Annotated in this window: 52 protein-coding genes and 1 pseudogene (1 of these 53 running past the window's edge); 29 read left to right on the top strand and 24 right to left on the bottom strand. The window is 71.1% G+C overall.

Going from position 1 to position 55,619, the window contains the following annotated elements; genetic code table 11:
- Positions 1-102: 102 nt before the first annotated feature.
- Positions 103-2,709, bottom strand: coding sequence for a discoidin domain-containing protein (locus ACZ4UB_RS31450; protein WP_468075404.1), 2,607 nt, complete (start codon positions 2,707-2,709; stop codon positions 103-105).
- Between the two features lie 369 nt (positions 2,710-3,078).
- Here ACZ4UB_RS31450 and ACZ4UB_RS31455 point away from each other — a divergent pair, with 369 nt between their 5' ends.
- Positions 3,079-3,387: a hypothetical protein gene (locus tag ACZ4UB_RS31455; RefSeq protein ID WP_468075406.1), complete on the top strand. Its 309-nt coding sequence runs from the start codon at positions 3,079-3,081 to the stop codon at positions 3,385-3,387.
- A 17-nt stretch (positions 3,388-3,404) separates the two neighbouring features.
- Here the strand turns inward: ACZ4UB_RS31455 and ACZ4UB_RS31460 are convergent, their stop codons facing one another.
- Positions 3,405-4,046 carry a TetR/AcrR family transcriptional regulator gene (locus ACZ4UB_RS31460; RefSeq protein ID WP_468075408.1) on the bottom strand — a complete coding sequence of 214 codons (642 nt, stop codon included), beginning with the start codon at positions 4,044-4,046 and terminating at the stop codon, positions 3,405-3,407.
- Between the two features lie 95 nt (positions 4,047-4,141).
- Between ACZ4UB_RS31460 and ACZ4UB_RS31465 the strand changes: the two genes are divergently transcribed.
- Positions 4,142-5,878 carry an amidase gene (locus ACZ4UB_RS31465; protein WP_468075410.1) on the top strand — a complete coding sequence of 579 codons (1,737 nt, stop codon included), beginning with the start codon at positions 4,142-4,144 and terminating at the stop codon, positions 5,876-5,878.
- 87 nt (positions 5,879-5,965) lie between these two features.
- On the opposite strand, the gene ACZ4UB_RS31470 is transcribed toward ACZ4UB_RS31465, so the two are convergent.
- Complete coding sequence (locus ACZ4UB_RS31470) at positions 5,966-6,673, bottom strand: substrate-binding domain-containing protein (RefSeq protein ID WP_468075412.1); 708 nt, start codon at positions 6,671-6,673, stop codon at positions 5,966-5,968.
- A 75-nt stretch (positions 6,674-6,748) separates the two neighbouring features.
- Between ACZ4UB_RS31470 and ACZ4UB_RS31475 the strand changes: the two genes are divergently transcribed.
- The 7 genes from ACZ4UB_RS31475 (at position 6,749) to ACZ4UB_RS31505 (ending at position 13,830) form a co-directional block, all read left to right on the top strand.
- Entirely contained in the window at positions 6,749-7,516 is a 768-nt protein-coding gene (locus ACZ4UB_RS31475; RefSeq protein ID WP_468075414.1) for an IclR family transcriptional regulator, read from the top strand.
- A 104-nt stretch (positions 7,517-7,620) separates the two neighbouring features.
- Positions 7,621-8,832 (top strand): 4-hydroxybenzoate 3-monooxygenase, encoded by a 1,212-nt coding sequence (locus ACZ4UB_RS31480; protein ID WP_468075416.1) that lies wholly within the window; start codon positions 7,621-7,623, stop codon positions 8,830-8,832.
- A 26-nt stretch (positions 8,833-8,858) separates the two neighbouring features.
- On the top strand, positions 8,859-9,884 hold the full coding sequence (locus tag ACZ4UB_RS31485) for an amidohydrolase family protein (RefSeq protein ID WP_468075418.1): 1,026 nt from the start codon (positions 8,859-8,861) through the stop codon (positions 9,882-9,884).
- 24 nt (positions 9,885-9,908) lie between these two features.
- A complete protein-coding gene (gene ligK, locus ACZ4UB_RS31490) occupies positions 9,909-10,598 on the top strand; it encodes a 4-carboxy-4-hydroxy-2-oxoadipate aldolase/oxaloacetate decarboxylase (protein ID WP_468075420.1) in 690 nt (229 codons plus the stop codon).
- Positions 10,598-11,518: an amidohydrolase family protein gene (locus tag ACZ4UB_RS31495; protein WP_468075422.1), complete on the top strand. Its 921-nt coding sequence runs from the start codon at positions 10,598-10,600 to the stop codon at positions 11,516-11,518. The genes ligK and ACZ4UB_RS31495 overlap by 1 nt, the downstream gene beginning before the upstream one ends.
- 25 nt (positions 11,519-11,543) lie before the next feature.
- Positions 11,544-12,854 (top strand): protocatechuate 4,5-dioxygenase subunit alpha, encoded by a 1,311-nt coding sequence (gene ligA / locus ACZ4UB_RS31500; protein ID WP_468075424.1) that lies wholly within the window; start codon positions 11,544-11,546, stop codon positions 12,852-12,854.
- Between the two features lies 1 nt (position 12,855).
- Complete coding sequence (locus ACZ4UB_RS31505) at positions 12,856-13,830, top strand: Gfo/Idh/MocA family oxidoreductase (RefSeq protein ID WP_468075426.1); 975 nt, start codon at positions 12,856-12,858, stop codon at positions 13,828-13,830.
- 68 nt (positions 13,831-13,898) lie between these two features.
- Here ACZ4UB_RS31505 and ACZ4UB_RS31510 read toward each other — a convergent pair whose 3' ends face one another.
- The 5 genes from ACZ4UB_RS31510 to ACZ4UB_RS31530 all read right to left on the bottom strand — a co-directional run bounded on the left by ACZ4UB_RS31510 (position 13,899) and on the right by ACZ4UB_RS31530 (position 19,300).
- Positions 13,899-15,293 (bottom strand): NAD(P)/FAD-dependent oxidoreductase, encoded by a 1,395-nt coding sequence (locus tag ACZ4UB_RS31510; protein WP_468075428.1) that lies wholly within the window; start codon positions 15,291-15,293, stop codon positions 13,899-13,901.
- An 87-nt stretch (positions 15,294-15,380) separates the two neighbouring features.
- Entirely contained in the window at positions 15,381-15,842 is a 462-nt protein-coding gene (locus ACZ4UB_RS31515; protein WP_468075430.1) for a MaoC family dehydratase, read from the bottom strand.
- A 68-nt stretch (positions 15,843-15,910) separates the two neighbouring features.
- Complete coding sequence (locus ACZ4UB_RS31520; RefSeq protein WP_468075432.1) at positions 15,911-17,482, bottom strand: acyl-CoA synthetase; 1,572 nt, start codon at positions 17,480-17,482, stop codon at positions 15,911-15,913.
- A gap of 11 nt (positions 17,483-17,493) precedes the next feature.
- Complete coding sequence (locus tag ACZ4UB_RS31525) at positions 17,494-18,387, bottom strand: amidohydrolase family protein (protein WP_468075434.1); 894 nt, start codon at positions 18,385-18,387, stop codon at positions 17,494-17,496.
- Between the two features lies 1 nt (position 18,388).
- Positions 18,389-19,300: an SDR family oxidoreductase gene (locus ACZ4UB_RS31530; protein WP_468075436.1), complete on the bottom strand. Its 912-nt coding sequence runs from the start codon at positions 19,298-19,300 to the stop codon at positions 18,389-18,391.
- A 193-nt stretch (positions 19,301-19,493) separates the two neighbouring features.
- Between ACZ4UB_RS31530 and ACZ4UB_RS31535 the strand changes: the two genes are divergently transcribed.
- The gene (locus ACZ4UB_RS31535) at positions 19,494-19,913 is read left to right on the top strand and encodes a MarR family winged helix-turn-helix transcriptional regulator (protein WP_468075438.1); all 420 of its coding nucleotides are present in this window, start codon (positions 19,494-19,496) and stop codon (positions 19,911-19,913) included.
- A gap of 52 nt (positions 19,914-19,965) precedes the next feature.
- Here ACZ4UB_RS31535 and ACZ4UB_RS31540 read toward each other — a convergent pair whose 3' ends face one another.
- On the bottom strand, positions 19,966-20,676 hold the full coding sequence (locus ACZ4UB_RS31540) for a TetR/AcrR family transcriptional regulator (protein ID WP_468075440.1): 711 nt from the start codon (positions 20,674-20,676) through the stop codon (positions 19,966-19,968).
- Between the two features lie 95 nt (positions 20,677-20,771).
- Between ACZ4UB_RS31540 and ACZ4UB_RS31545 the strand changes: the two genes are divergently transcribed.
- On the top strand, positions 20,772-22,406 hold the full coding sequence (locus ACZ4UB_RS31545) for an amidohydrolase (protein ID WP_354380927.1): 1,635 nt from the start codon (positions 20,772-20,774) through the stop codon (positions 22,404-22,406).
- On the opposite strand, the gene ACZ4UB_RS31550 is transcribed toward ACZ4UB_RS31545, so the two are convergent.
- Positions 22,373-23,464 (bottom strand): LacI family DNA-binding transcriptional regulator, encoded by a 1,092-nt coding sequence (locus ACZ4UB_RS31550; RefSeq protein ID WP_468075443.1) that lies wholly within the window; start codon positions 23,462-23,464, stop codon positions 22,373-22,375. The two genes, ACZ4UB_RS31545 and ACZ4UB_RS31550, sit on opposite strands and share 34 nt — an antisense overlap.
- A gap of 131 nt (positions 23,465-23,595) precedes the next feature.
- On the opposite strand from ACZ4UB_RS31550, the gene ACZ4UB_RS31555 reads away from it, so the two are divergent.
- The 7 genes from ACZ4UB_RS31555 (at position 23,596) to ACZ4UB_RS31585 (ending at position 31,253) form a co-directional block, all read left to right on the top strand.
- Positions 23,596-25,230, top strand: a complete 1,635-nt coding sequence (locus ACZ4UB_RS31555) for an ABC transporter substrate-binding protein (protein WP_468075445.1) — start codon at positions 23,596-23,598, stop codon at positions 25,228-25,230.
- A complete protein-coding gene (locus ACZ4UB_RS31560; protein ID WP_468075447.1) occupies positions 25,227-26,180 on the top strand; it encodes an ABC transporter permease in 954 nt (317 codons plus the stop codon). The genes ACZ4UB_RS31555 and ACZ4UB_RS31560 overlap by 4 nt, the downstream gene beginning before the upstream one ends.
- Complete coding sequence (locus ACZ4UB_RS31565; protein WP_468075448.1) at positions 26,177-27,055, top strand: ABC transporter permease; 879 nt, start codon at positions 26,177-26,179, stop codon at positions 27,053-27,055. Before ACZ4UB_RS31560 ends, ACZ4UB_RS31565 begins: the two co-directional genes overlap by 4 nt.
- A 5-nt stretch (positions 27,056-27,060) precedes the next feature.
- Positions 27,061-28,080, top strand: a complete 1,020-nt coding sequence (locus tag ACZ4UB_RS31570) for an ABC transporter ATP-binding protein (protein WP_468075450.1) — start codon at positions 27,061-27,063, stop codon at positions 28,078-28,080.
- Entirely contained in the window at positions 28,077-28,889 is an 813-nt protein-coding gene (locus ACZ4UB_RS31575) for an ABC transporter ATP-binding protein (protein WP_468075452.1), read from the top strand. The genes ACZ4UB_RS31570 and ACZ4UB_RS31575 overlap by 4 nt, the downstream gene beginning before the upstream one ends.
- Positions 28,890-29,161: 272 nt before the next feature.
- On the top strand, positions 29,162-30,205 hold the full coding sequence (locus ACZ4UB_RS31580; RefSeq protein ID WP_468075454.1) for a hypothetical protein: 1,044 nt from the start codon (positions 29,162-29,164) through the stop codon (positions 30,203-30,205).
- Between the two features lie 40 nt (positions 30,206-30,245).
- Positions 30,246-31,253 carry a TauD/TfdA family dioxygenase gene (locus ACZ4UB_RS31585; protein ID WP_468075456.1) on the top strand — a complete coding sequence of 336 codons (1,008 nt, stop codon included), beginning with the start codon at positions 30,246-30,248 and terminating at the stop codon, positions 31,251-31,253.
- Between the two features lie 107 nt (positions 31,254-31,360).
- On the opposite strand, the gene ACZ4UB_RS31590 is transcribed toward ACZ4UB_RS31585, so the two are convergent.
- From ACZ4UB_RS31590 to ACZ4UB_RS31620, 7 genes are all read right to left on the bottom strand, one after another.
- Entirely contained in the window at positions 31,361-32,311 is a 951-nt protein-coding gene (locus ACZ4UB_RS31590; protein ID WP_468075458.1) for an NAD-dependent epimerase/dehydratase family protein, read from the bottom strand.
- Positions 32,308-33,453, bottom strand: a complete 1,146-nt coding sequence (locus ACZ4UB_RS31595; protein ID WP_468075460.1) for a glycosyltransferase family 4 protein — start codon at positions 33,451-33,453, stop codon at positions 32,308-32,310. Before ACZ4UB_RS31595 ends, ACZ4UB_RS31590 begins: the two co-directional genes overlap by 4 nt.
- A gap of 100 nt (positions 33,454-33,553) precedes the next feature.
- Positions 33,554-34,741 carry a cytochrome P450 gene (locus ACZ4UB_RS31600; protein ID WP_468075462.1) on the bottom strand — a complete coding sequence of 396 codons (1,188 nt, stop codon included), beginning with the start codon at positions 34,739-34,741 and terminating at the stop codon, positions 33,554-33,556.
- Between the two features lie 33 nt (positions 34,742-34,774).
- Positions 34,775-35,512 (bottom strand): class I SAM-dependent DNA methyltransferase, encoded by a 738-nt coding sequence (locus tag ACZ4UB_RS31605; protein WP_468075464.1) that lies wholly within the window; start codon positions 35,510-35,512, stop codon positions 34,775-34,777.
- A 7-nt stretch (positions 35,513-35,519) separates the two neighbouring features.
- The gene (locus ACZ4UB_RS31610; protein ID WP_468075466.1) at positions 35,520-36,635 is read right to left on the bottom strand and encodes a YcaO-like family protein; all 1,116 of its coding nucleotides are present in this window, start codon (positions 36,633-36,635) and stop codon (positions 35,520-35,522) included.
- 2 nt (positions 36,636-36,637) lie between these two features.
- Positions 36,638-37,576, bottom strand: coding sequence for an aKG-HExxH-type peptide beta-hydroxylase (locus tag ACZ4UB_RS31615; RefSeq protein ID WP_468075468.1), 939 nt, complete (start codon positions 37,574-37,576; stop codon positions 36,638-36,640).
- Between the two features lie 81 nt (positions 37,577-37,657).
- Positions 37,658-37,852, bottom strand: coding sequence for a hypothetical protein (locus ACZ4UB_RS31620; RefSeq protein ID WP_468075470.1), 195 nt, complete (start codon positions 37,850-37,852; stop codon positions 37,658-37,660).
- 332 nt (positions 37,853-38,184) lie between these two features.
- Between ACZ4UB_RS31620 and ACZ4UB_RS31625 the strand changes: the two genes are divergently transcribed.
- The gene (locus tag ACZ4UB_RS31625; protein ID WP_468075472.1) at positions 38,185-38,427 is read left to right on the top strand and encodes a ferredoxin; all 243 of its coding nucleotides are present in this window, start codon (positions 38,185-38,187) and stop codon (positions 38,425-38,427) included.
- Positions 38,428-38,564: 137 nt separating this feature from the next.
- Positions 38,565-39,314, top strand: a complete 750-nt coding sequence (locus tag ACZ4UB_RS31630; RefSeq protein ID WP_468075474.1) for a sulfotransferase domain-containing protein — start codon at positions 38,565-38,567, stop codon at positions 39,312-39,314.
- A 33-nt stretch (positions 39,315-39,347) separates the two neighbouring features.
- On the opposite strand, the gene ACZ4UB_RS31635 is transcribed toward ACZ4UB_RS31630, so the two are convergent.
- The 4 genes from ACZ4UB_RS31635 to ACZ4UB_RS31650 all read right to left on the bottom strand — a co-directional run bounded on the left by ACZ4UB_RS31635 (position 39,348) and on the right by ACZ4UB_RS31650 (position 42,360).
- Positions 39,348-40,703, bottom strand: coding sequence for an MFS transporter (locus tag ACZ4UB_RS31635; RefSeq protein WP_468075476.1), 1,356 nt, complete (start codon positions 40,701-40,703; stop codon positions 39,348-39,350).
- Positions 40,704-40,817: 114 nt separating this feature from the next.
- Positions 40,818-41,231 (bottom strand): hypothetical protein, encoded by a 414-nt coding sequence (locus ACZ4UB_RS31640; protein WP_468075478.1) that lies wholly within the window; start codon positions 41,229-41,231, stop codon positions 40,818-40,820.
- 360 nt (positions 41,232-41,591) lie between these two features.
- Entirely contained in the window at positions 41,592-42,062 is a 471-nt protein-coding gene (locus ACZ4UB_RS31645) for a pyridoxamine 5'-phosphate oxidase family protein (RefSeq protein WP_468075480.1), read from the bottom strand.
- A 58-nt stretch (positions 42,063-42,120) separates the two neighbouring features.
- Entirely contained in the window at positions 42,121-42,360 is a 240-nt protein-coding gene (locus tag ACZ4UB_RS31650) for an SHOCT domain-containing protein (RefSeq protein ID WP_468075482.1), read from the bottom strand.
- A gap of 164 nt (positions 42,361-42,524) precedes the next feature.
- Between ACZ4UB_RS31650 and ACZ4UB_RS31655 the strand changes: the two genes are divergently transcribed.
- The 7 genes and pseudogenes from ACZ4UB_RS31655 to ACZ4UB_RS31685 all read left to right on the top strand — a co-directional run bounded on the left by ACZ4UB_RS31655 (position 42,525) and on the right by ACZ4UB_RS31685 (position 50,490).
- Entirely contained in the window at positions 42,525-42,971 is a 447-nt protein-coding gene (locus tag ACZ4UB_RS31655) for a Crp/Fnr family transcriptional regulator (RefSeq protein WP_468075484.1), read from the top strand.
- A 26-nt stretch (positions 42,972-42,997) separates the two neighbouring features.
- A pseudogene (locus ACZ4UB_RS31660) lies at positions 42,998-43,186 on the top strand (CBS domain-containing protein); the annotation flags it as partial.
- A gap of 120 nt (positions 43,187-43,306) precedes the next feature.
- Complete coding sequence (locus ACZ4UB_RS31665; RefSeq protein WP_468075486.1) at positions 43,307-45,064, top strand: DUF4158 domain-containing protein; 1,758 nt, start codon at positions 43,307-43,309, stop codon at positions 45,062-45,064.
- 56 nt (positions 45,065-45,120) lie between these two features.
- Positions 45,121-46,395: a tyrosine-type recombinase/integrase gene (locus ACZ4UB_RS31670; protein WP_468075488.1), complete on the top strand. Its 1,275-nt coding sequence runs from the start codon at positions 45,121-45,123 to the stop codon at positions 46,393-46,395.
- Positions 46,392-48,695, top strand: coding sequence for a tyrosine-type recombinase/integrase (locus tag ACZ4UB_RS31675; RefSeq protein ID WP_468075490.1), 2,304 nt, complete (start codon positions 46,392-46,394; stop codon positions 48,693-48,695). The genes ACZ4UB_RS31670 and ACZ4UB_RS31675 overlap by 4 nt, the downstream gene beginning before the upstream one ends.
- 137 nt (positions 48,696-48,832) lie before the next feature.
- Positions 48,833-49,384 carry a hypothetical protein gene (locus ACZ4UB_RS31680; protein WP_468075492.1) on the top strand — a complete coding sequence of 184 codons (552 nt, stop codon included), beginning with the start codon at positions 48,833-48,835 and terminating at the stop codon, positions 49,382-49,384.
- 374 nt (positions 49,385-49,758) lie between these two features.
- Positions 49,759-50,490 carry a DUF4839 domain-containing protein gene (locus tag ACZ4UB_RS31685; protein WP_468075494.1) on the top strand — a complete coding sequence of 244 codons (732 nt, stop codon included), beginning with the start codon at positions 49,759-49,761 and terminating at the stop codon, positions 50,488-50,490.
- A gap of 59 nt (positions 50,491-50,549) precedes the next feature.
- Here the strand turns inward: ACZ4UB_RS31685 and ACZ4UB_RS31690 are convergent, their stop codons facing one another.
- Positions 50,550-52,949: a tyrosine-type recombinase/integrase gene (locus ACZ4UB_RS31690; protein ID WP_468075496.1), complete on the bottom strand. Its 2,400-nt coding sequence runs from the start codon at positions 52,947-52,949 to the stop codon at positions 50,550-50,552.
- Complete coding sequence (locus ACZ4UB_RS31695) at positions 52,946-54,199, bottom strand: tyrosine-type recombinase/integrase (protein ID WP_468075498.1); 1,254 nt, start codon at positions 54,197-54,199, stop codon at positions 52,946-52,948. The genes ACZ4UB_RS31690 and ACZ4UB_RS31695 overlap by 4 nt, the downstream gene beginning before the upstream one ends.
- Before the next feature lie 199 nt (positions 54,200-54,398).
- Between ACZ4UB_RS31695 and ACZ4UB_RS31700 the strand changes: the two genes are divergently transcribed.
- Positions 54,399-54,620, top strand: a complete 222-nt coding sequence (locus ACZ4UB_RS31700) for a hypothetical protein (RefSeq protein ID WP_468075500.1) — start codon at positions 54,399-54,401, stop codon at positions 54,618-54,620.
- Between the two features lie 142 nt (positions 54,621-54,762).
- On the opposite strand, the gene ACZ4UB_RS31705 is transcribed toward ACZ4UB_RS31700, so the two are convergent.
- Positions 54,763-55,386 carry a DUF6000 family protein gene (locus ACZ4UB_RS31705; RefSeq protein WP_468075502.1) on the bottom strand — a complete coding sequence of 208 codons (624 nt, stop codon included), beginning with the start codon at positions 55,384-55,386 and terminating at the stop codon, positions 54,763-54,765.
- Between the two features lie 99 nt (positions 55,387-55,485).
- On the opposite strand from ACZ4UB_RS31705, the gene ACZ4UB_RS31710 reads away from it, so the two are divergent.
- Positions 55,486-55,619, top strand: partial view of a hypothetical protein gene (locus tag ACZ4UB_RS31710; RefSeq protein WP_468075504.1) — the 5' portion only. It continues 82 nt past the right edge of the window; the window shows 134 of its 216 coding nt (coding positions 1-134); the start codon lies at positions 55,486-55,488; its stop codon lies beyond the right edge, outside the window.

Here is a 55,619-nt window from a genome sequence, read left to right on the forward strand (position 1 = left end):
CCCCCCCCCCCCCCCCCCCCCCCCCCCCCCCCCCCCCCCCCCCCCCCCCCCCCCCCCCCCCCCCCCCCCCCCCCCCCCCCCCCCCCCCCCGCGCCCGTACCGTCAGGTGACGGTGATGAACCGGGCGGTGCTCGGCACCCCCTGGGAGTCCAGGGCGAAGAGCATGTAGGTGCCGGGCAGGACCACGCCCTTGTCCGCCGGGACGGAGACCGCGTACGTGCCGGTGGCCGCGGCCGTGGACACCAGCGGGACCCGTCGCTGGTCGTTGTCCGTGGAGTGGGTCGCGGCCGCGGCCCGCATCAGGACGAAGGAGGCCACCGGCCCCTCGGCCGTGACGGTGAGCTGCGCGCCGGCGACGGCCCGGGGCGGTACGCCGCCGGTGATGACGGGACGCGCCTTGGCCGAGCCGTCGGCGTTCAGCAGGTACGGCGGGGTGAACACGGCCCCGTCGGCGTGGTTGGTGGCGCAGTCGCCGCACAGGCCGCCGCCGCCGGAGAAGATCCGTCCGTCGGGCAGGAGGTTCGCCACGCTGTGGTAGTTGCGCGGGATGGCCATGGTGGCGAGCTGGGTGAAGCTCCCGGTCGCCGGGTCCCACAGCTCGGGGGTCAGCACGGACGTGGCGTCGCTGAACGGCACCGGGTACGCCTGTCCGCCGAAGACGGCGACCTTGCCGTCGGGCAGGACGACGCTGTTGCCGAAGGCGCGGGCGTGACCCATGTCTCCCGTGCGCGCGGCCCGGACCTGGTTGCCGTCGATGCCGACGGTGTACGCGCGCCGGGTGGCGGGCGTCTTCTCGTACGCGGGCGAGCCGCCCAGGGTGAGCAGCTTGCCGATGTCGTACGCGACGGCGTTGCCGGTCATGGCGTCCTGACTGTCGGCCCGGGTGCCGGCGGCGGTGATGCTCCCGCTGCCACCGGTCGTGATCCAGTTCATCTGCTTGCTCGGTCCCAGCTGGAGCACCTTGCCGTCGGAGGTGGCGTGCAGCCACATGTGGTTGTCCGCGCGGTAGGCGCCGGCCGGATCGGCCGTCATCGCCGGGGCGGCGGGGACGCCGGGCAGCCTGCGCCAGGTGCGGGTGTCCGGGGACCAGACCTCGCCGGCCTTGTCACCCGCGACTCCGCTCCAGGATCCGCCGAGGACGAAGGCCTCGCCGGTGGAGAGCAGGGTCATGGCCTGGTAGCCGCGGGCGATGTTCATGCTGGCGGTCGCGGACCAGGCATCGGTGGCCGGGTCGTAGATGCTCGCCTTCTCCGCGTTGCTGCCGCCGGTGACCAGGACCCGGCCGTCGGCCAGCATCACGATGCCCGGGCAGAACATGTCGTGGCCGGTGTTGTCGATGCGGCGCTGGGTGACCTTGCCCGTCTTCAGGTCCAGGATCGCGGTCTGCGTGTAGCCGTTGCTGCCGCCGAACCGGTCGACCGCGTACGCCGACCAGGCCAGGAGCTTGTCACCGGGCAGGACGGCGGTGGCCACCGGCACCAGGGGGAAGCCGGTGATCCGGCCCCAGGAGCCGTGCGCGGCCGGGTTGGCCGGGCCGCTCAGGCGTATCTCCGCGGCGGAGGTCCAGGGGCCGCGGTTGCCGGCCTCGCTGGTCACGCGCAGGCGTATGTAGCGGGCGTTCTCGGTGCGGGTGAAGGTGGCGGTCTTGACGGTGTCGTCGTCGCGCCAGGTGCCCGCGGCGACCGGCGCGCCGAAGGTGGTGCCGTCGGTGCTGGTGCTGATGGTGTACGCGCCCGCGCGCCCGTTGGGGCCGTCGTTGCGGGGTTGGTAGACCAGGGCGGAGACGGCCATCGTGCGGTGCGTGTCGATGGTGATGGTGTGCGGCAGCGGGGTCGGGGTCCCGGAGTACTTGCTGTGCCAGATGGTGGCGGCGTCACCGTCGAGGACGCCTGCCGCCCGGCCGTTCGCCGCGCTGGTCTCCTCGTCGCTCGCCGTGGCCGTCCATCCGGTCCGGGGCAGGTCGACGGTGGCGGCCGGGGTTCCGGGGTCGCCCAGCAGGTTGAGTTCCGCGGCGGAGCTCCACGGGCCGCGGTTGCCGGCCTCGGTGGTGGCGGTGAGCCGGACGAACCGGGCGCCCTGCGGGGCGAAGCCGAGGGTCTTGGCGCTCGCGTCGTCCGCGAGGGTGCCGGTGGCGACCGGGGCGCCCCAGTTCTGGCCGTCCGCGCTCACGCTGATGCTGTACTCGCCGACGCGCCCGTTGGGTCCGTCGGTGCGGGGCTGGTAGAGGAGCGCCGAGACCACCGCCGTGCGGTGCATGTCGAGGGTGATGGTGTGCGGCAGCGGGGTCGGGGTCCCGGACCACTTGCTGTGCCAGATGGTGGCCGTGTTCCCGTCCAGGACGCCTGCCGCTCGACCGTTCTCCGCGCTGGTCTCCTCGTCGCTCGCCGTGGCCGTCCATCCGGTCCGGTCGAGGAGCGGAGCCGTGGGTTCCATCGCGTTCGCCGGGGCCACGCCGTGGTGCGGCGACTGTTTCGCCGTCTGCTGGTCGAAGGGCACGGGCGCCGGCCGCGACGCCGGGTCCCGGCCGGCGCGCCCGGTGCTCGCCACACCGAGCAGGGGGGTGATGCCGACGAGCAGCGAGCCGAGGGCGAAGGCGATGAGCAGGTGGGAGCGGCGCAGAGCTCGCGAAAGGGTCAGGGTGCGGATGCGGGTGCGGGTGCGGGTGCCGTTACGGGTGCGGGCGCTGGTGCCGGTGCGTCTGGGATGCAATCGGACCTCCTGGGCGAAAAGTGAACCGCTGCGAGCCACTAGAAGATAGGTCAGCGCACTCCAACTCGCCGCCCTAAAACGAGAGTTGATGCGAACTGACGCCGCCACAGGCGGAGCCGTCCGCTCCACCGGACCCGACGGCGTCACGACGCACCACCTTCGAGTGGTGTCGCCCACACCCGCCATGCACAGCTTCCAAGGCGCAACCGGCATAAGGGACTTCGATCCGCAGGACGAAGCGACCCCCTACCTTGAAGCCTCAAGGAGAGCCACTTCCAGGCGAGTTGTCGCCTCCGAAACCCAGGGGGCAGTGTCGTAGGCAGGTGGCACCATCTGGGCCGGTGGTCCCATCAGCTACAGGGGGTAGGCATGGAGAGCACGACTGCGTACGCATGGCCTCGCGGGGCGGAGGCGGCGGACAGCGCGGCGCTGGAGCGCTGGCTGGCCGACCACGGCTGGGAGGTCGACCCGATGGTGTTCATGGCCGGCGGCCTGGGCCCGGCGGTCCAGGTCCGGCCGGTGGGGTCCGGCTCCGACGGCGAGCCGGGACTGCTCATCCTGCCGGGCGAGACGGTGGAATTCGCCGGGACCAGGATGCGGATCGCCCACCACGCCTCATCCGATACCCGGCCCCGCTCCCGAGCGGCGGCCGGGGCAGCCGCCGGAGCCTGCGCCTGAGAATCCCGCGTACGTCGTCACGCCCGCCCGGTCGGGCGCAGTTCCCGTTCGAGGGCGGACAGGGCGAAGGCGTGCGCGGAGGTGTGCTGCCAGCGGGACCGCCCGAACATCACGTCTTCGGAGAGGCCGCTCAGCATGGCCACGGCCCGGATGGTGAACTCGGGAAGGTCCACTTCGGCGAAGTGCCCCAGGTCCCGGCCCTCGCGGAGGATGGCCTCCAGCCGCTCGTCCCAGCCGTCCAGCAGTGCGGTGAGGGTGCGCCGGCCCGCCTCGTCGTGGCGCTGGGCCAGCACCTGCGTCCACAGCGCGTAGCGTTCGTCGCCCTGGTGGCGGGGCAGGTAGGAGCGGACGAAGAGGTCCAGCTTCTCGGCGGGGGACGCGGCCTGCTCGGTGGCCCGCTCGAAGCGGGCCCAGAGGTCGGCCTGGCTCCAGGCGAGGACTTCGAGCAGCAGCCGGTCCTTCTTGCCGAAGTGATAGAGGATGTGCCCGGTGCTCATGCCGGCCCGCGCGGCGATGTCCGACATCCTCAGGCCCGCGGTGCCCTTCTCCGCGATGACGCTGATGGCGGCCCGCATCGCCCGCCCCCGCGCCTCGTCCCCGCTGGGCTGACGCTTCCTGTCCACCGCGGGGCGGGCCGGCCAGGCCCCTGACGTCGACATGAGCACACCTCGGTTCCATGGGTTTAGATTCTTAGTCTAGATTATTGCTCTAGACTGAAAATCTAGTCAGTTCCGCCATTCCAGGAGACAGCCGTATGACGCGCGGATTCGATGTTGTGGAGACCTGTATCGCCGACCTGCGCGCGGCGCTGGAGAAGGGCGAGACCACCGCGGTCGGCCTGCTCGACGCCTACCTCGCGCGGATCGACGCGTACGACCGGCCCGGTACGGCCACGGCCCTCAACGCCATGGTCGTGATGAACCCGGACGCCCGCGCCGAAGCGGCGGCCTCCGACGCCCGCCGCGCACGCGGCGAGACCCTCGGCCCGCTGGACGGCATCCCGTACACCGCGAAGGACAGCTACCTCGCGAAGGGCCTGACGGCCGCGTCCGGCTCCCCCGCCTTCGAGCACCTCGTCGCTCAGCGCGACGCCTTCGCCATCGAGCGGCTGCGCGCCGGCGGCGCCGTCCTCATCGGCCTGACCAACATGCCGCCGATGGCCAACGGCGGCATGCAGCGCGGCGTGTACGGCCGCGCGGAGAGCCCGTACAGCGCCGAGTGGCTCACCAGCGCCTACGGATCCGGGTCCTCCAACGGCTCCGGCACCGCGACGGCGGCGTCGTTCGGCGCCTTCGGCCTCGGCGAGGAGACCTGGTCCTCGGGCCGCGCCCCCGCCTCGAACAACGCGCTGTGCGCCTACACCCCGAGCCGCGGCGTGATCTCGACCCGCGGCAACTGGCCGCTCGTACCGACCATGGACGTGGTCGTCCCGCACACCCGCACCATGGCCGACCTGCTCGAACTGCTCGACGTCATCGTCGCCGACGACCCGAACCCGCGCGGGGACCTGTGGCGCGCCCAGCCGTGGGTGGACCTGCCCGCACCGTCACAGGTGCGCCCCGCCTCCTACCCGGCCCTCGCGCCCGCCGACGCCGGGACCGCGTCCGACGCACTGGCCGGCAGGCGCGTCGGCGTGCCCCGCATGTACATCAACGCCGACCCCGAGGCCGGAACGCACCCGGACGGCGGCATCGGCGGCCAGACCGGGCAGCGCATCGACACCCGCCCCTCGGTCATCGCCCTGTGGGAAGCCGCCCGCCGCGACCTGGAGGCCGCCGGCGCCGAGGTCGTCGAGGTCGACTTCCCCGTCGTGTCGAACTACGAGGCCGACCGCCCCGGCGCGCCCTCCCTGTTCACCCGCGGACTGGTCGGCCGCGACTACCTCACCTTCGAGATCGAGGACCTGTCCGCCTGGGCCTGGGACGACTTCCTGCGCGCCAACGGCGACCCGGCGCTCTCCACCCTGGCCGAGGTCGACGGCGCCCGCATCTGGCCCAAGCGGGAGGGCGAACTCCCCGACCGCTACGACGGCTTCGACGACACCGTCGGCGACTACCCGCGCTTCGTGCGCGAGCGGCCGTACGCCTCCCTCACCGACATGCCGCTCCTCGAACAGGGGCTGCGCGGGCTGGAGGAGACGCGCCGGGTCGACCTGGAGCTGTGGATGGACGGCCTGGGCCTGGACGCGGTGGTCTTCCCCGCCGTCGCGGACGTGGGCCCCGCGGACATGGACGTCGACACGGCGTCCGCCGACCTCGGCTGGCGCAACGGCGTCTGGGTCGCGAACGGCAACCTGGTCCCCCGCCACCTCGGCATCCCGACCGTGACCGTGCCCATGGGCACCATGACGGACACCGGCATGCCCGTCGGCCTGACCTTCGCCGGCCGCGCCTACGACGACAACGCCCTGCTGACCCTCGCCGCCGCCTTCGAAAGGACCGGCACCCGGCGCACGCCCCCGCCGCGCACCCCCCGCCTGCCGCGGGAGTGACCCGACCGGCCGAAGCCGCTGTGAGGTCCGGGCCGTAGCCCTCGTGGGCACGCGGGGGCTCCGGTGCCCGCCCCGGCTTGCCGTACGTCAGGCGCCGTCGCCGTCCCCCGAAGCCCGCATGCCCCGGGCCCGGGCGATCTCCGCCCCCGTGCCGGAGCCGAAGAAGTCGAGGGCCCGCAGAGCGAGGCCGGGCCGGGCGGCCGAGGCCAGTACGCCCGCGCTGAACGTCGAGGTGATGGCGGTGTCCCCCGGCAGCGGCCCGGCGATGGTGACGCCCGGCAGGTCCATCAGCTCGCTGTGCTGCTGAAACGCCAAGTCGGCCTGGCCGCAGGACAGCAGGCTGCCGACCGGCACGCCCGGCGGCGCCTGGACCAGCCGGCCGGCGAGCGCGTCGGCGAGACCCAGCCGGCCGATCAGATCGAGCAGGGCCGTCCCGCTCGGACCGGTGGAGTAGGCGACCTTCTCCGCGGACCGCAGAGCGGCGCGCAGATCGGATTCCGATTCGAGCACCGGAACCGGTGATCCCGCCGGCACGGCGGCCACGACCTGGGAGATCCACAGCGGCCGCGCCGTGCCGGCCAGGAGGTGACCCTCCTCCTCCAGCGCGGTCAAGGCTCCGTCGGCGAGCACGAGCAGATCCGCCTCGGCGCCCTCGCGCACCCGCCGTGCGATGTCGACCCCGCCGGCGGCCTCGAAACGCACGGCAAGCCCGTGCACGAGCCGGATCCGCTCGGACAACTCGGCCAGCAGCAGCCGTGTCGCCATCGAAGACAGCCCGGAGATCACTGTGTTCACGTCGCCTCCTCGGTGTCCGGCAGATCGTACGGCGCTCGTCGGGGCCGCTCCACGCGGGTCTGCGAAACTGACCGGGTGAGCGCAACCCGGAGCACGGCGGCTGGAAAGGTCCTCGACGTCCTCGCGGCCTTCGACCGCGAGCACACCTCGCAGACACTGTCGGAGATCGCCCAGCGCACCGGGCTGGCCCTGAGCACGACGCACCGCGTGGTCGCCGAGCTGGCGGCGTGGGGAGCGTTGGAGCGCGGGGAGGACGGGTCGTGGCACGTCGGGCTGCGGCTCTGGGAGATCGCCTCGGGATGTCCGCGCACCCAGATCCTGCGCGATGTGGCGCTGCCCTTCATGCAGGACCTCTACGAGGCGACCCACGAGAACGTCCAACTCGCGGTGCGCGAGGGCACGGAGCTGGTGTTCGTCGAGCGGATCGCCGGGCACCGGTCGGTGGAGCTGATGACGATGGTGGGAGCCCGTTTCCCGATCGGCTCCACCGGGATGGGGCGGGTGCTGCTCGCCCACGCGCCGCCGGACCTCCAGGAGGAGGTCCTCGGATCGCCGCTGCGGGCCTGGACCCCGCACACCGTCACCGACCCGAAGACGCTGCGCACGCAGCTGGACCGGATCCGTCGCGAACAGGTCTTCGTCAGCGACCGGCAGCTCTCGGAGAGCACCGTCGCGGTGTCCGCGCCCGTGCGGATCGGCCGGAACGGGCCGGTCAGCGCCGCTCTGGGGATCGTGATCACGGCGCGTGGGGCGAGCCGCGCGCGCGGACTGCGCGAGCCACTGCTGAGGGCCGCGTACGGGATCTCCGACGAGCTCGGCCGGCGCACCCGCCCCACCCCCTGAGATCCGAGCGGGCTTCCGCCTGACGGAAACGCCGGAGACCGGCCCGGGCCCTGGGTGTCAACGTTCGACGTGTTCGGAACGTTCACCGTTGCTCAGGAGATGTCATGGCCGACGCCGTCGTCGACACCGTTGCCTCGGTTCCCGTCGCGGTCATCGGCGCCGGTCCTGCCGGCCTGATGCTCGCCCACCGGCTGGGGCGGGCCGGAGTCGACACGATCGTGGTCGACACCCGCACCCGGCGCGAGATCGAGACGACGCAGCGGGCCGGCATCCTGGAGGCCGACGCGGCCCGGGACCTGGTCGAGACCGGCGTCAGCGACCGCGTCCTGCGCGACGGCCACGAACACGAAGGCACCGAGCTGCGGTTCGGCGGCCGGGCGCACAGGATCCACTTCAAGTCGCTGGTCGGCGAGTCGGTGTGGCTCTACCCGCAGACCGACGTGTTCATCGACCTGGCCGACGCGCGGGACCGCGACGGCGGCACGGTCCACTTCGGGGTCGCGGACACCGAGGTCCTCGACGTCACCACCAGCGCTCCGCGGGTCCGGTACACCGCGGCCGACGGAACCCGGCACGAGGTCCGCGCACGGTACGTGGTCGGCGCGGACGGGTCCCGCAGCATGTGCCGGGGCCTGGTCCCCGAGGACCGGCGGGTGCGGTACGGCAAGGAGTACCCCTTCGCCTGGTTCGGCATCATGGCCGAGGCACCGCCGAGCGCGCCCGAGCTGGTCTACGCCCATTCCGCGCACGGGTTCGCGCTGATCAGCCAGCGGACCGAGACCGTACAGCGGATGTACTTCCAGTGCTCCCCCGACGAGCCCACGGGCGCCTGGCCGGACGACCGCGTCTGGGAGACGCTCCAGGCCCGGGTGGCCGGCGAGGACGGCTTCCGACTCCAGGAGGGCCCGATCCTGGACAAGACGGTGCTGCGCTTCCGGTCGTTCGTGCAGGAGCCGATGCGCTGGGGCTCGATGGTGCTCGCCGGGGACGCCGCGCACACCGTGCCGCCGACCGGCGCCCGCGGACTCAATCTCGCCCTGCACGACGTGAAGGTCCTGGCCGAGGTCCTCCTGCGGGCACTCGCCGGCGCGGGCGAGGCCGCGTTGGAGGACTACCAGCCGCGCGCGCTGCAACGGATCTGGCGGGCGCAGAACTTCTCCCACTGGATGACCCAACTGCTGCACACCCCGCCCGGCGCCAGCCCGTTCGACCTGCGGCGCCAACTCGGTGAGCTGGAGGGCGTGGTGGGCACGCGCTCCGGCCGCACCTATCTCGCCGAGCAGTACACGGGCTGGCCCGTCCGCTCCCGGGGCTGACCCCGACGACCCCAAGGAGACAACCCATGATCATCGACTGTCACGGTCACTTCACCACGGCGCCGCCGCAGTTGGCCCGCTGGCGTGACCGGCAGGTCGCGGCGGTCGGCTCCCCCGCGGACGCGCCCGATCCCGACGACCTCGCCATCACCGACGACGACCTCCGCGAGGCCGTCGAGGGCAACCAGGTGCGCCTCATGGACGAGCGGGGCAGCGACCTGACGATCTTCTCCCCGCGGGCCAGCTTCATGGCCCACCACATCGGCGACTTCCGGGTCTCCGCGACGTGGGCGCGGATCTGCAACGATCTGGTCCATCGCGTCAGCGGGCTCTATCCCGACCGCTTCGCGATGGGCGCCATGCTGCCGCAGTCGCCGGGCGTCGACCCGGCCACCTGCCTGCCCGAACTGCGCCGCGCGGTCGAGGAACTCGGCGCGGTGACGGTCAACCTCAATCCCGATCCGTCGGGCGGCGGGTGGACCGCGCCACCGCTGACGGACCGGAGCTGGTACCCGCTCTACGAGGCGATGGTCGAGTACGACGTCCCCGCGATGATCCACGTCAGCACCTCCTGCAACCCGGCCTTCCACACGACGGGCGCCCACTACCTGAACGCGGACACCACGGCGTTCATGCAGCTGGTCCAGGGCGATCTGTTCGCCGACTTCCCCTCGCTGCGGTTCGTGATCCCGCACGGCGGCGGCGCGGTGCCCTACCACTGGGGTCGCTTCCGCGGTCTGGCGATGGCGCTGGGCCGACCGGACCCCGAGACGCTGCTGGACAACGTCTTCTTCGACACCTGCGTGTACCACCAGCCCGGCATCGACCTGCTCACGCGGGTGGTGCCCAGCCGGTCCGTGCTGTTCGCCAGCGAGATGATCGGCGCCGTCCGCGACATCGACCCGCACACCGGACACCACTTCGACGACACGAAGCGCTACGTGGACGCCACCGCGAACCTCACCCACGAGGAACGGGACGCCGTCTACTGCGGCAACGCCCTGCGCGTCTACCCCCGACTCGCCGCCCGGCTCTCCGCCGCCGGCCACTGACCACCTGCCCCAGGAGAGGGACACATGGAACACACCCGGCTCGGTGTCGTCCACACCGCGATCACCCGCGCCGACCCGAAGGACGTGGCCGCGCTGTCGGCGTTCGGCGTCGCGACCGTCCACGAGGCGATGGGTCGGGTGGGCCTGATGCGCCCGTACCTGCGTCCCGCCTACACCCGGGCCCGGATGTGCGGGCCGGCGGTGACCGTGCTGCTGCAACCCGGCGACAACTGGATGCTCCACGTCGCCGCGGAGCAGATCCAGGACGGCGACGTGGTGGTCGCGGCCTGCACGACGGAGAGCGAGGACGGGTTCTTCGGCGAACTGCTCGCCACCTCGTTCCGCGCCCGTGGCGGCCGGGGCCTGGTCATCGACGCGGGCGTGCGCGACGTGGCCGAGCTGGAGGAGATGGACTTCCCGGTCTTCGCCCGGGCGGTCAACGCCAAGGGCACCGTCAAGGCCACCCTCGGTTCGGTCAACGTGCCGGTGGTCTGCGCCAACGCCCTGGTCAGGCCGGGCGATGTCGTCGTGGCGGACCGCGACGGCGTCGTGGTGGTGCCGCGCGAGCGGGCCGCCGAGGTCGCCGGGGCGGCCGCCCGGCGCGAGGCCGGCGAGGAGAGCAAGCGGGTGCGGTTCCGCGCGGGCGAACTCGGCCTGGACCTGTACGCCATGCGCGGCCCGCTGGCCGAGCTCGGCCTGCGCTACGAGGACTGATGATGACGAGCTTCGAGAAGACCCCCGGCTGGCTGGACTGGTACGCCGACCCGAGCCGGCCGCGGCTGCGGCTGCCCGAGGGGGCCGTCGACGCGCACTGCCACGTGTTCGGCCCGGGAGCCGCGTTCCCGTTCGCGCCCGAACGCAAGTACACCCCGTGCGACGCGTCCAAGGACCAGCTCTTCGCGCTGCGCGACCACCTGGGCTTCACCCGCAACGTCGTGGTCCAGGCGACCTGTCACGGCGCCGACAACAGCGCCATGGTCGACGCCCTGCGCTCCTCGGGAGGGCTGGCCAGGGGCGTGGCGACCGTGCGGCCGGAGGTCTCCGACGCCGAGCTGCGGGAGCTGCACGAGGCCGGCGTGCGCGGCGTGCGGTTCAACTTCGTCAAGCGGCTCGTCGACGCGGCGCCGCACCGCGACCTGCGGGCCGTCGCCGAGCGGATCGCCCCCTACGGGTGGCACGTCGTCGTCTACTTCGAGGCGTCCGACCTCGCCGACCTGCGCGACTTCCTCCTGTCGATACCGGTTGCGCTGGTCATCGACCACATGGGCCGGCCCGATGTCACCAAGGACCCGTACGGCCCCGAGTTCGAGGCGTTCCTGGACTTCATGCGGGCCGGGCCGGACATCTGGTGCAAGGTGACCTGCCCCGAACGGCTGTCCTCGACCGGCCCGCCGGCCCTCGACGGCGAGCGGTCGGCGTACCGCGACGTCGTCCCCTTCGCCCGCCGCGTGGTCGAGGAGTTCCCCGACCGGGTGCTGTGGGGCACGGACTGGCCGCACCCGAACCTCGCCACCCACATGCCCGACGACGGTCTGCTCGTCGACTTCGTCCCGGGCATCGCGCCGACGCCGCAGCTGCGCCAACGGCTCCTCGTCGACAACCCGATGCGCCTGTACTGGCCCGACGCCGGCTGACCCGTCTCACGATCGGAGCCCGACCTTGTCACTGGACAAGACCTACAAGCTGGTGCCGGGGACCACCGTCTTCGACGCCGAACAGTCCGCCCGGGGCTACCACCTCAACCAGTTCTGCATGTCGCTGATGACGGCGGAGAACCGCGAGCGCTACCTCGCCGACGAGCGGGCCTACCTGGACGCGTGGCCGCTGCGGGAGGAGCAGAAGCAGGCGCTGCTCGACCGGGACCTCAACGCCGCGATGGACGAGGGCGGCAACATCTACTTCCTCGCCAAGTGGGGCGCGACGCTGGGCTTCTCGTTCCAGCAGATGGCCGGTTCGATGACGGGGATGACCGAGGAGGAGTACCGCGCGATGATGGTCGGTGGCGGCCGCTCCGTCGAGGGCAACCGCATCGATCACGCCGTCCTGGAGGCGGCGCACACCGATCCGGCTCCCCCGGCCGAACACGCCGTGATCACCGGCGCGGTCTTCACCTCGCACGTGCCGGCGATCGGCGCGGCGATGGACCACGACAAGACGGACGAGCCCTATTGGAGGCCGGTCTTCGAGGGGTACGAGTTCTCCAAGGCGTGGGAGCGGGAGAACCTCCCGGACGTGATCTTCCTGGTCTACAACGACCACGCGTCCGCTTTCGACCTGTCCTTGATCCCGACGTTCGTGCTCGGCACCGGCGCGACCTACGCCACCGCCGACGAGGGGTACGGCCCCCGCCCGGTCCCCGGCATCGAGGGCGACCCGGACCTGGCCGCCCACATCGCGCACTCGTTGATCAGGGACGACTTCGACCTCACGCTCGCCAATGAGATGACCGTCGACCACGGCCTGACCGTCCCGCTGTCGCTGATGTTCGGGGACGTCGAGAAGTGGCCGTGCAAGGTGATCCCGTTCCACGTCAACGTGGTGCAGTACCCGGTGCCCTCGGGCGCCCGGTGCTTCACGCTCGGCCGGGCACTGCGCAAGGCGATCGAGTCGTACGACGAACCGCTGAAGGTCCAGGTGTGGGGCACAGGCGGCATGAGCCACCAGTTGCAGGGCCCGCGCGCCGGTCTGATCAACCGGGAATGGGACCGGGCCTTCCTCGACCGGCTGGTCGCGGATCCGGTCGGGCTGTCGCGCGTGCCGCACCTGGAGTACGTCGAGGAAGCCGGCTCGGAAGGCATCGAGCTCGTCATGTGGCTGATCGCCCGCGGGGCGATGAGCGACGTCGACGGGGCCGGACGGGTCGAGGTCAAGCACCGCTTCTACCACGTGCCGGCGTCCAACACCGCCGTCGGCCATCTGATCCTCGAGAACCACCCCCGGGCCCAGGAGCCCGCCGAAGGAGTCAACTGACATGACCGACGACCGAACCCTGCGGATCGCCCTGGCCGGCGGCGGCGCCTTCGGCGCCAAACACGCGGCCGCGCTGAAGCGGATCGAGGGCGTCGAGGTGGCCGCCGTCGTGAGCAGCACCCTCGACACCGCGCGGAAGTTCGCCGCGGAGCAGGGCGTCGGCCGCGCCGTGGCCTCCCTGGACGAGGTGCTGGCGATGGACGACGTCGACGCCGTCATCCTCGCCACGCCCACCCCGATGCACGCCGCGCAGACGCTGGCCTGCCTCGACGCCGGCAAGCACGTACAGGTCGAGATCCCCCTCGCCTCCTCCCTCGCCGACGCCGAGGCGTGCCTGGCGGCGCAGGAACGCACCGGGCTGGTCGCCATGGTGGGCCACACCCGGCGCTTCAACCCGAGCCACCAGTGGGTGCGGCGGCGGATCCAGGCCGGCGAGTACCACATCCAGCAGATGGACGTGCAGACGTACTTCTTCCGCCGTACGAACCTCAACGCCCTCGGGCAGCCGCGCTCGTGGACCGACCACCTGCTGTGGCACCACGCGGCGCACACCGTCGACCTCTTCGCCCACCAGACCGGTTCGCCGATCGTGCGGGCCAACGTCGTCCAGGGTCCGATCCACCCGGAGCTCGGCATCGCGATGGACATGTCGGTCCAGCTGCGCGCGGCGAACGGCGCGATCTGCACCCTGTCCCTGTCGTTCAACAACGACGGGCCGCTGGGCACGTTCTTCCGCTACATCGGCGACACCGGCACCTACCTCGCCCGTTACGACGACCTGTTCACCGGCAAGGACGAGCCGATCGACGTCAGCGGGGTCGACGTCTCGATGGACGGCATCGAGCTGCAGGACCGCGAGTTCGTCGCCGCGATCCGCGAGGGCCGCGAACCGAACTCCTCCATCGCCCAGGTCATGTCCTGCTACCGGACGCTGGCGGCCCTGGAGGAGCAGCTGAGCGCGACCTCGGGCTTCTGAGCACGTCACAGAACGCCGGAACGGGCTCCCCGTGCCGCTCGGCACGGGGAGCCCGTTCTGGCGTGCGGTCAGCTGCCGAAGCCGAGACCGAGGCGGTCCAGGGTGCGCAGCCAGAGGTCGCGTCGGCCCTCGTTGCGGTCGGCGCGGGTCAGGGACTTCTGGGTGATGCCGATGCCGATCGAGCGGAAGGGCTCGGGCGGGAAGGGCAGCGGCTTGCGGCGTACGAGGTCGAGGGCGGTGCGCTCGGTCGTCGCGCCGGCCAGCAGGTCCAGCATCACCTCGGCGCCGAAGCGGGTCGCGCCGACGCCGAGGCCGGTGAATCCGGCCGCGTAGGCGACCTTGCCCCGGTGGCTGGTGTCGAAGAAGACGCAGAAGCGGGTACTGGTGTCGATGGCACCGCCCCAGGCATGGCTGAAGCGCAGGCCCTCCAGCTGCGGGAAGGCCGTGAAGAAGTGGCGGGCCAGGGTCGCGTAGGTCTCGGGGCGCCGGTCGTGTTCGGCGGCCACCCGGCCGCGGAAGTGGGTGACGGCGTCGTAGCCGCCCCACAGGATGCGGTGGTCGGCGGTGATCCGTACGTAGTGGAAGTGGTTGGCGGAGTCGGCCCAGCCCTGCCGGTTGTGCCAGCCGACCGAGGCGAGCTGCTGCTCGGTCAGCGGTTCGGTCATCAGCGCGTAGTCGTAGACCGGCACCGTGTAGGGGCGGTGGCGGCGGAGCAGCGAGGGGTGGGCGTTGGTGGCCAGTGCCACGCGTCCGGCGGTGATCCGCCCGTAGGGGGTACGGACCGAGACGACCGCGCCGTGCTCGTCGAGCGCGAGGGCGGGGGTGTGTTCGTGGATGCGGACGCCGAGGTCGAGGCAGGCGCGCTTGAGGCCCCAGGCGAGGCGGGCCGGGTTGACCATGGCGACGTCGCTCTTGTTCCAGACCGCGCCGAGGAAGGTCGGGGAGTCGATCTCGGCGCGGACGGCGTCGGCGTCGAGGAGGGCGACGGTGGCGCCGTGCCGCGCGGCCGCTTCCGCTTCCTCGGCGAGCCAGGCGACCTGGTGGGGTTCGGTGGCGACGGTGAGTGAGCCGGTGCGGTCCCAGTCGCAGTCGATGCCGTGGCGGGCGAGGGCCTCCTCCATGGCCCGGAGGTTCTCGCGGCCGAGGCGTTCGAGGGTGTCGATCTCGCGGGGCCAGCGGTCCAGGCCGTTGGAGAGGCCGTGGGTGAGACTCGCCTCGCAGAAGCCGCCGTTGCGGCCGGAAGCCGCGCCGCCGGCCTCCCTTCCCTCGACGAGGACGACGTCCAGGGAGGGATCGCGCTCCTTGGCGATGAGCGCGCTCCACAGGCCCGTGTACCCGCCGCCCACGACGAGCAGGTCGCAGGTGGTGGAGCCGACGAGGGCGGGGGTGGTCCCGGGGCGGTGGGCGTCGTCGAGCCAGAAGGGGGTCGGGGCGGCGTCCCGGAGGGACAGCAGGGGGTCCATGGGGGCTTCCTTCGTGGTGCGCGGGAGCCGCCCGGCGGCGGGCGGGGCCATCGGTGCCCGGCCCGCCGCCGTGGCGGCCCGGGGTGGTCAGGCGTAGTGGCGGTAGACGGCCTCGGCGACGCAGGCCGGCTTGGCGCTGCCCTCGACCTCGACGGTGAAGGTGATCGGCATCTGTACGCCGTTGCCCTTGACCTCCTCCACCGTGCCGACGACGCCGTGCAGCCGGATCTTCGCGCCGACCCGGACGGGGCTGGGGAAACGGACCTTGTCCAGGCCGTAGTTGACGCTCATCCTGGTGCCGGTGATGCCGAGCAGCTCACCGAAGAGCGGGATGATCAGGGAGAGGGTGAGGTAGCCGTGGGCGATGGGGCCGCCGAAGGGCCCGTCCTCGGCCCTCTCCGGGTCGGTGTGGATCCACTGGTGGTCGTCGGTGGCGTCGGCGAAGGTGTTCACGCGGTCCTGCGTGATCTCCAACCACTCGGTGCGGCCGAGGTCGGCTCCGCCGAGGGAGGTGAGTGCGTCGAGGCCGTCGGCGATGGCGATGGGCATGAGGAAACCTTTCGATGGCGCGGGCGGCGCTGAGCGCGCCCGGGGGAAGCGTGGTGCTCGAACGCCGTTCACGGCGCGGGGTGTTCGGCGGGACCGGCGGGGCAGGCGGGCCCGGTGGAGAAGGCTTCGCGCACGGCCGACTTGACGATCTTTCCGGAGGCCGTACGGGGCAGGTCGCCCGTGAGGACGACCGACTTGGGGATCTTGTACTTGGCGAGCTGGCCCCGGAGGTGGCCGAGGATGTCGTCCTCGCCGGCGCGGGCCCCGGGTTCGAGGACGACGACGGCCCGCCCGACCTCGCCCCAGACCGGGTCGGGGACGCCGATGACGGCGCATTCGGCGACGGCGGGGTGGTCGAGGAGCGCGTCCTCGACCTCGGCCGGGTAGACGTTCTCGCCGCCGGAGACGTACATGTCCTTGACCCGGTCGACGATGTAGGCGTAGCCGTCCGCGTCGGTCCGGGCGATGTCGCCGGTGCGGAGCCAGTCGCCGTCGGTGAGGACGGCCGCGGTGTCCTCGGGCCGGTTCCAGTAGCCGGCCATGACGTGGGGGCCTTGGACGAGGACCTCGCCGCGCTCGCCCGGTCCGGCCTCGCTGCCGTCCGGCCGGACGATGCGGATGTCGGTGAAGAAGTGCGCGACGCCGGCGGAACCGGCCTTGGCCACGGTCTGTTCCCGGTCGAGGAAGAGGACGCCGGGGGACGCCTCGGTCATGCCGTAGCCCTGGCTGAAGGCGAGGCCGCGGTCGAGGTACGCGGCGATGGTGCGGGCGGGCACGGGAGCACCGCCGCAGTTGAGGGTGCGCAGGCTGGAGAGGTCGGCGCTCTCCCAGCGCGGCCGGGCGGCCATGGCGTCGTACATGGTGGGGACGCCGAACAGGTAGGTCACGCCAAGGTCCTCGACCAGTTCCAGGACGCGGTCGGCGTCGAAGGACGCGAGGAGGACCACCCGGCCGCCCTTGAGGAGGGTGGGCAGGCAGGTCATGTTGAGGGCGCCGGTGTGGAACAGCGGGGCCACGACGAGGGTGACCTCGTCGGCGGTGAGGTCGGTGTCGACGAGGACGTTGACGCTGTTCCAGGTGATGTTGGCGTGGGAGAGGACGGCTCCCTTGGGGCGTCCCGTGGTCCCGGAGGTGTACATGATCATGCACGGGTCCTCGGGCGCCACGGCCACGTCCAGGGGCCGGTCCGTGGCCCCGGCCGGCAACTCCTCGTACGCGAGGGCGCCTTCGCCCGGGCCGTCGGGTCCTTCGAGTGCGATCCGGTGGCGCACCCCGGCCTCGTCGGCGGCGGCGCGTGCCGCCGCCGCCTGCTCGGGAGCGTGGACGAGGACGACGCTGCCCGAGTCGGCGAGGTTGTACGCCAACTCCGCAGCGGTCAAACGGGTGTTGAGCGGGACGAAGACCGCACCGAGCGCTCCGGCGGCGAACAGCGTCTCCAGGAAGGCCGGGTGGTTGGGGCCCAGGTAGGCGATCCGGTCGCCGCTCGCCACCCCCAGGGCGCGCAGGCCGTGGGCGAGCCGCAGGACGCGCCGGTGGAGCTCCCGGTAGGTCAGGGCGCGGTCCCCGTGGACGACGGCGGTCCGGTCGGGAGTCTTGCGGGCCCGGCGCGCGGGCCAGGAGCCGATGCCTCGGTTCAGCACGAGCGTTTCCTTCAGTCGGTGGACAGGCCGAGCAGGCGGGCGGCGTTCTCCTTGAGGATCTTCGGCCGGACCTCGGGCTTGATGTCGAGCGCGGCGAAGTCGGCGAGCCACCGGTCGGGGGTGATGACCGGATAGTCGGAGCCGAAGAGGACCTTGTCCTGGAGCAGGGTGTTGGCGTAGCGCGTGAGCTGCGGCGGGAAGTACTTCGGCGACCAGCCGGACAGGTCGATGTGGACGTGCGGCTTGTGGGTGGCGACCGCGAGCGCCTCGTCCTGCCAGGGGAAGGACGGGTGCGCGAGGACGAGCCTCAGCTCGGGGAAGTCCACGGCCACGTCGTCGACGGCCATCGGGTTTGAGTACTTCAGCCGGATGCCGCCGCCGCCCGGGACGCCGGCGCCGATCCCGGTCTGGCCGGTGTGGAACAGGGCCGGTACGCCCAGTTCCTCGATGGCCTCGTACAGCGGGTAGGCGAGGCGGTCGTTGGGGGAGAACGCCTGGATGCTGGGGTGGAACTTGAACCCGCGCACCCCGTACTCCGTCACCAGGCGGCGGGCCTCGCGGACCCCCGCGCGGCCCTTGTGCGGGTCGACGCTCGCGAACGGGATCAGGACGTCGCCGTGGGCGGCGCAGCTCTCCGCGATCTCCTCGTTGGAGATCCGCGGGTGTCCGGTGGCATGTTCGGCGTCGACGGTGAAGACGACGGCCGCCATGCGGCGTTCGCGATAGTGCGCGGCCATCTCGTCGATGGTGGGCTGCCGGTGGCCGTGGGCCTTGAAGTAGTTCTCGGAGGCGCCGAACAGTTCGGGGCTCAACGCCCCATGGCCGTCCTTGGAGACCTCGGCGTGGGTGTGCACGTCGATGGCGGTCAGCGCGTCGAGGTCGAGCGCGTGCGGGCGGGCGGTCATCTCACGCCTCCGGGGCCTGGGGTGCGGGGATGCCGTAGGTCTCGGGCTCGGCGCCGACGCCGTCCGGCCACGCGGCGGCGATGGCGTCGCCGCTCCAGCCCCCGTCGGCGAAGGCGACCGCCTTCTCCTTCGGGTGGGCCCACAGGGCGAGACGGTCACCACCGATGCCGATGGCCTGCCCGGTCACTCCGTCGGAGGCGTCCGAGGCCAGGAAGGTGATCAGGCCGGCGACGTCCTCGACGGTGCCGAGGCCCTCGTCCTTGCGCAGCCAGTCCGGCAGCGGCGCGCCCGTGCGCTCGGACTCCTCGATGACCGGGGCGAAGGCCGGGATGGTCCTGGTCATCTCGGTGGCGGCGACGGGCACGACGGCGTTGACGGTGATGCCGGCGCGGCCCAGCTCCATGGCCCAGGTGCGGGCCATGGCGACGATGCCGGCCTTGGCGGCGGCGTAGTTGGTCTGGCCGAAGTTGCCGCGCTGGCCGGCGGGCGAGGAGATCAGGACGAGCCGGCCGCCGGTGCCCTGCTCGCGCATGCGGACGGCGGCGGCGCGGGCGCAGGTGAAGGTGCCGCGCAGGTGGACCCGTACGACGTCGTCGAAGTCCTCGTCGGTCATCTTCCACAGCACGCGGTCGCGCAGGATGCCGGCGTTGGTGACGAGCACGTCCAAGCGCCCGAACCGCTCGACCGCCGTGTCCACGAGCCGCTGGGCCGCCCCGGTGTCGCCCACGGCCGCGGTGACGCCGGTCGCCGTGCCCGCGCGGGACGTGATCGCGGCGACGGCGGCGTCCACCGCGTCCGCGTCGACGTCGTTGACGACGACGGCGGCGCCCGCGGCGGCGAGGGCCTGCGCGTAGGCCAGTCCGAGGCCGCGTCCGCTGCCGGTGACGACGGCGACCTTGCCCTGAAGATCCATGAGAGGTACCTCTCGAAAAGGGGTGGAAGAGGGAATGCCGAAAGCGCCGGCCGAGCCGGGATCGACAGGAATCCTGATGAACACAGTCTGGGCAATCGTCAGGATTCCTGTCAATGACCTAAGGTGGGACCGCCCCGGTGACACCGCACCCGGGCGGTACGAGCCGCTCCGCGCGGGCCGTCACGACGGAAGGATGGACGTGAGCACGTCACTGCTCTACCTGGTCAAGAGAACGGAGTTGGTGGTGCGCGCCCGCCTGGAGGAGCTGCTCAGGCCCGCCGGGGTCACGGCGTTGCAGTACACCGCCCTGACGGTGCTGGAGCGGCACGACGGCATCTCCGCGGCGCAGCTCGCCCGCGACTCCTTCGTCACCGCCCAGTCGATGGCCGACATGGTCCGCGCGCTGGAGAGCCGGGGCCTGATCCGCCGCGAGCCCAACCCGGCCAACCGCCGCGAGCGCCTCATCCTGCTCGCCGATCCCGGGCGGCGACTGCTGGCGGAGTACGCCGAGCCGGCCCGGCGCATCGAGGAACGCATGACCGCCGGCCTGAGTTCCGAGGAGACCGACGCCTTCCGGGCAGCGCTGAACGAGGCCTGGCGGGCCCTGTCCTGACGCGACCGGCCCGCGGGGCGAGCGGCGCACCGCCCGCGGGAGCGGAGCCGGTTCAGGCCCCGGGCGCCGCGGGGCGCAGCGCCGCCATCGCGTTGAGCATCAGCTCCAGGGCGAAGGGGTAGCCGCTGTCGCGCATGTCGGCGGCGAGCAGCGGGAAGGCCGCGGCGACGTTCGGGTGGGTGTCGGCCGGCAGCCTGCTGTAGACCGCGTTCCAGACGGCCTCGTCCGCCTCCCGGGCGGCCTTGGGCAGGGCGAGGGCGGCGGCGTCCAGGGCGGCGAAGGCCAGGGCTTGATCGACGAACGCGTGGTAGGCGCGGACGGCGACGGGGTCCGGGAAACCCGCCGAGCGCAGGATGCCGAGGATCCGCTCGACGGCCCGGGTCTCGTGGAGGCGCCCCGTCGTGCGGTACGCGCCGAGGACGGCCGCCTGCGGATGGGCCAGGTAGCAGGCGTGGATCCGCAGGCCCATCGAGCGCAGGTCCTCCCGCCAGTCCCCGGTGGCCCGCCAGCCCTCCTGGGCCCTGCCGATCAGCTCGTCCGCGAGGGCGAGGAGGAGCGCGTCGGTGTTGTGGAAGTAGCGGTAGAGCGCGCTCGGGTCGGCTCCGAGCGCGGCGCCCAGCCTCCGTACGGAGAGCGCGTCGGCGCCGTGCTGGGCGACCAGCCGCAGCGCCGTCTCGACGATGAGCCGTTCCGAGAGGACGGCGCCCTGCTTGGTGGGTCTGCGGCGCCGGCGGCCGCCTTCGGGGATGACACGTTCGGACATGGCCGGGACCTTACGTCAACACCATTGACGTGTAAACGGCCTTGCGGCTTCCATGGCGCCCATCCCCCCGCCGCCTCACGCTCTGGAGCTCTCACATGGCCAAGGCCGATCTGGTCTTCACCCGCGGCCCCGTCTTCACCGTGGACCCGGCCCGTACCCGGGCGACCTCGCTCGCCGTCGTCGGCGACCGGATCGCGGCCGTCGGCCACGACGAGGTGCGCGAGCTCGTGGGTCCCGGCACCGAGGTGGTCGACCTGACGGGGAAGCTGCTGCTCCCCGGCTTCCAGGACGCCCACGTGCACCCGGTCTTCGCCGGAGTGGAAATGGCCGAGTGCGATCTGACCGACACCGTCGGCGTGGACGACTACCTGGCCCGGATCCGCGCCTACGCGGACGCGCACCCCGACCGCGAGTGGATCACCGGTGGCGGCTGGTCGATGGAGAGCTTCGAGGGCGGGCTGCCGACCCGGCAGCTGCTCGACGCCGTCGTGCCGGACCGCCCGATCCTCCTGGCCAATCGGGACCACCACGGCGCCTGGGCCAACACCCGGGCGCTCGAACTCGCCGGGATCACCGCCGCCACCCCCGATCCCGCCGACGGCCGGATCGAGCGCGAGCCCGACGGCGCCCCCAGCGGCATGCTCCAGGAAGGCGCCACCTCGCTGGTCGGCCGGCTGCTGCCGGCGAGCACCCGGGAAGAACTCCTCGCCGGGCTGCTGCGGGCCCAGAAGCTGCTCCACTCCCTCGGCATCACGGGCTGGCAGGACGCGATGCTCGGCGAACTGGGCGGCCGGCCCGACCCCTCGGACGCGTACCTGGCCGCGGCCGGGGACGGCTCGCTGACGGCCCGGGTGACCGGGGCGCTGTGGTGGGACCGGGCCCGGGGCGCCGAGCAGATTCCCGAGCTGGTGGCCCGGCGCGAGAAGTTGCGGGCCGGACGGTTCCGCGCGACCTCGGTGAAGATCATGCAGGACGGGGTCGCGGAGAACTTCACCGCCGCCATGACCTCCCCCTACTTGGACGGCTGCGGCTGCGCCACCGCCAACAGCGGTCTGAGCTTCGTCGAGCCCGAGGCGCTGCGCGGGTACGTGACGGAGCTCGACGCCCTCGGCTTCCAGGTGCACTTCCACGCCCTCGGCGACCGGGCCGTGCGCGAGGCCCTCGACGCGATCGAGTCGGCCGTGGCCGCCAACGGACACCGTGGCAACCGCCACCACCTCGCCCATCTCCAGGTCGTCCACCCCGAGGACCTCACCCGCTTCGCCGCGCTCGGCGCCCTGGCCAACATCCAGCCCCTCTGGGCGGCCCACGAGCCCCAGATGGACGACCTGACCATCCCCTTCCTGGGTCCGGAGCGCTCCGCCTGGCAGTACCCGTTCGGCGACCTGGTGCGCGCGGGCGCGACCCTCGTCGCGGGCAGCGACTGGCCGGTGAGCAGCCCCGACCCGCTGGCGGGCATCCACGTGGCGGTGAACCGCCGGGATCCCGAAGCCGGCCACGAGCGGATCTTCTACCCCGAGCAGCGGCTCGACCTGCCGACCGCGCTGGCCGCCTACACGGCCGGGACCGCCCACGTGAACGGTCACGACGACGCGGGCAGCCTGCGGGTCGGCAACCTCGCCGACCTGGTCGTCCTGGACCGCGACATCCTCACGGCGCCCGCGGAGGAGATCGCCGAGGCCCGGGTGGAGCGGACCTACGTCGGCGGCCGGCTCGTCCACGCGGGCTGAGCGGGCCGCAGCGATGACGCCCGTACGTCGAGGCGGGTCGGGACGAGCACGCCCGCCGCCTCCCGGTCGCCGCGTTCCAGGACCGCGACCAGGGTTTCGATCCCCGCCTCCGCGATCGCCTCGGGCCGCAGGCTCAGGGTGGTCACGGGCGGCTCGGTGTGCTCGGCGGTGACGTCCTCGCTCACGCAGACGAGGAGCAGGTCGCCGGGGACCCCGTAGCCGAGCCGGCGCGCCGCGTCCAGGACGAGGGGCGGACTGGCCTCGGCCACGACGAGCAGGGCGTCGGGCCGTGCCCCGCCGTCCGCCGGATCGCCCGCGAGGGCGGTCTCGACGGCGCGGATGACGGGCCCGTTGCCCGGCGCGCCGACGCGTACGACCCGTTCGGGCACGCCGTGTCGCGCGCACCACCCGTGGTGCGCGGCGAACACCTCGGTGTGGAAGCGGGTGCTGCTGTCCGGCACCACGAGGACGGGTCGGCGGGCACCCTGCTCGCGGACGTGGTCGAGGGCGCCGCGCACGGCGGCGCCGGCGTCCACGTCCACCCAGTACGCCCCGGGCCGCCCCTCGACGGAGCGGTCGCTGAACACCGGGATGCGGGCGGAGAGGAGGTCATCGACGATCGGGTCGTCGGCGACGGGGTCGGCGACGACCACCGCGTCGAGCGACAGGTCCGCCCACTCGCTCTGCAGTGACCCGGCGGGCAGCAGCACCACGGCGTAGCCGCGTCGCAGCGACGTCGCCGCGGTGGCCGCGGTCAGCCGGGCGAAGTACGGCGACTCCAGGAAGGTCCAGGGAGCGTCGGCGAACTCCCCGACCACGTATCCGATCAGTCTGGCCCGTCCCGCGCGCAGCCGGCGCGCGGCGGCGTTGGGCCGGTAGCCCATGGCGCGCGCGGTTTCGCGGGCCTTCTCCCGGACTTCGGGAGAGAGCCTCCCGGTGCCGTTCAGTGCCGCCGAGACGGTCGTCTTGGAGAGGCCCGCCTCGCGGGCCACGTCGACCAGGCGGACGCGTGGAAGGGGCGGCGAGGGCTGCCCGCCGGGCGGTGGGGCTTCGGTCATGCCACTGATGCTGCCACCCTCGCGACCTTTGCAAAACCGTTCCCGCACAACCTTGTGCGGGAACGTTCCCGCATCAATACTCGCTCCATCCCACAGCGCCCGTCACTACACCCGTAAAGGGGTGGGTCTGCATGCGCACGTCCCGAACCATCGCGCTCCTCCTCTGTACCGCCGCCCTCGCGGTCACCACCAGCGCCTGTTCCGGCGCCACCGCCCCCAGGGCCGCCGGCGGCGCCGGCTTCGAGGTCACTCCGCTCTCGCCGCCCGCCCAGGGCCCCCTGGACTCCTTCACCTGGTCCCTGTACGCCGAGCCCTACACGCTCGACTACGCCCTCGCGTACGACTACCCGCCGAACACGGTCCTCGCCAACGTGTGCGAGCAGCTCATGCGGGTCACGCCCGACATGAAGATCGAGCCCGGTCTCGCCGTGAAGTACGACCGCCCCGACCCGCTCACGCTGGTCTACACCCTGCGCCCCGGGGTGAAGTTCCACGACGGCACGACCATGACCGCCGACGACGTGGTCGCCTCCCTCCAGCGCCAGATGGCCCCGGAGACAGGCTCCCCCTGGGGCTCGGCGTTCAAGAACGTCAAGGCCGTCGAGAAGACCGGTCCGCTGGAGGTGACGCTCCGGCTCACCAAGCCCGACGTCCTGCTCCACGAGCTGATGGCCGCCTCCCCGGGCACCGTCGAGAGCGCCGCCACCCTCGCCAAGGCCGGCAAGGACTACGGCACCCCCGCGGGCAAGGTCAACTGCACCGGCCCGTACTCCCTCGACTCCTGGTCCCAGGGCACCGAGATCACCCTGAAGAAGCACGCCGCGTACTGGGACCCCCGGCTGGCCCCGAAGTCCGCCACCGTGAAGTTCACCTTCGTCGAGGACGTGGCGGCCCGCACCAACGCCTTCCTGTCCGGCACCGCCGACGGCGGGTACATGGTGGCCCCCGCGACGGTCGGACAGCTGCGCTCCGGCGACAAGGGCGGCGTCCTCTTCGGCCCCAACACCGCCGCGTCCAACCTCGCCGTACTCGACTTCGGCGGCCCGCTCGGCGACCTGAAGGTGCGCAAGGCCCTCTCCCTGGCGCTCGACCGGAAGAACATCGTCAAGGCCGCCGCCGGCGGCATCGGCGTCCCCGCCAAGTCCCCCACCGCGCGCGGCGCGTGGGCGCTGGCCCCGGAGAAGACCGCCGCGCTCTACGACACCCTGCCCGAGCCCGCTTACGACCTCGGCGCCGCGAAGAAGCTCGTCCAGGAGGCCGGCGCCACCGGCCGCAAGATCACCCTGGTCACCAGCACGCTCGCTCCCGAGATCAGCGTCGTCGCCAACGCCGTACAGGCCGCCGGCCGGGAGATCGGCCTGGACGTCGAGCTGAAGTCGGTGCCCCCCGAGGCGTACAGCAGCATCTTCGTCGACCCGAACGCCCGCGCCGGCCTGGACCTGGTCATCACCAACGGGTACGACAACACGCCCGACCCGTTGGAGTTCTACCAGTACCTGCGCACCGGCGACTTCGGGAACTACGGCAACTGGTCGAACGCCGAGTACGACGCCGCCTTCGACCGGGCCAACTCCGAACCCGACGCCGGCAAGCGCGCGGAGCTGACCGCCGAACTCCAGAAGATCGTGTTGCGCGAGCTGCCGACCATCCCCCTCTACGAGGCGCCGTACCTGGTCTTCCTCGGCAAGCGCGTGACCGGCGCCCCGACCGGGATCGCCCAGCTGTACTACCCGTGGGCCGCGACGATCGGGGCCGCGGCGAAATGACGCGCTACCTCATCGGACGCATCCTCGGCCTGGTGGCGGTGCTGTTCGTGACCTCGCTCGTGGTCTTCGGCAGCGTCCACCTGGCCCCCGGCGACCCGGTGTCGTTCCTGCTCCACGGCCGCCCCGCGACCCCCGAGGCCGTGGCGGCCCTGCGCTCCCAGTACCACCTGGACGACCCGCTGCCCGTGCAGTACGCGAAGTGGCTCGGCGGCGTCCTCCGGGGCGACTTCGGCAGCTCCGCCCAGTTCCACCAGGACGTCTCCGCGCTCATCGGATCCCGGCTGCCGGGCACGGCCGTGCTCGTCGGGTACGCGGCGCTGCTCGTCGCCCTCCTCGGCGTGGCGGCCGGGGTCCTCGCCGCGCTGCGGCCCGGGCCGCTGGACCGGGCGGTGCTCCTCGGCAGCGGCGTCGCCACGGCCACCCCGTCCTTCGTGACCGCGATCGCGCTCGTGTCCCTCTTCTCCGTCCGCCTGGGCTGGTTCCCGGGCCCGGGCGGCACACCCGTCGGCTTCTCCGAACGGCTGCACCACCTGACCCTGCCGGCCTTCGCCCTCGCGCTGACCTTCGCCGGCCTGCTCGCCCGGGTGACCCGCTCGGCGATGCTCGACGAACTCGGCCGGGAGCACGTCGAGGTGGCGCGCGCCCGCGGCGTCCCGGGGCGGACCGTGGTCCGCCGGCACGTCCTGCGCAACGCGCTCGGCCCGGTCGTCACCGTCGGCGGCACCATGCTCGCCGGACTCCTCATCAGCACCTCGATCGTCGAGACGGCCTTCGACGTGCCCGGCCTCGGCTCCCTGCTCGTCCAGTCGGTCACCGCCAAGGACTTCGCCGTCGTACAGGCGATCACCCTGCTCAGCGTGGGCGCCTTCGTCCTCGTCAACCTCGCCGTCGACCTGCTCGCGCCGCTCATCGACCCCCGGCTGTCGCTCCACGGGGAAGGCTCCTCATGACCACCACCGCACCTGCGGAGCCCGCCGCCCTGCGCCGCAGGCCCGGGCTGCGCCCCCTGCGCCTGCTCGCCCAGGGTCCGTTGTTCACCGCCTCGGTCGTGGTGCTCGCCGCACTCGTCCTGATCGCCGCGCTCGCGCCCGTCCTCGCGCCGTACGACCCCGAGGCCCTCGACCTCACCGCGAGCCTGGCCGGGACCACCGGCGAGCACCTCCTGGGCACCGACCAGTCCGGGCGGGACGTCCTGTCGCGGCTGATGTACGGGGCGCGCACCGGACTGCTCGGCCCGCTGCTCGTCGTCGGCGTCTCCACCCTGCTCGGCACCCTGCTCGGCGTGGTGGCCGCCTGGCGCGGCGGTTGGGCGGACTCCGTCCTGTCCCGCTCGATGGACATGCTCTTCGCGATCCCCGGACTCCTGCTCGCGATCCTGCTCGTCTCCGTCGTCGGTCCGGGGATGACCGCCCCCGTGATCGCGATGGCGGTGGCCTACACCCCGTACGTGGGCCGGCTGGTGCGCGGCATCGCGCGCCAGGAGAAGGCCCGACCGTACATCGAGTCCTACCGGGTCCAGGGCTGGTCCGGCTGGACCGTGTGCCTGCGCCACCTGCTGCCCAACATCGCCGCCACCGTCTTCGCCCAGTCCGCGATGAACTTCGGGTACGCGCTGATGGACCTGGCGGCCCTCTCCTACCTCGGCTTCGGCGTGCAGCCGCCGACCGCCGACTGGGGCGCCATGATCAACGAGGGCCAGTCGGCCGTCCAACAGGGGGCGATGCTGCCCGCCCTCGCGCCCTCCGCGTGCATCGTGCTCGCGGTGGTGGCGTTCGGCATCGTCGGCGAGGGCCTCGCCGACCGGATCGCGAGGCGGAAGCGGTGAACCGCATGAAGGCACGGCGGGAAGAGGAGGGCGGGACCGCGGTCCCGGCCGACGACGCGCGTCCGGTACTGGAGATCGACGGGCTCGGCGTCCGGCTGCCCGGCGACCGGGCCGCCCGGCCGATCCTGGACGGGGTCGGCCTGCGGGTGGGCCCCGGGGAGAGCGTCGGCCTCGTCGGCGAGTCCGGCTCCGGGAAGTCGGTGGCGTGCCGCAGCGTCCTCGGGCTGCTGCCCGGGGGTGCGCGCACCAGCGGCGAGGTCCGGGTCGCCGGCCGGGACGTGCTCACCATGAGCCGTACGGAGCTGGCCGAACTGCGGGCCCGGCAGGTCGCGATGGTCTACCAGGACCCGCGCGCCTCCGTGAACCCGCTGCGCCGCGTGGGCGACTTCCTCACCGAAGGGCTGCGCGCGGCCGGGACCCCGGCCGCCACGGCGGACGCGCGGGCCCTCGAACTCCTCGACGCGGTCGGCATCCGGGACCCGCGCGGCGCCCTGCGCCGCCGTCCCCACGAGTTCTCCGGCGGCATGCTCCAGCGGGTGGTCATCGCCGCGGCGCTCGCCGCCGAACCCGCGCTGATCGTCGCCGACGAGCCGACCACCGCCCTGGACGTCACGACCCAGGCGGAGATCGTCGAACTCCTCGCCCGGCTGCGTGCCGAGCGCGGCACCGGCCTGCTCTTCGTCACCCACGACCTCGAACTGGCCGCCACCGTCTGCGACCGCGTGTACGTCATGTACGCGGGCCGGATCGTGGAGACGCGCGGCACCGACGACCTGTTCGACCGGCCACGGCACCCGTACACCGCGGGGCTGCTCGCCTGCACGCCGAGCATCGAAGCGGGCGCGCCCGCGCCCCGCCCCATCCCCGGGCGTCCCGTCTCCCTGGCCGAAGCGCCACCGGGCTGCGCCTTCGCCGCACGCTGCGCCCACGCGCTGCCGCGCTGCCGCGAGGAGGAGCCCGCACTGACCCGGCACGGCGACGGACTCGCCGCCTGCCACCGCGCCGACGAAGGGATCACGCTGTGAGCGCCTCAGCGAAGGGGGGACGGGTCGTCGAGGGACGGGGGCTGGTCGTCGAGGGACTGCGCAAGCAGTACGGAGACCACACGGCGGTCGACGGCGTGTCCTTCCGCCTGGCGCCCGGGGCCTCGCTCGCGATCGTCGGGGAGTCCGGCAGCGGCAAGACCACCACGGTCCGGATGCTCGTCGGCCTGGAGCGCCCGGACGGCGGGACCGTCCGCCTGGACGGCCGGGACCGCTCCGCGCTGCCCCGGCGACGGGCGCAGCGGCTGGCCAGGGCCCGGGAGATCCAGATGGTCTTCCAGGATCCGTACCTCTCGCTCGATCCCCGAGTGACCGTGACCGGCTGCCTGGACGAGGTGCTGCGCCTGCACACGGACCTCGACGCGGCCGGCCGCGGCACCCGGGTCGCGCAGCTCCTGGACCAGGTCGGCCTCGGGACGCGCGAGGCCGCCGCCCTTCCCCGCGCCCTCTCGGGCGGCCAGCGGCAGCGCGTGGCCATCGCCCGCGCCCTTGCCGTGGAGCCGAGGGTCCTCGTCCTCGACGAGGCCGTCGCCGCGCTCGACGTGTCGATCCAGGCGCAGATACTCGAACTCCTCGGTCGGATCCGCGGCGCGTCGGGGATCGGCTACCTGTTCGTCACGCACGACCTGGCGGTGGTCCGGCACATCGCCGACGAGGTCCTCGTGCTCAAGTCGGGTCGTGTCGTGGAGGCGGGCCCGGTCCCGCGGGTCCTGGAGACCCCGGAACATCCCTACACCCGGCTCCTCCTGGACTCGGTCCCCCGGCGCGGACGGTTCCCCGCGGGCCGATGACCACCGGCACGGCCCCCGGGGCCCGGACGACCTCAGGGCGCACAGCGTGCCATCCCCACATGCTGTGCGCCCATCGACGTGGCCCCTGGAACCCACCCACCGTCTCGGCGGCGCCGACGACCCGCCGCACCGCCGTGCCGGAATCGCCTTGGGGATCAGGGTTTCGGATGGAGCGTTCTTGGCGAAGTACTTCCACCATGGGCTTATCGCCGGTTGCCGGCCATCCTGCTGTCGCTGTCTTCCGTGAGCCCCGAGGCGGGCGGCCCGTCCCGGTGCTGGGCCCACGGGTCGATGCCGAGGCGAAGCGGGCCGCGCGCGTGCTGGCCGGGGTGGCGACCCATGCCGGACCTGTCGAGCGGACCCTCGCCCTGCGGCAGGCCACCGCGAATGCCGCTGCGTTGGTGGCCGCGCTGTCGGCGCTGGCTCCGGCCGCGGCCGGTGAGGAAATGCCACCGGAGTCGACCAGTCAGTCCTACTTCCGGGTCCGTGAGGGGGAGCTGTCGGATCAACAGGCCGCCCTGCACGGCGCCCTGGTCATCCACCGCGGTCTGGAAGATCTGTGTGATGCTCCGCTGTCGGGTTCCGACCTGACGCTGGAGGTGGCCGGGATGCGGCAGGCGGTGCTCGACCTCACCGGCGCGGCGGCCGACGCCGACCATGACGACGTACCGCCGGTGGCCGTCTCCCAGCCGGGCGCGGGGCCGTCGTTGGAGAGTGTGTGGAGTGCTCGGTGGCTCATCGGTCACCAGGTCCATGTCCTGTTCAATGTCTGCGCCGCGGTCGCCGTGGCCGATGCCACCAGCCACCTGCGGCACGGCGACCGCGACGCCGCGCTGCCGCGGCTGGCAGATGCGACGGTGTACGTGCGTGGTTTCCCGGCGGCGATGACCCACGCCAGTACGATCCCGGCCGACTACTACATGGGGGCGATACGGGACACCATGGCGCCCCCGTCGGTGGACGTCCCGTTGAGCGGGCGCCAGCATCGCGGATACAAGCTGTTCCGGGCGGCGATGAAGGAGCTGCTGTCCGTGGTTCCCGACTCCTACGAGCACTTGGCGGTCCGCGCCCCGGAGCTGGCCGAGGCCCGGGGCGCGCTCCTGGAAGCCGACATCGTGGACGGTGAACGGCACGTCACGCTCGCCTACTCGATGGTCCATCTGCGTCGTTCCATCGCCCAGAAAGCCGAAGGCCCCGACAACGCCGTCGCCGAACTACGGCTCATGCGCCATCGCCGCGCGGCCCAGTACGCCTCCCTGATCCGGTTCGGGGACCACTACGTCGCCGACGCGGTGGCCGGCCTGCGCCGTTCGTGAGTCCGTGCGTCCGCCGCCCGCACCCCCGGTAGGAGACCTGATGCCCGAGACGACGCCCGACGCCACCCGGAGCACCATCAGCGCCGACCACGAACTGGATCCCGCGGATGCCGACGTGTGCGAGCGGCTGGCCCGCACCCTGTGCGGCGACGGGCACGGCCAGGTCGACGGCCCCGAGTGGGTGGCCCGCGCCCGGGACGCCTGCGACGACCTTCCGCTACGGCTGCGCCGTGAAGTGCGTCGGTTCCGAAGGCATTCCGGCCCGCACGGCACACTGGTGATCGGCGGCCTGCCCATCGGCCGAGCCACCCTGCCCGCGACACCGACCGCACCCGGCTCGGTCCAGCGCCAGGCCACCGTCTCGGCCGCAGTGCTCACCATGGTGGCCTGCGGGCTCGGCGAGCCGCTCGCCTACTTGGCCGAGAAATCGGGCGCCCTCGTGCAGGACGTCGTGCCCGTGCCCGGCCAGGAGACCTTCCACGGCAACGCCGGATCGGTGCCGCTGTCCTTCCACACCGAGAACGGCTTCCACCCCCACCCACCCGACTACGTGGTCTTCCTGTGCCTGCGCGCCGACCACGACCGGATCGCCGGCATGCGCGTCGCCGGCATCCGCCAAGCACTGCCGCTCCTCACCCCGGCCAGCCGCCAGGCCCTGTTCGAGCCGGAGTTCGTCACCACACCACCACCCTCCTTCGGCTCCGACGCCGCCGCGGGCGAGCCCGATGTCGAGCCCCGACCCGTGCTGTCGGGAGCAGCCGATGACCCCGACATACGCATGGCCCAACTCGTCACCGCCCCCCTCACCCCCCGGGCCGCCGCGGCCCTGGCCGAGTTCGGCCGCGCCTGCGAGGCGACCGCCCGCACCCTGCGCCTGAATCCGGGCGAGCTGGTCATCATCGACAACCGCGTCACCGTCCACGGCCGGACCGCCTTCCACCCCCGTTACGACGGAGCGGACCGCTGGCTGCAACGCACCTACGTCACCACGGACCTGCGCCGCTCCCGCGACCACCGCCCGCACGACGGCCACGTACTCGCCCGCTGACGCCTGAACACGTAGCCGTGCTCCGTGACCGACCCGCGCTGAGCACCAACGCCGTCGAGGAACTACCGCGGTACGACGGACCGATCGGCAGACGTGCGGGCCCGTGTTCAGGGGCGCCGCGAGGAGGCGGTGAGGTAGGAGAGCTGGTGCGAGATGCCTTGGACGAGAGCGGTGTTCGGGGTCCAACCGAGGAGGGCGGCCGCCTTGGAGCGGTCGGCGAGCGTGGCTTCCACGTCGCCGGCCTGCGCGGGTAGCTTGCGGACCGGCACCGGGCGGCCGGTCAGCTCCTCGACCGCGGACAACACGTCCAGCACGGTGGTGCTGACGCCGGCCCCGATGTTGAAGACGGTCGTCGCGTCGCGACCGGTCGCGGCGGCGATGGCGGCACGGACCACGTCGGCGACGTAGGTGAAGTCGCGCGTTTGACTGCCGTCCCCGTAAAGGGTCAGTTCCGGGCCGCCCAGCGCCGCCGTCAGGGCGCGGCCGATCAGCATGTCGGGGCGCTGGCGGGGCCCGTAGACGGTGAACAGGCGAAGGGCCGCGGTGGTGACGGTGGGACGGGTCTTGGCGGCGTGGGCCAGGCAGAGCTGTTCGCCGGCGAGTTTGCTGACCGCGTAGGGAGATGCGGGGCTCGGTGTGGCGTCCTCTCGGGTGGGGCCGCCGCTGGTCCCGTAGATGCTGGAGGAAGAGGCGTAGACGAGGCGGGGAACATGAGCGTCCTCGCACGCCGACAGCACGCGTTCGGTGGCGAAGATGTTGCACGACGCGTATGCGGCGAACGGCTCTCCCCAGGAGCCGCGCACTCCTGGCAGGGCGGCGAGGTGGAAGACGACGTCGGCCTGGTGGAACGCCTTCGTGAGCGGGAAGGTCCTCAAGTCCGCGGTCACCAGGGTGAAGTTCGGGTGGTCGAGGGCTCCGCTCAGGTTGGCTTCCACCGCGGGGTCGAACCGGGGGGCGCGACGGTCCACGCCGACGACGGTGGTTCCCTCGGCGAGGAGTGCTTCGACGAGGTGCGAGCCGATGAAGCCGGCGGCCCCCGTGACGACGGCTTTGGTCACGGAGTGTCTCCCAACCTGGAGGGGTTCGCCCGGGTGATGTCGGCGAGGACCGTATCGGCGCGGCGGCGCCAGGTGTAGAGGGCGAGGAACTGCCGTTGGGCCTCGTCACCGAGTGTCTTGCGCAAGGTCGTGTCGGTGACGAGTTCGGTGAGGGCGGTGGCCCACGTCTGCGGTTCCTCGGGGGGGCACAACAGGCAGTTGACCCGGTCCTGGAGGATTTCACGCAGGACGGGCAGGTCGGAGGCGATGATGGCGCGCCCGTGGGCCATGTACTCGAACAGCTTCATGGGTGAGGTCCAGCGTCCGATCTCGTCGAATCGGCCGAAGGTGTACACCTTGCGCTGGTGGGGGGCGAGGACCACGTCGAAGAGGGGGAAGTAGCCGGGTAGTTCGGCGGGGGGCCGGTGCCCGTGGAAGTGGACGTTGGGATGCGGGCACGGGCCCTCCCAGCGGGCCCTGTCTTCGGCCGTGCCGCCGACCAGGTGGAAGTCGAAGGCCGGGAGGCGCCCGGCGAGGTCGAGGATGAGGTCGATGCCGCGTCCGTCGTAGAGGTGTCCGACGTATCCGATCTTGGGTGCGGCCGCGCGGCCGGGGAGCCCGGGGGTGTTGACCGCCGCGCGGGGGTCCGGTGGGTCGGCGCAGTCGGGTGCGACGAGGATCGGCAGTCTCCCCAGGTCCTGGTGCGCCTGCTGGAGATCTCGGGCGAGTTCGTGGGTGATGACGACGATCCGCGCGAGGCCGGGGTGACTGATCAGGGCGCGGTCGGTTCCCTCCGGCAGGTCCCTGCGCAACTGGTGGACCTCGTACACGAAGGGGGCCAGGTCGGCGGTGGCGGCGAGGCTGTAGGGATCGCGCCCGTAGATGAGGTCGGGTGCGGACCCCCCGGTCAGCAGGTCGCGGATGTGTTCGCCACGTGCGCGGTAGCCGGACGGGGTGTGGTCGGGTGCGGGGATCAGCCGGATGGGGAAGCGGTGCCGGACACCGTAGTACTCGTGGGGATCGGCGTCGGTGTAGGTGCCGGGCATGGAGTACAGGGTGACGTCGTGTCCGGCGTCGGTGAACGCGTCGCACATGCGCATGACGTGGACGCCGTTGGCGAAGAACGAGGGGATGCTTCCTCCGTGCAGATAAGCGATGCGCATGCGGTCTACCCCTCGGCTGCTGTGGATGTCGGTACGGGCATGGGTTCGGGCGGCGGTCGGGCAGCGGTGGGGACGGCCTCGTCCGCCCGCGGGCTGTGGCTCACCAGGAGACGGGCACGATCCGGGGGGCTCGGGTGATCTGGCCGCGCTTCCACTCCGGCGGGCCTGCCGCCCTGAGCGTGGGGAAGTGGCGTACCAGAGCGGTGAGGGCCTCTTGGAGCTGCACGCGGGCGAGCTGCGCTCCCACGCAGAAGTGGGCGCCGTACCCGAACGCCAGGTGCGCCGGGGCGGCGCGGGTCAGGTCGAGAAGGTCGGGGGCCGGGTACACGTCTTCGTCGTGGTTGGCCGAAGAGGTGAGTGCGATGACTGCCTCGCCCTCCTTGACGCGTACGCCGCTGAGCACCACGTCCTGCGTGGCGACCCGCAGGTTCGCACCGACCGTGGCCTGGGCGTACCGGAGCAGTTCCTCGATGCCGCTGGGGATCAGGTTCGGTTCGCGGCACAGCAGGCGGTAACGCTCGTCCTGGTCGAGCAGCAGCTGGACCAGGCCGGCCAGCCGGTCGGCGGTGGTTCCGTAGCCACCCGCGAGCAGCACGATGCAGAACGAGATGAGCTCGCCCTCGGTCAGCCGGTCGCCGGCGTCACGTGCCGCGATCAGCGCGCTCAGCATGTCATCGCCGGGGTGGGAGCGTTTGGCGGCGACGAGCCGGGTCAGATAGTCCGTCATGTCCTCGACGGCCGCCATCACCGCGGTGTCCGGGAGCGCGGTGACGCTGCGCATCGCGTCGTTCCAGGCATCGAGCTGGTCACCGTCGATGCGGGGTGTTCCCAGCAGGTCGCAGATCACGGTCAGTGGGAGCGGCCGGGTGAAGCCGGCGACGAGGTCGGCCGGTGGCTGTTGTCCCTTCATGCGCGTGAGCAGCTCGTCGGCCAGGAGCGCGATCCCGCCGCGCATCGTTTCCGCCCGGCGTCCGCTGAGGGCGGGCGCGACCAGTCTGCGCAGGCGGGAGTGGTCGGGCGGGTCCGCGGCCAGGATGGAATCGGGCAGTGTGGTCGTCCGGTTGATCCTGGGGCCGGTGCCCCTGGTCGCCCGGGCGCGGCTGAAGCACGCGCCGGCCAGGACGGTACGGACATCGGCGTGCCGGGTCACCAGCCAGGCGGTGTCACCACTGGGCATCCGGACCCGGATGACCGGGGCCTTGCGGCGCAGTTCCTCGAACTCCGGCATCGGGTCGAGCCCGTCCCGATGGGGGAAGGGAAAGGCCTGGATTCGTTCGGTCCGGTTCATGCCGCTCTCCGTCATCACCTGGTGGTCCGGCGGTCAGGCCTGCTCGTAGACGGAGACGTGGTAGCCGCTGTCCCGCGTGAAGGGAGTTCCGCTCCAGCTGCCCCAGCGTTCCTTGAGCCGCAGGCCGGCCCGGGCCGCCATCAGGTCGAGTTCGCCGTGGCCCGCGTACCGGAAGACCACGCGCAGATGCCTGGTGCGTCCGTCGTGGTGGATGACGTAGTGCGAGAGGTACGTCTGGTCCGACGGGTCGAGACGGCGGTAGCACAGCACCAGGTGGTCATCGTCCTCGGTGACGATCTCGGGGCCGTTCACCGTGGCCAGGGCTTCGGGCACGTGGGCGTCCAGGACGAGGAGGCCGCCTGGCGCGAGACGGGCCGCGGCATTGGCGAAGCAGCGCGCTTGGGCGGCCTGATCCGGCAGTTCGGCGAAGGTACCGCCGGCCAGGTACACGAGGCTGAAGGTCCCGGTGACCGCAACCGCGGCGAAATCCCCGACCGTCACGGGTATCCGGGATCCGCCCGGTTTGGCGTACAACCGCCGGAGCATCGCCTCGGAAGCGTCGATGCCGTGCACCTCGATGCCGCGTTCCCGCAGCGGGAGGGCGATCCGGCCGGTGCCGATGCCCAGCTCCAGGACGGGTCCGGGACCCGCGAGAGTCGCGACGGCTTCGACTGTCGCCGCGGTGACACCGGGCTTCGCGAACCAGCGGTCGTAGTCGTCGGCGAACGCGTCGGCATAGCCGGAGCGCGCTTCGGGGAACGTGGCGTCCATGGGGCTCCTAACCGAAGGGATGGGGGTGACCGGCGCCGTCCCCGGACGGCAGGGGCAGGGCTCCTGGGGCCAGCACGCGTACGACGCGCACCCCCGCGCTGCGGGCGGGCCCGGAGGTGGTCTCGACCAGGACCACGTCCTGGCCGGTGTGTCCGGCGAGCACGTCGAGCGGGTCCGTCCGCACACCGTCGGCGGGCTGGGACCCCGCGCCCGGACGCGCGTCCCACCATCGCAGGCTGTCCTGGCGGTGGTAGGCCCATAGCGCGTGCTGGACAGCGGTTTCCGGCGGGCCCGCACCGTGCCACTGCTCCCACGTGCGCCTCGCGGCCGGTGCGCTCATGCTCCACCGGACCATGAGCGCCTCGTACGCGGCCTTCACCGCCAGGGCTTGTACGGTGTCGCCGGGCCCGCAGCGGGCACCGAACGCCTGACCGCCGCCGTCGGCGCGGTGCAGGCAGACCACCACGCAGGCGGTTCCGGCCGGAGCGGGAACGCGGAGGGCCGTCGTCTCCAGTCCACTGTCCTGGAGGAAGGCGGCCAGCGGCGGGGGCGGCTCGAAGGGGACCAGGCTGGGCGGCCGGTCCGCGAGCCCGCACCAGCTGCGCCTGACCAGGTCGCGTTCGAGCACTTCCCAGGCCGCGTGCCGGGTCGCGGCCCGCAGGTCGGGATGTGCGGCGATGCCGGTGGACCCTGCCCGGCCCGCCGTGTCACACCCGGCCGGGGGCCTGTGGTGCAGGAACACCGAGCCCGCGGGAACGAATACCTCCGCACCTTGGACCGTCCGGCCGCGTACCCACAGCACCCTGGCGTCCGCGCCGGGCAGCGGCTGCGGTGCGAGGACGGGCAATCCTTTGCGCCGCAGCTCCTCCCGGGTTCCCACCAGTTCGGCGGCAGACTCGGCCTCCCGCCCCGCCATCACGTTTCCGAGCCGTTCCAGAAGCTCCCCGCGGGCGCCCAGGACCACCCGTTCCCGGTCGTGGCCGGCAGCGCTGCCGACCAGCACCGGCGCCCCGCCGGCGGCGCTCGTTCCCTCGAACGCCGCCGACCGGGCGGCCACCCGGGCGAACAGGATCTCCGGCTGTTCCCGGTAGGGCGTGAACACCTGGGGCTCCCAGGACGTCACGCTCACTCTCCGAGTGCTTCGGTGCACTGCGCGAGCATCCGGTTCCCGTGCGAGGTCAGCTTGTCGGCGTGGGTGCCCAAGGTGTGCACGGCCTGGTGCGCGGAGCGCAGCAGCGTCTCGCGCCGGGTGTCGACCACCGGGCCCGTACCCGCGAGCCTGCGGTACAGCAGCACGCTGCGGGCCAGTACCACCGTCTGCTGGAACAGGCCGGTCAGCGGCCGGGGATCGGCCCGCAGCGGCGTCACGACCAGCAGTTCCGCGTTCCGACCCGTAGCGGGCGCGTCCTCTGCCGGGTCGGGGAGCAGGAACGGGTCCGTCAGGGCTGCCGCGTTGCACCTCGTGTGTGTGCCTTCGTGGATCAGCGCCTCGGCGAACCGCACCGCGCCGGGCAGTCCGGCGCGGCTGGCTGTCAGCCGGTCGCGGTGCACCAAGACGGCCCCGTGAACGGTGAAGTCGGTGAACCCGTCGATCGCCCCGCCGTCCAGCAGCGCGATCTCGGCGACCGTCTCGCTTACCTCCGCGGCGCCTTGGGGCCAGACCCGGGTCAGCAGGTCGACCGCCCGCGCCAGTGCTTCCCGCTCGGAATCCCGCCACGCCACGACCTCGGCAGCGGCCGGTTGCCCGTCGGCGGACGGACTCACCGGTACGGACCTCAGGGCGCGAGCCACGCTGCGCCTCAGATGGTCCTGGGGGCCGGCCGGACCGAAGGCGGACGGTGATACCCGCGCCAGCCGTGCTGCCAGCTTCCGCCGCTGTTCCGCGTCCAGCCGACCGGAACGCAGGGACCTTCCCGCGGCGTGGACGACCTCGACCGCCGCTGGATGACGCAGGCGCTCGTTCTCGGGCGGTGCCAGCTCCGCCCGTGCGAGCACGCCCCGCATGCGCTGCAGCAGCCGTGCCTGCTCGCGGGCAGCCTCCTCCGCATCCGGTTCGACGCGCATACTCCCTCTTCCGGGTCTTGGGCAGTGATGTGCGGCGGGCCGGGAGGCCCGCCGCACGGTGTGCGCATGCGCCGTCGGTTCCTAGTCGCGCGAGGGGATGTCAACCATCAGCGCGAGCTCGGGAAGGTCTTCGTCTGCGAGCTGCTCGATCTCCTCGTTCATTGACGCTCCCTTCACCTCACCGGCCCGGCCGTGCTCGGTCGGATCCACCGGCAGCGTCATCGTCGGGGGACGTACCGCGGCAGCCAAGGAGGAGCGGCCGGACACGGTGCGCATTCGGGCGACGTCAGCGAGTCCGGTAGGCGGCTTGACGGCTGTTCCGGAAGGGAGGCGGTGGAACGGAGCCGCGCCTCCACCACAGGGTTGTCCGAAGCCCACGTCCGGTGCTGGTGGGGAGATGCTTACCCAAACCATTTTTCCGGCCATATAATCCGCGCTCAGGGACGGCGAATACGGCTGAATGGGCTGAAGGCGTTAACCCACGGGTCAGTCGAGATACGGCTAATTTGGAGAAGAAATCAGCCGAGCCGGTCCGCCTACGTCGGACCGATCACCGTAGCGCTGCCGGAACGAGAGGGCGGTTACGGGAACACGCGAAGGGGACAGCCGTGGCGGACTCCTGGAAGATCGATGTCGACGGTCGGCGCTGCATCGGTTCGGGAGTGTGCGCGAGCGCCGCGCCCGATCACTTCGTGATCGACAGCAGTCGGCGGTCACGGCCGAACTCCGCGCGCGTCACCCCCGACGAACGGGTACTGGACGCGGCGTTCACCTGCCCGATGGAGGCCATAACGGTGCTCGAACTGACCACGGGGTCAACCGTATTCCCTCCGAGTGAGGGACACGCCTGACCGTGTCACGCGGAAGCCCTCGGGGTGCATAATCATCCTCCATGACGGGCTCACGGGATTTCTCAGGATCATCCGCCACACCGGATGCCTTTGTGCTGTCCTTCCCCAAGTGCGGACGAACATGGCTACGTCTGCTGATGGCCAAAGCCATCTCGCTCCACTGGGATCTGCCGATGGAGATCTGCCGGGATATGCGGCTGGAGGAGTTCAGCGCCGTCGATCCGCGCGTCCCCGAGATCACTTTCTGGCACGACGACCGAGTCGGGTGGCGCACACCCGGCCAGCTGTCCGCTGACAAGGAGCGCTACCGCGACCGCCGGGTGGTCTTCTTGACCCGTGACCTGCGGGACACAACGGTCTCCTACTACTTCCAGCGCAGCCTGCGTCCGGACAACCCGTACACCGGTCCTCTCGAAGACTTCATCGGTGAGGACGAAGGAAGCCTGCGGACCTGTGTCGCCTTCTGGAACATCTGGCACGCATGCCAGGACGTCCCGCGCGCGTTCCTCCTCACCTCGTACGAGCGCCTCGCCGCGGACACCCCGGGTGAACTCGCGCGGATCCTGGAATTCTGCGGAGTTCCGCGGGTCGATCCTTCAGTGCTGCGGGAATCGGTCGGATTCGCCAGCTTCTCCAGCATGCGTGCGATGGAACTCAGCGACGCCCTCGGCTCCGACCGCCTGCGGCCCGGCAGGTCGGGCGAGCCGGAGTCCTTCAAAACCCGCCGGGGGATCATCGGAGGGTTCCGCGACTACCTGACAGCACCCCAGGTCAGCGAGATCAATGACCTGATCAGGAAGAACCTGGTCCCCGAATGGCACGCGGTGGCCTTCGCCGCGGACGATCCCGCCACCGTGGACCTGTCCAGCCGGACACCGGCCCTCTGATGTCGCGCCTCGCCCGGCATGAGGCCATCGATGCTAGGGAGCGGTGACCCGCGCCACCGGGCCCGGCTCTGAACCCGGCCGACCGTCATCGACACGGTTCGTCCAGGACGGTGTCGCGTCCGGGATCCGAAGCCGTCTGACGTCCGGCAGAAGCAGTGGCAACAGAGCGGCCAGCACGATCAGCAGGGCCGAGGCCAACAGAGTCGGGCGCAGCCCCATCAGCCGCGTAGCGGGCCCGGCGAGCAGGTAGCCGACGGGCTGGACCACCAGCTGCCCCAACGCCGAGTACGAGAGTGCCCGGCTCAGCCGCTCCGCCGGAATCATCACCTGTACGAGGGAAGCCCACACCAGGGCCGACATCGCTCCCACCCCGCCGGTCACCGCCGCCCCCGCGGCCAGGACCCCGGCAGAGGCGCCGGCCGCCATCAACGACAAGGGAAGGGCCATGGCCATGGTCCCCACGCAGCACACCGTTCCCACCCACACCGGCTGCCACCACAAACCCAGCACCGAACCGATCAACAGCCCCCCGGCGAACCCCGCGGCCACCAGGCCCCAGCCGTGCACGCCACCCAACTCGCCCTGCCCGTAGACCGGGCCGAGGACCTGGTAACCGACGAGCCACAGCGGGGCCGCTGCGGCGGCCTGCAGGATGAGCGCCCAGAGCCATCGACGTGATCGGAAGTCGGACCACCCCGAGGCGAGTTGCCCAAGGAATCCCTCCGCGCTTTTGCCCTCCACCCGGGAGGACAGACCCATCCGGGCGATCAGGAGCGCGGCCCCGGTGAAACTCAGCGCGTCCCAGCAGATCACCCAGGCGGGAGAGGCGGCCCCCACCAGCAGGGCGCCGAACGCGGGGCCCCCGACCTTGACCGTCGTCTGTGCCATTCTCAGCAGCGCGTTGGCCCGCATGCGCAGTGGTTCCGGCACCAGTTCCGGGAGCACTCCGGCCCCGGCCGGAACCGAGAACGCGGCCGCCGCACCGCAGACCGCGGTCAGCGCGGCCAGCCACCAGATCCCGCCCACCCGCGACCAGAGCAGGCCGGCGGCGAGCAACTGCGTCGATGCACAGACCGTGTTGGTGACCGTCAGCACCCGTGTGCGCGGCCAACGGTCGGCGACCACACCACCGACCGGAAGGAGCAGGAGTTGTGGAGCGACCCCGGCGGCCAACACGAGACCGAGGCCGCTCGGCCCCCCGCCCTGTCCCAGCACCGCCCAGGCCAATGCCACGGGCGCCACACCGGTCCCCGTCCAGCTCAGCAGACGGGCCAGGAAGTACAGCCGGAACAGGCGCTCCGACAGGGGAGCGAAGGCGTTCCCGGCCGAATGGCGCGGGTCATCGGTGACGTGTGGAGCGGTCGAGTCCTGCGCACGCACCGTCGCCATGACCTCTCCGCCGGCAGGATGCAGGCACGGCAGTTCTCTGTCAGGGATTCACATCTGTTCGCCCCTTGACGCCTGGTGGGAATCAAGGGGCACTGGAGTACCTTGCGGTGACGACTACGCGCGGCTCGCCGTGAAGGTGACCTTCTTGTCGAAGCCGGTGACTTTGATCTTCCCGGTGATCTTGGTGACGCGGGTGGTTCCGGGGAGACCTCCGCAGACCACGTTGCTGCTCTTGCCGTATCCGACATAGGAGCGGAACGTGATCGATCCCCGGCCACTGGTGTCCACGAACAGCTCGAACGGAGCCGCCGCGGCGCGGGAGTCGATGCCGTCACTCACGTCGGTTCGGAAGGAGGGGCCGTTCGCGACGAGCGGGGTGATCGTGATGACCCGCGCGGGGTCGCCGTTGACGGCTCCGATGAAGGCGCTGTCCAGGCTGAGGAGCCCGACGTAGTCCTGGACGGCACCTCCACAGGTGTTGGGGGCCGTGGCATGGGCTGCGGGCGCGGAGATCAGGGCCCCGGACACTCCGAGGGCGAGGCTGAGCGCGAGAGTAGATGCCGAAGAGAGGAAACGAGGAAGGCGGGGCATGGAACACTCCGTCATTTGAGCGGGCAAATCGTGCATTTGTTTCAAGAGTCGACCACACGATCCAGCTCCGGCTCCTACAACACGCAAGAGCACCGCCAAGCCTCACCTGCCTGCCGCGGCTCCCCCGAGCGCGCTCGGGAGCGCAGCCAGCACCAGCTGGTCACCACCGTCATGCCACCCGCGCCGCCGAAGAAGCCTGGGGACCCCGAGGAGCAAGATCCGGACCGGTTCCGGACCAGCCCTCGCCGAGGGGCCGCACCACCCTCCGGTAGCCACGGAAGGCGGGTGGGCCGACCCCTACGGGCTGCTCTCCCGCAGGCGGAAGCCGGTGACCAGGTCGGGGCTGATCCGGATGGCGCCCGATGCGGCGCCCTCGACCCACGGTTGCAGCAGGTGCGCGTAGCGCTCGATCTCGCCGGGTGCGGTGACGGCGGTGGCGTAGCCGGTGGCGACCACGCTCCACCCCAGGTGCGCGCCTTCATCGATGACGTCGGCTTCGTACGCGACGACCACGCCCGCACCCTCCTGGGCCGCGAGCAAGGCTCCGAGCGTCGAGCTGTCCTGGATCCGGACGATGATGTCGCCGGCGTCGAGGAGGTGGTTGACCGGGCGCACCGCGGGCAGCGCGTGACGGGTGAAGACGATCCGGCCCAGTTCGACGGTGCCCAGCAACCGCAGCGCCTCGTCAACGCCGAGCTCGTCGATCTGCCGTCCCCGCATGCTGACGGCAGGCGAGCTGGTGGTCGTAAAGGCCGGATCGCTCTTCATCGTGGGCACCGTTGGTCAAGGGGGCGGGACGCCAGGGCCCCTGCCCGCTGTTGGCTTGTCAAAGGGGCGTGGGCCCAGGGGCATGGCGTCGCAGCACCGCGAGCCGCCGACCGTATTCCTCGTCGTCGATCTCGCCTCTGGCGAATCGTTCCGCGAGAAGCCTCTCGGGGCCCTTGTCGGAGGCGGCGTAGGGCGTGGGCGCTGTGCGCCCGTGCGCACCGTCTCGCCTGAGAGCGCGGACCACGAGGACGGCCGCTGCGACGATCAGAGTCCAGACGATCAGCATGGTGAGGGACATGGCGAACCATCCCCAGGACCCCATGCCATGGCCATTCCAGTACATCGCGCACCTACCAGGTGGACGGGGCGACGGCCGCGAGCCGGTCATCTGCTGCCCAGCATCTCCGGCCGCACCGAGCCCCGGCAGGGGCCGGTCGGCCCATAGACGGGACCACAGGGCCCATGCCCGGCACCGGTGGGAACACCAAGACTGAAGACGGACTCGAACAGGAGGCCGTTCATGAGTACCCCTTCACCGGCCCGGCCCGTCTCTTTCGCGAGGGTGGCCACGCCGATCGCTTCTGGATCGTCCGGTCCGGCACCGTGACCTTGGACGTCCATGTGCCCGGGCGGCGCGTCGCCGTCATCGAGAGCCTGGGCGCCGGCCAGCTGGTCGGCTGCTCGTGGCTCTTCAAGTCGTACTCCTGGCGTCTGGGCGCCGAGGCGATGACGCCCGTCCGCGCGCACGAGTTCGACGCGGCGCGCGTACGGACGCTGATGGACGCCGACGCCGCCTTCGGCTCCGCCCTGGGCCAGTGGGTCGGGCAGGTCCTCGCCAACCGACTGCAGGCCGCCCGCGTGCGCCTTCTCGACCTGTACGCGCCCTATGGCAGCGGCAGCTTCCTCTGATCGTCCGTACGCCGAAGGAGCCGGTCATGCCCGCATCCCGCTACACCGTCAGTGACGTCATGACGCACACCGCCGTCGCCATCGGCCGCGAGGCCTCCTACAAGGAGATCGTCGAGCTGATGCACCAGTGGAAGGTCAGCGCCGTCCCCGTCCTGGAAGGCGAGGGCCGGGGCGTCGGCGTGGTCTCCGAGGCGGACCTGCTGCCGAAGGAGGAGGCCCTGTTCTCGTATAGCTACCGCCAGGTGGCGTGTAGCGCTGAGTAGCCGCATTGACCTCGTTTCCCGACTCTGGCCGTCTCGTTGAGCTGAACGAGTGGCGGCGAAGGCGTGGGTGGTATGCGGCCGGACTGGGAGCCGGAAGACCTGATCGAGGTCTGGACGCTGCTCGAAGACGACATGAAGAGGGTGCGGAACAAGTCGGGGGCGACCCGGTTGGGCTTCGCGCTGTTGCTCAAGTTCTTCGAGGTGGAGGCGCGGTTCCCGGAGTCCGCGAGGGAGGTGCCCGCGGCGGCGGTGGAGTATGTGGCCCAGCAGGTGAAGGTTCCTGCCGGGGCGTGGGCGGACTACGACTGGCAGGGCGACCGGATCAAGCGGCACCGCAAGGAGATCCGGGAGGCGTACGGGTTCCGGGCGAACACCGAGGAGGACCAGGAGCGGCTGGCTGAGTGGCTGGCCGCTGAGCTGTGTCCGGTGGAGCTGTCGCGGGATCGTCTTGCGGCGGCGGTCGTGGCCCGGTGTCGTAACGACCACATCGAGCCGCCGGCCCCGGGGCGGGTCGGGCGGCTGGTGGGCAAGGCGGTCAAGGACTTCGAGGCCCGGTTCTGCAGCAGCAGGGTGGAGCGGATCTCGCACGCGACGCGCTCGCGCCTGGAGGACCCGGTCGCCGGCAGCCAGGACGAGGCGGCCGAGGGAGCGGACAGCCAGGATGCGGTCTCGGGCGGCGAGCGATCTCACTTCGCCGAGCTGAAGGCCGACCCGGGGGCCCCGGGCCTGGAGAGCCTGCTGGCCGAGGTGAGCAAGCTGAAGCGGGTCCGGCGGCTGGAGCTGCCCGCGGACTTGTTCGCGGACGTGTCGGAGAAGTTGGTGGACGCGTGGCGAGCGCGGGCGTCGAAGGAGTATCCGGCGAACCGGGAGCGGATGAAGCCGGCGCGGCGCCTGACGCTGCTGGCCGCGCTGTGCCACGTGCGGCAGACGGAGATCACCGACTCGCTGGTGGACCTGTTCATCCAGCTCGTGTTGAAGATCAACACCCGGGCGGAGCGGAAAGTCGACGAGGAGCTGAACGCCGAGCTGAAGAAGATCCGGGGCAAGGAGGGCATGCTGCTGCGGGTCGCGGAGGCGGCGCTGTCGGAGCCGTCCGGCACTGTACGGCGGGTGATCTACCCGGTAGTGGGCGCAGAGAAGACCCTCAAAGCCCTGGCGGCGGAGGCCGCGGCGAACGAGTCCCGCTACAAGGCCCGGGTGCGTACGGTGCTGCGGTCGTCGTACTCGGCGCACTGGCGCCGGATGCTATCGCCGCTGCTGGGCGCGCTGGAGCTGAAGTGCAACAACACGGCTTACCGGCCGGTGATGGACGCGATCGACCTGCTCCAGCGCTACCTGGACCAGCCGCTGAAGGAGGGCGCGTTCTTCGACCCGGCGGAGAGCGTGCCGCTTGCGGGGGTGGTGCCCGAGCACTGGCCGCCGCGGTGGTGGACGAGCGTAGCCGTGTCGAGCGCATCCCGTACGAGCTGTGCGTGCTGGTGGCGCTTCGGGACGCGGTGCGGCGCCGGGAGATCTGGGTGGCGGGGGCGAACCGGTGGCGTAACCCGGAGGACGACCTGCCGGCGGACTTCGAGGACAACCGGGACGTGCACTACGCCGCGCTGGGCCAGCCGCAGGACGCCGGGGAGTTCATCGCCGCTCTGCAAGGCAAGCTCCGCACCTCGCTGGACCGCTTCGATCAAGCGCTGGCGGAGGGCACGACGGGCGGGGTGGCGACCGTCAAGAAGCACGGTGAGCCGTGGATCAGGGTCTCCCCACGGGCGAAGCAGAAGGAGCCCGAGAACCTGGTGGCCATTAAGGGCGAGATTGAGCGGCGCTGGGGTCCATTGACTGAACTAACTCTTGCGTTTTAGCAGGTCAGAGCCTGTTTCTGCTAGCTTCTCGCCATGGTCGATCTGAACGATCCCGGGCGGGATCTGACACGCTTCCTGCTGCCCGAAGTAGGCCGGTTAGTCGAGACCGGCGAACCGCGTGATCCGTACCGGCTGCTTGATCCGGCTGGGTTACCGGTCGTGCCAGTCACCTCGTTCTTCGCTGAGTTGCAGGCGGCCAGCAGGCCGCCAACCACGGTCCGGTCGTACGGCATGGATCTGCTCAGGTGGTACCGGTTCCTGTGGGCGGTTGACGTCGCCTGGGACCGGGCGACCCGCAGCGAGGCCCGGGACTTCTCCCGCTGGCTGCAACTCGCGGACAAGCCGGTCCGGATCCACTGGCGCCACCAGCGCCAGGGCATCACTACCCCCAGGTCGAGCGGAGCGAAGCGGACCGAGCCGGGGGCGCCGAATCCGGTGACGGGTAAGCCGACGCCTGGCAGGAAGTACGCACCGACCACCCGTGCGCACAGCGAGACGGTGCTGCGGTCCTTTTACGAATTCCACCTCGAAGAGGGCACCGGGCCGATCATCAACCCCTTCCCGCTGGACCGCTTCCGGCGAGGCCGGGCCAACGCTCACCACAACCCGATGGAACCGTTTCGACACGAGGGGAAGGGCCGCTACCGGCCGCGCGTGCCCAAGAAGCTTCCGCAGCGCATCCCGGACGAGATGTTCAACGCGCTGTTCGCCGCATTGAAGTACAACCGCGACCGCGCCCTGCTCTCAGCCTGGGTCTCCACCGGTGCCCGAGCCGACGGAATGCTCACCAGCCGCCAGCTGGACACCGACCCGGGCCAGCAGCTGATAACCGTCGTCCGCAAGGGGACGCGGGAGAGCCAGCCGCTGCCAGCGTCACCGGACACATTTGTGTGGCTGCGTCTCTACCAGGAGGATGCCCGGCGCCAGGGCGCCCCGTATGGACGCCGGTTGCCGTTGTGGTGGACGCTTCGCCGGCCGTGGAGGCCGCTGAACTACCACGCGGCCAGAGCGATGTTCGGCCGGGCGAACGAGCTGCTGGGGTCGAACTGGACCCTGCACGACCTGCGGCACACGGCCGCCTACCGCATGGCCCGCGACCCGCAGATGCCTCTGACGGACGTGAAATGGGTCCTCGGTCACGCCCATCTGTCCACCACGGAAATTTACCTGGCCGCCAGCCAGGACGAGGTGATCGAGAGCGTGCTGGCCCACCACGCTCGTCGGGCCCGTCAGCCGGTTCTGCCGCCGGCTCCGGCTCCCGGCTACGACCCGGCGAGCCTGGACGTGCTGTTCGGACGACGGACATGACCACCAAGACGACCACGACGCTGCCCACGGCAAGGCGCTCGGGACAGCGGTCCTCGGCTCCGCTCCACGGTTCCGCCCAGAAGTCCCTCCGCGCCGCTTTCCCCGCGAGATCGGTTCCTGACGACTGGCTGGCGACCACCGAGGACAGAGACCAGGTCAAAGAGCGCCTGGCGGAATTCTCGGCCACCGCGAACAAGCACACCCGCTACGTCCGGGGCCGCGGGGCCCAAACGATCCTGCGCTGGCTGGAAGAGTTTCCAGGGGACAGCTGGCAGCAGCGATGGCGGAACTCCGGCTCCGACGATCAGCGGCGAGCCTGGCTCGACCACCTGATCGAGGCGATCGGCGACGGCCGCTACGGGCGAGCTGACCGGCCCGAACTCGCCTCGGGCGTCCTCGCACTGGTCTGCGCTGATGTGATCCGTCCCAGCCTGGAGTGGCTGATGACACGCCAGTCCCTGAACCTGCGCCAAGTGGTCACCGAACGCCGTGACGCGGACGGCTTCGCCGCGCTCGCGGCCGTCGGAGCCCCGGAGCTGTGGTCGACGAACCTCGGGTTCAACGCCCGCTACCAGATCGCGATGCTGATCGTCGCCAAGGGCGGCGGGGTTCGCGACATCACCGTGGGCGACTGCCTGGAGCTGCGGGAGACCGAGGCACGTGTCTACGTACATGCTGGCTCTGGGCGGTCGCTGTTCTACAACTGGCTCAGGGAACTCGGAAACTTCCCCGCCGATGCACCCACCACCTTGCGCGACGTCAGCAGACACTCCGGCCAGGTCAGCGCCGCCGAGCGCGTGGACCGCTACCAGCTGCGGTGCCGGCCCGTCCGGGACCTGATCGTGGACTACCTGACCGAGCGCCAGCCGTCGCTCGACTACAACTCCCTCGAAGACCTCTCCCGCACACTCGCCCGGCACTTCTGGGGCAATCTGGAACGTCACCACCCCGGCATCGACTCTCTCCACCTGGCCCCCGAGGTCTCTGCGGCCTGGAAGGAACGCTGCCGCACCAAGACCACGGTCCGCCGACTGCCCGACGGTACATCCGTCGAGGTCACGAGCCCTCGAACGAACAGCATCAACCTGCTGACGGCAGTCCGGGCGTTCTACCTGGACCTGGCCCAGTGGGCCCTGGAGGAACCGGGCCGCTGGGGCCCATGGGTCGCCCCGTGCCCGGTCAAGGAAGCCGAGATCTCACAGCGGAAGCACGTCACCCGGCGAAAGGCCCGCATGGACCAGCGGACCCGGGAACGGCTCCCAGTCCTTCCCACCCTGGTCAAGACCGCGGCCGACGAGCTCAAGAAGGCCCAGGCCCGGCTCGCCGCCGTCCGCGCTGCGGCACCGGGAACCTCATTCACCGTGCTGGGCGAGACCTACACCAAGGTCAAGGGCACCCGCTATACCGACCACACGGCATCGGCCACCGCCTACGACGCGAACGGCCGGCGGCACTGCCTGGGACCGGCCGAGCAGCGCGCCTTCTTGGCCTGGGCGAGCGTGGAATTCCTCCGTCACACCGGAGTCCGTATCGAGGAGATGCTGGAGGCGAGCCACCACAGCATCACCCAGTACAGGCTGCCGACCACCGGCGAGGTCGTCCCGCTTCTGCAAATCGCCCCCTCCAAGACCGACGAGGAACGCCTTCTCCTGGTGAGTCCGGAGCTGGCCGATGTGCTCAGCGCGATGGTCTGCCGAGTACGAGACGTCTCCGGCGCGATTCCCCTGGTCCGTTCTTACGACCCCAGCGAACGCGCCTGGAACGCGCCCTTGCCGCTGCTGTTCCAGTGGCGCTGGGGTGGCCAGAACCGGCCGGTGTCGGTGTCAACGATCCGCAAGGGGCTGGACGAGACCCTGCTGGCCTCCGGTCTGGCCGATTCCACCGGCCGGCCGTTGCGCTACCAGCCGCACGACTTCCGCAGGATCTTCGTCACCGACACCATCATGAGCGGCCTGCCGCCGCACATCGCGCAGGTCATCTGCGGTCACAAGACCATTTCGACCACGATGAACTACAAGGCGGTCTACCCGACCGAGGCGATCGAGGCCCACCGGGCGTTCATCGCCCGCCGCAGGGCCACCCGGCCCAGCGATGAGTATCGAACCCCCACCGAGGAGGAATGGGACGCCTTCCTCGCGCACTTCGAGAAGCGCAAGGTCTCCATCGGCACCTGCGCTCGTGCCTTTTCAAGCCCTTGTGTTCATGAACACGCTTGCTTATCCGAACTAGCCAAGGGCGGCGGTTCCGCAGGTCCTGCGCCCACTCTCACCACGGAAAGTAGTCGTGAAGAAGTTGGGTGAACGGGCGCTTGCGGGCGTGTCGTGCTCCGGTGACCAGCGCAGCACGCCCGCCAAAGAATCCCCGAGGTGTCTCCGCGCCACCCGTAGGGCGACAATGCCGCTCTCAGCACACCGAGCGCGTACCCCGAGGAGCAAGAGTGGCAAGAGAACGCAGAGGCCGCAGTAACCGGCTCGCCTACAACCAGCATGTCGCCTTCGCGGACACAAGCAAGATCGTCAGCAGCGGTGTTGTTCTCAGCCTCATCGCCTGGGGGCTGGACGACTTGACCCACGGGTTCTCGTGGATGGGACTGGCAGTGCTCCTCACGGCTTCATGGATACATGAGGCCGTCGTTGGGAATCGCGTGGCAGCGGCATGGAACCTGCGGGTCTCCGCTGACGACGCTCCCGGGATGAACGGTGCGCCCACGCCGGCGTACAGCTTGAGAGTCGAAAATGACGAAACGATCCTCCCCGGAGTGGCAGTTCCTCTCGTCACCGGTGGGATCTTCCTCTTCCCGGACCGCGGCGTCGCCCGCCAGTACCCGCCGTCCGAGATCCTTAAGATTGACCGCAGCCTGCTCTACAACCGCATCCAGATCACCACAACCAGCAAGCTCAGGCCCATCATCCTCATCCACCCCCAGAGCTGGAACGTCCAAGCGTGGCAGGGCCTCAAGGATAAGGACAGCTTCGGGGCAAGCGAGTAGGGCAAGTACTCAGGAGCACTGCTTCGCTTATCCGAACTAGCCCAGTTGGCCTCCCGGTGGGGCGGAACGAAGTCGAGTTGCTGAAAGTAGTGGGCAGAAATCTCGCCTGCTGGGAGCATCCGGGCGTGTCTTGCGGCTGACTCCTGTCTTGTCGCCGATGAACGGACGGCCGGGGACAGGGGGCAATGCAGGACATGGATGAGGCGGCGTTCACACTCCTTCGGCGGGCCGTCGACCTGCTGCCCGAGTGGTCCTTGGCCCGCATCGCGAGCTCGGGGCCAAGGGTGACGCCGGTGATGCCGAGTTCCTCGCGGAGTCCCCTATGCTCGCGAGGCAGTTGGTATGAACAGTTCATTTAGGGGGCGCGGAGCCGCATGGCCGACGGGATCAAGTACGAGTACAAGACCGTGCAGACAGTTCGCGGCACCGACGGCTTGGTGATCTCGAAGATGCAGAAGGACGGCTGGGAGCTCGTGGAACAGGCCCAGGGCATGCTGCGCTCGACCCTCGACTTCCGCCGGCCGAAGAAGCCCCTGCCGCGGCTCTTGATCGGCACCGCGGTCGGCGGCCTCGTGATCCTGGCCATCGTCATCGGCGTAGCCGCGGCACTCGAGGACGGAGGTGAGAAGAAGAACGAGTCGAACAAGCCGACGGCGGCCACTGCGAGCGCAGAGCCCTCCGTCACGTCGACTCCGACCGCGGCCGGGTCGGCTGCCGCTGAGGTGATCACGCCTCAGAACAACCCGGAGTTCGCGGCGCTGCTGAAGACGCCTGACTCCTGTGACAGCGCGAACCCGGACTTCGCGACCAAGTACAAGGGCAAGACGGTCGCCTTCGACGGCTCGATCGTGCACATGGCGCCCCACGGTGACTACGACACCCGCTACGACTTCCTCCTGGGCCCGGGCGACAAGGGACCGAATACGGGGATCGGCCCGGCCTTCAAGTACGAGGACGTCAACATCCTCGACCTGAAGCTGACCGGCCGGAACATCCCCGCCAGCGTCCGCGCGGGCGATGAGTTCCGCTTCGTCGCCGAGGTGGGCGAATTCAACGCGAAGCAGTGCCTCTTCTTCCTCGACCCGGTCTCGACGGAAATCCGGTAGTCAAGATGGGCAGCCGCGTCATCACGGACCAGCGTGCCCGGCTTGCGCGGCCGTATCTGTCACAGCTCCGGAGTAATGCGACCAACGCTGCTGCGGATGTCGGGCATGCCGAGGTGGACGGTGGACGGCTGGGCCGCACGGTTGCGCATGGCCTCCAGCTTCTGGGCGGCGGCGGCCATGGTGGTCTCGATGGCGGCGACCTCGCCGAGCCAGCCCTGGTCCCTGGCTTCTTGGAGGCGGTCGACGAGGTTGGCGTGGATCTCCTGTAGGCGTGGCATCTGGGCCGGGTCCACGAGAAGTAGGGGACATCTGACACAGGCGTTTTCATGCTGGCATGGGGTCGCGTAGTCGCGGCCGCAGGTCCCCAGGGCGACCTTGCGGAGTTCGAAGTGGGAGAGGAACTCGTCCCACTCGGTGGCGGTGAGCTCGCGGTACTCCTCGCTGGGCCGCTCGGTTCTGCGGCGGGCGATGAAGGCCCGGTGATGGGAGATCACGTCCTCCGGGTAGATCGCGGCGTATCCCATGGTCGTGTCCAGAGCGGCGTGGCCGCAGATCTTCGCGGCGATGTGCGGCGGCAGTCCGGAGCGGATGGCGTCGGTCACGAAGATTCTTCTGAAGTCGTGGGGGCGCCATTCGAGCGGGTCGCCGGCCACGGTGATCTGGGCGGACTGTGAGGTCGCGACCAGGCACTCGCGGATGTAGCTGCGGGTCAGCGGCCGGTCCTCGGTGCCGTACCGGCGTTGGAACAGAAACGGCATGGGCGGGCTCCAGGTCTGCTCGAACACGTCGTAGGCCGACACCAGCGGCAGTGCGGCGTTCCCGGCCCGGACCCGGAAGATCACTGCGGTCAGCACCTCCGCCAGCTCCGGGGAGACCAGCAGCAGGCGCTCCGCATCGGTCTTGGACGGGGCGACCTGCAGCATCGGTACCACCTCGCCGGTGGTGGGCAGGGTGTAGGCGATGAAGCTGTGGTGGGTGAGCTCCAGCATCTCCTCGATCCGGATGCCGGTGTGCCGCAGCACCTCCACCGTCGCCCAGGACCAGAACGCCGCCTCCTCCTCGTGGGTCAGGTTCCGCCGCCTGCCGGCGGCCACCTCTGTAACGTAGACGCGGCGGGCCTGCCCGGACCCGCAGCGCTCGAACTCCTCCCCGGCGACGAGGAACCGTCCACCGGCCGGTGTCGCGCGAGCCGCGGTGATGCGGGCCTCGGCGTCCTTGCGCTGCCGGTCGACGGCGCGGAGCAGGGCGGGCAGCAGCGGCAGCTGGGTCCGGGTCCGCTGGTCCATCCGGGACTTCACCCCGGACCGGGACTTCTTCGTCGCGCACTCGTTGGCCTTGATCGGACACGGCGCCACCCAGGGCGCCCACCGCGCCGGGTCGTCGGCGGCCCAGCGGGCGATGTCCTGGTAGAACGCCCGGACGAACACCAGCTCGCTGCGGAAGTTCACCCGCGGCCGCACCGGGTGGCCCTGGGCATCACGGATGTAGGCCAGGCGTTCCTTCCATGCCTGCGCGACCTCAGGTGTCAGCCGCAGCGAGTCGATGCCGGGATGATGGATCTCCAGGTCGCGCCAGAACAACCGGCACAGGTTGCGGGCGATGGAACGCAGCGAGACGTGATCGAGCTCGGGAGCCCGCTCGGTGAAGTACTCGACCAGCAGGTCACGGACTGCCCGGCACTCGATGGCGTACGCATCGACGATCTGCTCAACGCTGCGGCGGCCTTCGATGCGGAGCGCCCGCAGCCGGAGCGGTGCGCTGGCCGGGAGTACGCCGGTCTCCTTGAGCAGGGCATAGAACAGCGGCCGGCCGGCGCTGCCACGGAAGTGGTGTTCCTCCAGTGCGGCGGTCAGCTCGATGCAGTCGCCGACGGTGATGTCGCTGACCAGGCCGCCCTTGCGGATCACGATCCAGGTGAGCTTGTTCAGGGCGTCGGACCTCGCTGTGGCTGTCGCGTGCTGAGCCAGCTGGTCGAGCCGATGGAAGGCATCGGGGTCGCTGGCGGCCCGGGACTCGGTGAGCATCACCGTCACGCGTTGCCGCAGCAGCCACGGGTAGCTGGGGCGGATCGCCTGCCCGGCGACCAGGAGCACCAGTCCCGTGGCCAGCTCATCGCGCCAGTGGCTCTTGGGTGTGCCGCGTCCTTGCAGGGGCAGATCAGTCCACTCGAAGCCGGCGTCGTCCGCCCCGCTGGCCATCCAGCGATCCTGCCAGGTCTCTCCGGGCTGGCCTTCGAGCCAGTCCAGCAGCTTGTCCAGGCCCCGCCGCCGGGTCTTGTCGCGGGTCAGGCCGGCACCGGGGTCGGTGAACAATCCAAGCAGCCGCTCGACCAGGCTCTCCCGGCTCTGGCGGGTCTGCCACCAGCTCGCTTCGCCGACTCGCGGTTCCCACTCCAGCGCGTTCGCCACCTCATGTGGCTCGACGGCCCTGGCGACGTCGATGTTCGCGGTCGGGTTCACCGGCTTTCGCCGCCCGCGCTCGAGGTGCCGAACAGCGCTGCCAGCACCTCGGGGCGGTAACCCGGCGCTGGCGGGGCCGGCGGCTTGGCCTGCTCGGCGCGCTGTCGCTCATGGTGGGCCAGGACGTGGGCGACGACCTCGTCGGGTGTGGGAGCGATGTAAATTTCCGTGGTGGTGATGTGGGCGTGTCCCATGACCCATTGCACGTCGGCGAGGGTCAGGTGCGGATCGCGGACCATCCTCTTGGCCGCACTGTGCCTCAGGTCGTGCAGGGTCCAGTTCGCGCCGAGCAGCTGGTTGGCACGGGTGAAGACCATCCGGGCCGCGTCGTACTCCAGTGGGCGGAAGGGCCGTCGCAGCGTCCACCACAGCGGCTCCGATGGGTGCTTGGGGACCATGCCGCGAAGTTCTTGCTGGTAGAGCCGCAGCCAAACGAATGCGTCGGCGGAGGCGGGAAGGTGCTGCAGGACCTGGCTGCCCTTGCGGACCACGCCGATCGTCTGGTCCCCGGGCGAGACCAGGCCCTGCAGGACGCCGAGCAGTTCGGAGGCGCGGGCGCCGGTGGAGATGTAGAACGCGATCAGAGCCCTGTCCCGGTTGTACTTCAACCCGGCGAACAGGTCGTTGAATGCCTGCTCAGGAATGATCCTCGGGGTCGGCTTGGGCTCCTTGGGCTGATAGGTGCCCCGGCGCGACGGCCGGAACGGCTGCATCGGGTTGTGATGCGCATTCGGACTTCCCTCGTCGGCAGTCCCTCCCTGCGGGAACGGGTTGATCAGCGGTCGGCCGTGGGTCTCTCGGTGGTACTCGTAGAACGAGCGGATCACCGCACGAGCGTGCCGCCTGGTCCGAGCGGCGTAGTTCTCGCCGGGTGCGGCCTTCCCCGTGACCGGGTTCACCGAGCCCGGGGCGGGCGCGTCGGGACGGCGCCGCCGGGGCGGCTTCTTCGTGGTCTTCAGCCACAGTGCGAAATCACGGGCCTCGACGCGGCTCGCGAGATGCCAGGGAACGTCCACGGCGCGTAAGAACCGGACCCACGCCAACAGCTCGTAGGCGTAGGACCGCAGCGACATCGGACTCGCGTCGTCGGCGAGCATGTGGTGCAGGAATTCACTGACCGCAGCCACCTCCGTGCCATCAGCGTCTACGAGCCGGAACGGCTGCAGCGGGTCATCGCTCTTCTCGACGCGGCCGACCCTCGCCACCTTCAGCGCCGCCACATCCCGGACCGTCGTGCTGTGCTCTGGCATCCATACCTCCACGGGCCGACTCGACGACACGCGATGAAACCAGATCCACCACCACACGCGCAGTCACCGCGACCCGCCAGCAGGAGCCACAACCCCCTTGCTATCACTATGAGTTGACCTCGCAGGGAGCCCAAGCTAGTTCGGTCAACGGGACATTCGTTGTTCGCTCCTCCGGCCGGACCCGGTCCAGCGCGGCCGGTTGGAGGAGATCCGCGACAACCTCGTCGCCCGCATCGCCGAAGCCGAGCGCGAAGGCTGGCTCGGTGAGGTCGAAGGACTCCGGGTCAGCTTGGCCGGCGCCGAAGACAAGCTCGCCCAGGTCGACGCGCTGGCCGAGAGAAAGTCGGCTGCGGTCCAGCTGGGCATGCCGGGCTTCAGCCGGTCCGGAGGAACCGCTGGGACGCCGAGACCAATGTCATGATCGAAGCCCGAGGCGAGCGAAGACGAAGATCAAAACGGAACCGACAGCCCGGTCTCGCGCAGCTGGGACAGGGCTGTGGACATGCATTGCTGCACAGTCCTCCCGTCAGCACGCATGCCGTTCACGCCCTGCTCCGGGAGGCTCAGTGCCTGGTTTCCGTTCTGGCAAAGAGTTCAGCGCACTCGCTGGCGAAGGAACAGAGCTGGTCCACGACCTGCTGGTACTCCCGCGGATCCCGCACTGTGTTCGGCGTGGCATCGGTCCACTGCTGCCACATGCCGCCGACGGCAAGGTATGGGGATGCTCGCTCGGTCCCAAGGACGGCATCGAGGTGGAGCAGCGTGCTGAGAACCTCGGTCTGGTCCCATACGAGGTCGGGTTGAGGCAAGTAGCGATCAAGGTAGCTGCAGACAAGATCGGCGTCCGCGCTGGTGCCGAAGGTGGCAAGAGCGATGCAGAAAGCCCCGCGGTAGGGGCCTCCGCTGGCCAGCAGCAGTTCGCCGATGCGGCTCCGGAACTCGGTCCTCCCGGCCACGGCAACCAGCCAGGAGGCAGTCTTACGCTCTCGCCACCCGCCCTCGAAAAGGATGCCGAGCTCAGCGGGAGTGATCTCCCCGGCGGCCTGGACCAGCTCCCTCACGAACAACTCGCGCTCAGGCCCGCTCAACCGCAGCGAGCTTCCACCCAGCCGCATGTACCGCCGACCGGGCGTGACGAATCGTCGGACCAGGTCCATGAGCTCGGGATCGGTGCTGGCATAGCGCATGGCTGCATCCTTGCCCGGCGAGGACCCAGCTGCCAGCGGTTTACCCCAGGAGCCCCGAGTACCGATCGCTAGTTCAGAGAAGCTTGTATCCGGTGCTCGATGCTGCGGCCCGAGCCGGAACAGCGGCCACGGCTCGTCGAGATCCGGGACAACCTCATCGCGCGGATCGCCGAGGCCGAACGGGAGGGATGTCTGGGCGAGGTCGAGGGCCTACAGGTCAGCCTCGCCGGCAC

This window comes from Streptomyces sp. NPDC028419 (assembly GCF_055565515.1).

What these genes read in the sequence shown, in the direction of transcription:
- ACZ4UB_RS31455 (WP_468075406.1), top strand. Translation starts at nt 3,079, where the DNA reads ATGGAGAGCACGACTGCGTACGCATGGCCTCGCGGGGCGGAGGCGGCG.
- ACZ4UB_RS31460 (WP_468075408.1), bottom strand. Translation starts at nt 4,046, where the DNA reads ATGTCGACGTCAGGGGCCTGGCCGGCCCGCCCCGCGGTGGACAGGAAG.
- ACZ4UB_RS31465 (WP_468075410.1), top strand. Translation starts at nt 4,142, where the DNA reads ATGACGCGCGGATTCGATGTTGTGGAGACCTGTATCGCCGACCTGCGC.
- ACZ4UB_RS31480 (WP_468075416.1), top strand. Translation starts at nt 7,621, where the DNA reads ATGGCCGACGCCGTCGTCGACACCGTTGCCTCGGTTCCCGTCGCGGTC.
- ACZ4UB_RS31485 (WP_468075418.1), top strand. Translation starts at nt 8,859, where the DNA reads ATGATCATCGACTGTCACGGTCACTTCACCACGGCGCCGCCGCAGTTG.
- ligK (WP_468075420.1), top strand. Translation starts at nt 9,909, where the DNA reads ATGGAACACACCCGGCTCGGTGTCGTCCACACCGCGATCACCCGCGCC.
- ACZ4UB_RS31495 (WP_468075422.1), top strand. Translation starts at nt 10,598, where the DNA reads ATGATGACGAGCTTCGAGAAGACCCCCGGCTGGCTGGACTGGTACGCC.
- ACZ4UB_RS31505 (WP_468075426.1), top strand. Translation starts at nt 12,856, where the DNA reads ATGACCGACGACCGAACCCTGCGGATCGCCCTGGCCGGCGGCGGCGCC.
- ACZ4UB_RS31510 (WP_468075428.1), bottom strand. Translation starts at nt 15,293, where the DNA reads ATGGACCCCCTGCTGTCCCTCCGGGACGCCGCCCCGACCCCCTTCTGG.
- ACZ4UB_RS31515 (WP_468075430.1), bottom strand. Translation starts at nt 15,842, where the DNA reads ATGCCCATCGCCATCGCCGACGGCCTCGACGCACTCACCTCCCTCGGC.
- ACZ4UB_RS31525 (WP_468075434.1), bottom strand. Translation starts at nt 18,387, where the DNA reads ATGACCGCCCGCCCGCACGCGCTCGACCTCGACGCGCTGACCGCCATC.
- ACZ4UB_RS31530 (WP_468075436.1), bottom strand. Translation starts at nt 19,300, where the DNA reads ATGGATCTTCAGGGCAAGGTCGCCGTCGTCACCGGCAGCGGACGCGGC.
- ACZ4UB_RS31535 (WP_468075438.1), top strand. Translation starts at nt 19,494, where the DNA reads ATGGACGTGAGCACGTCACTGCTCTACCTGGTCAAGAGAACGGAGTTG.
- ACZ4UB_RS31540 (WP_468075440.1), bottom strand. Translation starts at nt 20,676, where the DNA reads ATGTCCGAACGTGTCATCCCCGAAGGCGGCCGCCGGCGCCGCAGACCC.
- ACZ4UB_RS31545 (WP_354380927.1), top strand. Translation starts at nt 20,772, where the DNA reads ATGGCCAAGGCCGATCTGGTCTTCACCCGCGGCCCCGTCTTCACCGTG.
- ACZ4UB_RS31550 (WP_468075443.1), bottom strand. Translation starts at nt 23,464, where the DNA reads ATGACCGAAGCCCCACCGCCCGGCGGGCAGCCCTCGCCGCCCCTTCCA.
- ACZ4UB_RS31555 (WP_468075445.1), top strand. Translation starts at nt 23,596, where the DNA reads ATGCGCACGTCCCGAACCATCGCGCTCCTCCTCTGTACCGCCGCCCTC.
- ACZ4UB_RS31560 (WP_468075447.1), top strand. Translation starts at nt 25,227, where the DNA reads ATGACGCGCTACCTCATCGGACGCATCCTCGGCCTGGTGGCGGTGCTG.
- ACZ4UB_RS31565 (WP_468075448.1), top strand. Translation starts at nt 26,177, where the DNA reads ATGACCACCACCGCACCTGCGGAGCCCGCCGCCCTGCGCCGCAGGCCC.
- ACZ4UB_RS31570 (WP_468075450.1), top strand. Translation starts at nt 27,061, where the DNA reads ATGAAGGCACGGCGGGAAGAGGAGGGCGGGACCGCGGTCCCGGCCGAC.
- ACZ4UB_RS31585 (WP_468075456.1), top strand. Translation starts at nt 30,246, where the DNA reads ATGCCCGAGACGACGCCCGACGCCACCCGGAGCACCATCAGCGCCGAC.
- ACZ4UB_RS31595 (WP_468075460.1), bottom strand. Translation starts at nt 33,453, where the DNA reads ATGCGCATCGCTTATCTGCACGGAGGAAGCATCCCCTCGTTCTTCGCC.
- ACZ4UB_RS31600 (WP_468075462.1), bottom strand. Translation starts at nt 34,741, where the DNA reads ATGAACCGGACCGAACGAATCCAGGCCTTTCCCTTCCCCCATCGGGAC.
- ACZ4UB_RS31605 (WP_468075464.1), bottom strand. Translation starts at nt 35,512, where the DNA reads ATGGACGCCACGTTCCCCGAAGCGCGCTCCGGCTATGCCGACGCGTTC.
- ACZ4UB_RS31615 (WP_468075468.1), bottom strand. Translation starts at nt 37,576, where the DNA reads ATGCGCGTCGAACCGGATGCGGAGGAGGCTGCCCGCGAGCAGGCACGG.
- ACZ4UB_RS31620 (WP_468075470.1), bottom strand. Translation starts at nt 37,852, where the DNA reads ATGCGCACCGTGTCCGGCCGCTCCTCCTTGGCTGCCGCGGTACGTCCC.
- ACZ4UB_RS31630 (WP_468075474.1), top strand. Translation starts at nt 38,565, where the DNA reads ATGGCCAAAGCCATCTCGCTCCACTGGGATCTGCCGATGGAGATCTGC.
- ACZ4UB_RS31635 (WP_468075476.1), bottom strand. Translation starts at nt 40,703, where the DNA reads ATGGCGACGGTGCGTGCGCAGGACTCGACCGCTCCACACGTCACCGAT.
- ACZ4UB_RS31645 (WP_468075480.1), bottom strand. Translation starts at nt 42,062, where the DNA reads ATGAAGAGCGATCCGGCCTTTACGACCACCAGCTCGCCTGCCGTCAGC.
- ACZ4UB_RS31650 (WP_468075482.1), bottom strand. Translation starts at nt 42,360, where the DNA reads ATGTCCCTCACCATGCTGATCGTCTGGACTCTGATCGTCGCAGCGGCC.
- ACZ4UB_RS31655 (WP_468075484.1), top strand. Translation starts at nt 42,525, where the DNA reads ATGCCCGGCACCGGTGGGAACACCAAGACTGAAGACGGACTCGAACAG.
- ACZ4UB_RS31665 (WP_468075486.1), top strand. Translation starts at nt 43,307, where the DNA reads ATGCGGCCGGACTGGGAGCCGGAAGACCTGATCGAGGTCTGGACGCTG.
- ACZ4UB_RS31670 (WP_468075488.1), top strand. Translation starts at nt 45,121, where the DNA reads ATGGTCGATCTGAACGATCCCGGGCGGGATCTGACACGCTTCCTGCTG.
- ACZ4UB_RS31675 (WP_468075490.1), top strand. Translation starts at nt 46,392, where the DNA reads ATGACCACCAAGACGACCACGACGCTGCCCACGGCAAGGCGCTCGGGA.
- ACZ4UB_RS31685 (WP_468075494.1), top strand. Translation starts at nt 49,759, where the DNA reads ATGGCCGACGGGATCAAGTACGAGTACAAGACCGTGCAGACAGTTCGC.
- ACZ4UB_RS31695 (WP_468075498.1), bottom strand. Translation starts at nt 54,199, where the DNA reads ATGCCAGAGCACAGCACGACGGTCCGGGATGTGGCGGCGCTGAAGGTG.
- ACZ4UB_RS31705 (WP_468075502.1), bottom strand. Translation starts at nt 55,386, where the DNA reads ATGCGCTATGCCAGCACCGATCCCGAGCTCATGGACCTGGTCCGACGA.